This window comes from Terrabacter sp. Ter38, assembly GCF_024519435.1.
Lineage (GTDB): Bacteria > Actinomycetota > Actinomycetes > Actinomycetales > Dermatophilaceae > Terrabacter.
Window position 1 is genome coordinate 56,145 of sequence record NZ_JALJRZ010000012.1, and the last position, 57,069, is coordinate 113,213.

Annotated in this window: 50 protein-coding genes and 1 riboswitch (2 of these 51 running past the window's edge); of the genes, 29 read left to right on the forward strand and 21 right to left on the reverse strand. The window is 71.3% G+C overall.

Annotated elements, in window-relative coordinates; translation table 11 throughout:
* The 3 genes in view from recQ to NR112_RS19915 are tightly spaced (at most 40 nt apart) and all read right to left on the reverse strand, a layout consistent with a single transcriptional unit that may run on beyond the window.
* A protein-coding gene (gene recQ / locus NR112_RS19905; RefSeq protein WP_256796031.1) for a DNA helicase RecQ crosses the window boundary here: on the reverse strand, positions 1 to 73 show its 5' end (the start). The gene continues 1,883 nt to the left of window position 1, outside the view; only the first 73 of its 1,956 coding nucleotides appear in the window; the start codon lies at positions 71 to 73; the stop codon falls past the left edge of the window.
* 35 nt (positions 74 to 108) lie between these two features.
* Positions 109 to 1,167 carry an LD-carboxypeptidase gene (locus NR112_RS19910; protein WP_256796032.1) on the reverse strand — a complete coding sequence of 353 codons (1,059 nt, stop codon included), beginning with the start codon at positions 1,165 to 1,167 and terminating at the stop codon, positions 109 to 111.
* 40 nt (positions 1,168 to 1,207) lie between these two features.
* The gene (locus NR112_RS19915) at positions 1,208 to 2,524 is read right to left on the reverse strand and encodes a bifunctional o-acetylhomoserine/o-acetylserine sulfhydrylase (protein ID WP_256796033.1); all 1,317 of its coding nucleotides are present in this window, start codon (positions 2,522 to 2,524) and stop codon (positions 1,208 to 1,210) included.
* Between the two features lie 88 nt (positions 2,525 to 2,612).
* A riboswitch (SAM riboswitch) is annotated at positions 2,613 to 2,732 on the reverse strand.
* A gap of 111 nt (positions 2,733 to 2,843) precedes the next feature.
* Between NR112_RS19915 and NR112_RS19920 the strand changes: the two genes are divergently transcribed.
* The 5 genes from NR112_RS19920 to NR112_RS19940 all read left to right on the forward strand — a co-directional run bounded on the left by NR112_RS19920 (position 2,844) and on the right by NR112_RS19940 (position 6,948).
* On the forward strand, positions 2,844 to 2,996 hold the full coding sequence (locus tag NR112_RS19920) for a hypothetical protein (RefSeq protein WP_256796034.1): 153 nt from the start codon (positions 2,844 to 2,846) through the stop codon (positions 2,994 to 2,996).
* Positions 2,997 to 3,037: 41 nt separating this feature from the next.
* Positions 3,038 to 4,201, forward strand: coding sequence for an acyl-CoA dehydrogenase family protein (locus tag NR112_RS19925; protein WP_256796035.1), 1,164 nt, complete (start codon positions 3,038 to 3,040; stop codon positions 4,199 to 4,201).
* A gap of 188 nt (positions 4,202 to 4,389) precedes the next feature.
* Positions 4,390 to 5,376 (forward strand): glycosyltransferase family 2 protein, encoded by a 987-nt coding sequence (locus NR112_RS19930; protein ID WP_256796036.1) that lies wholly within the window; start codon positions 4,390 to 4,392, stop codon positions 5,374 to 5,376.
* Complete coding sequence (locus tag NR112_RS19935; RefSeq protein WP_256796037.1) at positions 5,376 to 6,170, forward strand: ABC transporter permease; 795 nt, start codon at positions 5,376 to 5,378, stop codon at positions 6,168 to 6,170. The genes NR112_RS19930 and NR112_RS19935 overlap by 1 nt, the downstream gene beginning before the upstream one ends.
* Before the next feature lies 1 nt (position 6,171).
* Positions 6,172 to 6,948 (forward strand): ABC transporter ATP-binding protein, encoded by a 777-nt coding sequence (locus NR112_RS19940; RefSeq protein WP_256796038.1) that lies wholly within the window; start codon positions 6,172 to 6,174, stop codon positions 6,946 to 6,948.
* Here NR112_RS19940 and NR112_RS19945 read toward each other — a convergent pair whose 3' ends face one another.
* Both NR112_RS19945 and NR112_RS19950 read right to left on the reverse strand, forming a co-directional pair.
* On the reverse strand, positions 6,949 to 8,349 hold the full coding sequence (locus NR112_RS19945; protein WP_256796039.1) for a cytidylyltransferase domain-containing protein: 1,401 nt from the start codon (positions 8,347 to 8,349) through the stop codon (positions 6,949 to 6,951). It abuts the gene before it with no gap.
* 33 nt (positions 8,350 to 8,382) lie between these two features.
* Complete coding sequence (locus NR112_RS19950; protein ID WP_256796040.1) at positions 8,383 to 9,423, reverse strand: PseG/SpsG family protein; 1,041 nt, start codon at positions 9,421 to 9,423, stop codon at positions 8,383 to 8,385.
* 191 nt (positions 9,424 to 9,614) lie between these two features.
* On the opposite strand from NR112_RS19950, the gene pseB reads away from it, so the two are divergent.
* Genes pseB through NR112_RS19965 form a run of 3 tightly spaced genes read left to right on the forward strand, consistent with a single transcriptional unit; the run spans position 9,615 to position 12,838 of the window.
* On the forward strand, positions 9,615 to 10,604 hold the full coding sequence (gene pseB / locus NR112_RS19955) for a UDP-N-acetylglucosamine 4,6-dehydratase (inverting) (protein WP_256796041.1): 990 nt from the start codon (positions 9,615 to 9,617) through the stop codon (positions 10,602 to 10,604).
* A gap of 1 nt (position 10,605) precedes the next feature.
* Positions 10,606 to 11,733 (forward strand): UDP-4-amino-4,6-dideoxy-N-acetyl-beta-L-altrosamine transaminase, encoded by a 1,128-nt coding sequence (gene pseC / locus NR112_RS19960; RefSeq protein ID WP_256796042.1) that lies wholly within the window; start codon positions 10,606 to 10,608, stop codon positions 11,731 to 11,733.
* Positions 11,734 to 11,737: 4 nt separating this feature from the next.
* A complete protein-coding gene (locus tag NR112_RS19965; protein ID WP_256796043.1) occupies positions 11,738 to 12,838 on the forward strand; it encodes a hypothetical protein in 1,101 nt (366 codons plus the stop codon).
* A gap of 82 nt (positions 12,839 to 12,920) precedes the next feature.
* On the opposite strand, the gene pseI is transcribed toward NR112_RS19965, so the two are convergent.
* Positions 12,921 to 13,997 carry a pseudaminic acid synthase gene (gene pseI / locus NR112_RS19970; protein WP_256796044.1) on the reverse strand — a complete coding sequence of 359 codons (1,077 nt, stop codon included), beginning with the start codon at positions 13,995 to 13,997 and terminating at the stop codon, positions 12,921 to 12,923.
* A gap of 6 nt (positions 13,998 to 14,003) precedes the next feature.
* Positions 14,004 to 14,495 (reverse strand): GNAT family N-acetyltransferase, encoded by a 492-nt coding sequence (locus tag NR112_RS19975; RefSeq protein ID WP_256796045.1) that lies wholly within the window; start codon positions 14,493 to 14,495, stop codon positions 14,004 to 14,006.
* Between the two features lie 107 nt (positions 14,496 to 14,602).
* Between NR112_RS19975 and NR112_RS19980 the strand changes: the two genes are divergently transcribed.
* From NR112_RS19980 to NR112_RS19995, 4 genes are read left to right on the forward strand one after another with little or no spacing between them, the layout of a single operon-like run.
* Positions 14,603 to 14,854: a phosphopantetheine-binding protein gene (locus NR112_RS19980; protein WP_256796046.1), complete on the forward strand. Its 252-nt coding sequence runs from the start codon at positions 14,603 to 14,605 to the stop codon at positions 14,852 to 14,854.
* Positions 14,851 to 16,068 carry a class I adenylate-forming enzyme family protein gene (locus NR112_RS19985; RefSeq protein ID WP_256796047.1) on the forward strand — a complete coding sequence of 406 codons (1,218 nt, stop codon included), beginning with the start codon at positions 14,851 to 14,853 and terminating at the stop codon, positions 16,066 to 16,068. Before NR112_RS19980 ends, NR112_RS19985 begins: the two co-directional genes overlap by 4 nt.
* Complete coding sequence (locus tag NR112_RS19990; protein ID WP_256796048.1) at positions 16,061 to 16,810, forward strand: SDR family NAD(P)-dependent oxidoreductase; 750 nt, start codon at positions 16,061 to 16,063, stop codon at positions 16,808 to 16,810. The genes NR112_RS19985 and NR112_RS19990 overlap by 8 nt, the downstream gene beginning before the upstream one ends.
* A complete protein-coding gene (locus tag NR112_RS19995) occupies positions 16,810 to 17,283 on the forward strand; it encodes a hypothetical protein (RefSeq protein ID WP_256796049.1) in 474 nt (157 codons plus the stop codon). The genes NR112_RS19990 and NR112_RS19995 overlap by 1 nt, the downstream gene beginning before the upstream one ends.
* On the opposite strand, the gene NR112_RS20000 is transcribed toward NR112_RS19995, so the two are convergent.
* Entirely contained in the window at positions 17,276 to 19,132 is a 1,857-nt protein-coding gene (locus NR112_RS20000) for a hypothetical protein (protein WP_256796050.1), read from the reverse strand. The genes NR112_RS19995 and NR112_RS20000 overlap by 8 nt on opposite strands.
* Positions 19,133 to 19,266: 134 nt before the next feature.
* Between NR112_RS20000 and NR112_RS20005 the strand changes: the two genes are divergently transcribed.
* A complete protein-coding gene (locus NR112_RS20005; RefSeq protein WP_256796051.1) occupies positions 19,267 to 20,136 on the forward strand; it encodes a glycosyltransferase family 2 protein in 870 nt (289 codons plus the stop codon).
* 942 nt (positions 20,137 to 21,078) lie between these two features.
* Here NR112_RS20005 and NR112_RS20010 read toward each other — a convergent pair.
* A complete protein-coding gene (locus NR112_RS20010; protein ID WP_256796052.1) occupies positions 21,079 to 22,860 on the reverse strand; it encodes a hypothetical protein in 1,782 nt (593 codons plus the stop codon).
* On the reverse strand, positions 22,857 to 23,450 hold the full coding sequence (locus NR112_RS20015) for a hypothetical protein (RefSeq protein ID WP_256796053.1): 594 nt from the start codon (positions 23,448 to 23,450) through the stop codon (positions 22,857 to 22,859). The genes NR112_RS20010 and NR112_RS20015 overlap by 4 nt, the downstream gene beginning before the upstream one ends.
* 362 nt (positions 23,451 to 23,812) lie before the next feature.
* Here NR112_RS20015 and NR112_RS20020 point away from each other — a divergent pair, with 362 nt between their 5' ends.
* Positions 23,813 to 26,947 (forward strand): SpoIID/LytB domain-containing protein, encoded by a 3,135-nt coding sequence (locus NR112_RS20020; RefSeq protein ID WP_256796054.1) that lies wholly within the window; start codon positions 23,813 to 23,815, stop codon positions 26,945 to 26,947.
* A 15-nt stretch (positions 26,948 to 26,962) separates the two neighbouring features.
* Here NR112_RS20020 and NR112_RS20025 read toward each other — a convergent pair whose 3' ends face one another.
* Together NR112_RS20025 and NR112_RS20030 are read right to left on the reverse strand one after the other, a co-directional pair.
* On the reverse strand, positions 26,963 to 27,604 hold the full coding sequence (locus tag NR112_RS20025; RefSeq protein WP_256796055.1) for a 3-oxoacid CoA-transferase subunit B: 642 nt from the start codon (positions 27,602 to 27,604) through the stop codon (positions 26,963 to 26,965).
* A gap of 1 nt (position 27,605) precedes the next feature.
* Positions 27,606 to 28,397, reverse strand: a complete 792-nt coding sequence (locus NR112_RS20030) for a CoA transferase subunit A (RefSeq protein ID WP_256796056.1) — start codon at positions 28,395 to 28,397, stop codon at positions 27,606 to 27,608.
* A 245-nt stretch (positions 28,398 to 28,642) separates the two neighbouring features.
* Between NR112_RS20030 and NR112_RS20035 the strand changes: the two genes are divergently transcribed.
* Positions 28,643 to 30,505, forward strand: coding sequence for a peptidoglycan-binding protein (locus NR112_RS20035; RefSeq protein ID WP_256796057.1), 1,863 nt, complete (start codon positions 28,643 to 28,645; stop codon positions 30,503 to 30,505).
* An 11-nt stretch (positions 30,506 to 30,516) separates the two neighbouring features.
* Here NR112_RS20035 and NR112_RS20040 read toward each other — a convergent pair whose 3' ends face one another.
* Genes NR112_RS20040 through NR112_RS20055 form a run of 4 tightly spaced genes read right to left on the reverse strand, consistent with a single transcriptional unit; the run spans position 30,517 to position 33,500 of the window.
* On the reverse strand, positions 30,517 to 31,245 hold the full coding sequence (locus NR112_RS20040) for a TIGR03089 family protein (protein ID WP_256796058.1): 729 nt from the start codon (positions 31,243 to 31,245) through the stop codon (positions 30,517 to 30,519).
* Positions 31,245 to 32,399 (reverse strand): LCP family protein, encoded by a 1,155-nt coding sequence (locus NR112_RS20045; protein WP_256796059.1) that lies wholly within the window; start codon positions 32,397 to 32,399, stop codon positions 31,245 to 31,247. The genes NR112_RS20040 and NR112_RS20045 overlap by 1 nt, the downstream gene beginning before the upstream one ends.
* Positions 32,389 to 32,817 carry a DUF2304 domain-containing protein gene (locus NR112_RS20050; protein ID WP_256796060.1) on the reverse strand — a complete coding sequence of 143 codons (429 nt, stop codon included), beginning with the start codon at positions 32,815 to 32,817 and terminating at the stop codon, positions 32,389 to 32,391. The genes NR112_RS20045 and NR112_RS20050 overlap by 11 nt, the downstream gene beginning before the upstream one ends.
* Positions 32,814 to 33,500: a glycosyltransferase family 2 protein gene (locus NR112_RS20055; RefSeq protein ID WP_256796061.1), complete on the reverse strand. Its 687-nt coding sequence runs from the start codon at positions 33,498 to 33,500 to the stop codon at positions 32,814 to 32,816. The genes NR112_RS20050 and NR112_RS20055 overlap by 4 nt, the downstream gene beginning before the upstream one ends.
* Before the next feature lie 98 nt (positions 33,501 to 33,598).
* Here NR112_RS20055 and NR112_RS20060 point away from each other — a divergent pair, with 98 nt between their 5' ends.
* Both NR112_RS20060 and NR112_RS20065 read left to right on the forward strand, forming a co-directional pair.
* The gene (locus NR112_RS20060) at positions 33,599 to 35,614 is read left to right on the forward strand and encodes a glycosyltransferase family 4 protein (RefSeq protein WP_256796062.1); all 2,016 of its coding nucleotides are present in this window, start codon (positions 33,599 to 33,601) and stop codon (positions 35,612 to 35,614) included.
* Between the two features lie 33 nt (positions 35,615 to 35,647).
* Positions 35,648 to 36,610, forward strand: a complete 963-nt coding sequence (locus tag NR112_RS20065; protein WP_256796063.1) for a lysylphosphatidylglycerol synthase domain-containing protein — start codon at positions 35,648 to 35,650, stop codon at positions 36,608 to 36,610.
* Positions 36,611 to 36,643: 33 nt separating this feature from the next.
* On the opposite strand, the gene NR112_RS20070 is transcribed toward NR112_RS20065, so the two are convergent.
* Positions 36,644 to 37,078 carry a nitroreductase family deazaflavin-dependent oxidoreductase gene (locus NR112_RS20070; RefSeq protein ID WP_256796064.1) on the reverse strand — a complete coding sequence of 145 codons (435 nt, stop codon included), beginning with the start codon at positions 37,076 to 37,078 and terminating at the stop codon, positions 36,644 to 36,646.
* A 76-nt stretch (positions 37,079 to 37,154) separates the two neighbouring features.
* A complete protein-coding gene (locus tag NR112_RS20075; RefSeq protein WP_256796065.1) occupies positions 37,155 to 37,898 on the reverse strand; it encodes a DUF3105 domain-containing protein in 744 nt (247 codons plus the stop codon).
* 125 nt (positions 37,899 to 38,023) lie between these two features.
* Here NR112_RS20075 and NR112_RS20080 point away from each other — a divergent pair, with 125 nt between their 5' ends.
* The 4 genes from NR112_RS20080 to NR112_RS23035 all read left to right on the forward strand — a co-directional run bounded on the left by NR112_RS20080 (position 38,024) and on the right by NR112_RS23035 (position 43,619).
* Positions 38,024 to 38,950 (forward strand): DNA-3-methyladenine glycosylase 2 family protein, encoded by a 927-nt coding sequence (locus NR112_RS20080; protein WP_256796066.1) that lies wholly within the window; start codon positions 38,024 to 38,026, stop codon positions 38,948 to 38,950.
* A 204-nt stretch (positions 38,951 to 39,154) separates the two neighbouring features.
* Positions 39,155 to 39,694 carry a hypothetical protein gene (locus tag NR112_RS20085; RefSeq protein WP_256796067.1) on the forward strand — a complete coding sequence of 180 codons (540 nt, stop codon included), beginning with the start codon at positions 39,155 to 39,157 and terminating at the stop codon, positions 39,692 to 39,694.
* 37 nt (positions 39,695 to 39,731) lie between these two features.
* The gene (locus NR112_RS20090; protein WP_256796068.1) at positions 39,732 to 41,219 is read left to right on the forward strand and encodes an FG-GAP-like repeat-containing protein; all 1,488 of its coding nucleotides are present in this window, start codon (positions 39,732 to 39,734) and stop codon (positions 41,217 to 41,219) included.
* 177 nt (positions 41,220 to 41,396) lie between these two features.
* Entirely contained in the window at positions 41,397 to 43,619 is a 2,223-nt protein-coding gene (locus NR112_RS23035) for an FG-GAP-like repeat-containing protein (protein WP_256796069.1), read from the forward strand.
* A gap of 76 nt (positions 43,620 to 43,695) precedes the next feature.
* Here NR112_RS23035 and NR112_RS20100 read toward each other — a convergent pair whose 3' ends face one another.
* Positions 43,696 to 45,750, reverse strand: coding sequence for a PhoX family phosphatase (locus tag NR112_RS20100; protein ID WP_256796070.1), 2,055 nt, complete (start codon positions 45,748 to 45,750; stop codon positions 43,696 to 43,698).
* Positions 45,751 to 45,951: 201 nt separating this feature from the next.
* On the opposite strand from NR112_RS20100, the gene NR112_RS20105 reads away from it, so the two are divergent.
* Positions 45,952 to 47,148: a glycosyltransferase gene (locus tag NR112_RS20105; protein WP_256796071.1), complete on the forward strand. Its 1,197-nt coding sequence runs from the start codon at positions 45,952 to 45,954 to the stop codon at positions 47,146 to 47,148.
* Between the two features lie 54 nt (positions 47,149 to 47,202).
* On the opposite strand, the gene NR112_RS20110 is transcribed toward NR112_RS20105, so the two are convergent.
* Together NR112_RS20110 and NR112_RS20115 are read right to left on the reverse strand one after the other, a co-directional pair.
* Positions 47,203 to 48,153, reverse strand: a complete 951-nt coding sequence (locus NR112_RS20110) for an acyl-CoA thioesterase (protein WP_256796072.1) — start codon at positions 48,151 to 48,153, stop codon at positions 47,203 to 47,205.
* Positions 48,154 to 48,183: 30 nt separating this feature from the next.
* Positions 48,184 to 52,473, reverse strand: a complete 4,290-nt coding sequence (locus NR112_RS20115; protein WP_256796073.1) for an FtsK/SpoIIIE domain-containing protein — start codon at positions 52,471 to 52,473, stop codon at positions 48,184 to 48,186.
* 252 nt (positions 52,474 to 52,725) lie between these two features.
* Between NR112_RS20115 and NR112_RS20120 the strand changes: the two genes are divergently transcribed.
* From NR112_RS20120 to NR112_RS20150, 7 genes are all read left to right on the forward strand, one after another.
* Positions 52,726 to 53,964, forward strand: a complete 1,239-nt coding sequence (locus NR112_RS20120; protein ID WP_256796074.1) for a CpaF family protein — start codon at positions 52,726 to 52,728, stop codon at positions 53,962 to 53,964.
* Positions 53,964 to 54,833, forward strand: a complete 870-nt coding sequence (locus tag NR112_RS20125) for a type II secretion system F family protein (RefSeq protein ID WP_256796094.1) — start codon at positions 53,964 to 53,966, stop codon at positions 54,831 to 54,833. The genes NR112_RS20120 and NR112_RS20125 overlap by 1 nt, the downstream gene beginning before the upstream one ends.
* The gene (locus tag NR112_RS20130) at positions 54,830 to 55,807 is read left to right on the forward strand and encodes a type II secretion system F family protein (RefSeq protein WP_256796075.1); all 978 of its coding nucleotides are present in this window, start codon (positions 54,830 to 54,832) and stop codon (positions 55,805 to 55,807) included. Before NR112_RS20125 ends, NR112_RS20130 begins: the two co-directional genes overlap by 4 nt.
* 65 nt (positions 55,808 to 55,872) lie before the next feature.
* Positions 55,873 to 56,088 carry a hypothetical protein gene (locus NR112_RS20135; protein WP_256796096.1) on the forward strand — a complete coding sequence of 72 codons (216 nt, stop codon included), beginning with the start codon at positions 55,873 to 55,875 and terminating at the stop codon, positions 56,086 to 56,088.
* Between the two features lie 95 nt (positions 56,089 to 56,183).
* Positions 56,184 to 56,558 (forward strand): TadE family protein, encoded by a 375-nt coding sequence (locus NR112_RS20140; protein ID WP_256796095.1) that lies wholly within the window; start codon positions 56,184 to 56,186, stop codon positions 56,556 to 56,558.
* Positions 56,555 to 57,031: a pilus assembly protein gene (locus NR112_RS20145; protein WP_256796076.1), complete on the forward strand. Its 477-nt coding sequence runs from the start codon at positions 56,555 to 56,557 to the stop codon at positions 57,029 to 57,031. Before NR112_RS20140 ends, NR112_RS20145 begins: the two co-directional genes overlap by 4 nt.
* On the forward strand, positions 57,028 to 57,069 hold the beginning of the coding sequence (locus tag NR112_RS20150) for a pilus assembly protein TadG-related protein (RefSeq protein WP_256796077.1). 468 nt of this gene lie beyond the right edge of the window; the window shows 42 of its 510 coding nt (coding positions 1-42); the start codon lies at positions 57,028 to 57,030; the stop codon falls past the right edge of the window. Before NR112_RS20145 ends, NR112_RS20150 begins: the two co-directional genes overlap by 4 nt.

Consider the following 57,069-nt stretch of genomic DNA (forward strand, 5'->3'; position numbering starts at 1 on the left):
CGGCGACGGGTGCCTCGCGCGTCACCTCGGTGCCGATGACCTCGAGCTCGGACCCGACCAGCTGCTTCTCCATGACCCGGCGAGCGTACCTGTCACCGCCGACCGGCCTCAGACGAGCCGCTGCGTGACCGTGTGGGTGTCGCCGTCGTGGACGACCGTCGTCAGGGCGCCCTGGACGAGCGCGAGGAACGGCGCGACGTGGCCGCACTCGACGTCGGCGACGATGGGAACGCCGAGCATCCCGAGGGCGTCGACGACCGCCGCGTGCTGCGTGAAGCCGTGCGGCTCGGGCGCGCTGGTCCGGGACACGAGGATGCCGCTCGCGGCGTCGAACCAACCACGCAGGCGCATCGCGTGCAGGGCACGGCAGATGTCGTACGAGTTCCACTCGGCGATGTCGAGCAGCACGATGGTGCCCTCGGGCGCGTGGTGTGCGGCAAAGGCACTCGTGTCGCCGAAGGCTCCGCCCGCGAGGAAGCCGACGGTCTCGACGCAGCCGCCGACGAGGCGGCCCGTCACGGTCACCGGCTCGCCCTCGTGGCCCGGATCGATGCGGGTCCACGTGCCGCGGCCCGCGAGGGTCATCTCGGAGACCGTCGGGTTGCCGGCGTAGTCGTCCCAGCCGCCGGAGCGGTGCCGCCCCGGCGAGTGCTGCCGCAGCTCGTCCCCGGCCACGGCACCCGCCACGTCGACCCAGTGCAGTATGCCGTCCGGCACGGCATACGGGGTGTCCATGAGGTTCTGCCCGTGGATCGTCGCGATGCCGGTCGTGAGGGTGAGCGGGGTCAGCCAGGTCGAGGTGTCGGAGAAGCCGACGCACCACGTCGGCTCGGCCGCGGCGACCGCGTCGAGGTCGAGCAGGTCGAGCAGGTCGATGCCGGTCTCACCGCCCCACGGCGGGACGACCGCCCGGATGCTCGGGTCGAGGAGCATCTCCATGAGCTCTGCGGCGCGGGCCTCGCGGGGCCCGCTCACGTGGCTCGGCGCGTGGTTGAGCTCGCCCAGGACGACGTCGAAGCCGCGGTCGCGCAGGCACTGGACGGCATACGTGAACCGTCCCCAGAGCTCGTCGGAGACGCCGGAGCTCGGCGACGTCACGCCGATCCGGTCGCCGGGGCGCAGTGGGGCGGGGTAGCGGATCGGCATGGCTGCCATCGTGCCAGCCATGCCGATCCGCTTCAGCCGGTTTCGGGAGGTGGGGGGTGGGTCAGGCCTTGGCGGCCGTGAAGCCCTGCTCGAGGTCGGCGACGATGTCGTCGATGTGCTCGATGCCGACCGAGAGCCGGACGAGACCCGGTGTCACGCCCGCAGCGAGGCGGTCCGCGTCGGGGCCCTGGGAGTGCGTCGTCGACGCCGGGTGGATGACGAGCGAGCGCACGTCGCCGATGTTCGCGACGTGGCTGTGCAGGGTCAGCGCCTCGACGAACTTCTTGCCCGCCTCTAGACCCCCGGCGATCTCGAACGAGAGCACGGCGCCGGCGCCACGCGGCGTGTACTTCTCTGCGAGGGCGTGGAACGGGCTGTCCGGCAAGGATGCCCACACGACCTTCTCGACCTGGTCGTGACCCTGGAGGTAGGCGGCGACCTGGTGGGCGTTCTCGAGGTGGCGCTCGATGCGCAGCGACAGCGTCTCGATGCCCTGGGCGATGAGGAAGGCGTTGAAGGGCGACGCGGCCGGCCCGAGGTCGCGCAGCAGCTGGACACGAGCCTTGAGGATGAAGGCGAGGTTGGCGCCGAGCGGGCTGCCGACGCCGAGGTCGCGGGCGAAGACGAGCCCGTGGTAGCTCTCCTCGGGTGTGTTGTAGTTGGGGAACTTCTCCGGGTCGGCGCCGAAGTCGAAGGTGCCCGCGTCGACGATGACGCCGGCGATCGAGGTGCCGTGACCGCCGAGGTACTTCGTCGCCGAGTGCACGACGATGTCGGCCCCCCACTCGATCGGGCGGATGAGGTAGGGCGTCGCGACGGTGTTGTCGACGACGAGCGGCACGCCGTGCTCGTGCGCGAGGGCCGCGACCGCCTCGATGTCGAGGATCTCGCTCTTGGGGTTGGCGATGGTCTCGCCGAAGAGGAGCTTGGTGTTGGGGCGGATCGCCGCGCGCCACGAGTCGATCGACGTGGGGTCCTCGACGAAGCCGACCTCGATGCCGAACTTCGGCAGCGTGTGCTTGAAGAGGTTGAACGTCCCGCCGTAGAGGCTGGGGGAGACGACGACGTGGTCACCGGCCTCGGCGATGTTGAGCACGGCGAGCGTCTCGGCGGCCTGGCCCGAGGCGACGAGGAGCGCGCCGACACCGCCCTCGAGTGCCGCGATGCGCTGCTCGACGACGTCGGTCGTCGGGTTCATCAGGCGGGTGTAGATGTTGCCGAACTCCTTGAGCCCGAAGAGGTTCGCGGCGTGGTCGGTGTCGTTGAAGACGTAGCTCGTCGTCTGGTAGATCGGCAGCGCGCGGGCTCCCGTGGCGCTGTCGGGTGCCTGGCCGGCGTGGATCTGCTTGGTCTCGAAGGACCAGCTGGGCTCGGTCATCGGTCGTCCTGCTCTTCCTGGGTCGTGTCGCTGACCGGGTCCCGTGTCACCGGGCCCGTGCACCGACGGGTCGGTGCGGGAGAGAGGCTCTCCGCGCTTGCCCGAGCGCCGGGTGGCGTCGACGGGCCAGGTCTTCACCCGGGGCACCCCACCGCGGTTGGAGGGTTGCCGGCCAGCGAGCCGGGGCTTGTCGCTGGCGCTCATGACCTACCGACGAGTGTACGTATGCGTGTCCGCCAGGTGGGAGGGCGTGTCCTCATCGTGGACGGCCCCTGTCCGACGAGAGCGCGGGGCCGCGTCGAACGGGGGTCGGGCTTGGTTGGGGTCGCTCGCCGCGTACGGCGCGCTGGCCACGATCGAGGCCCGGCAGGTCGACGCGCTGCCCGCCGGGACGACGGTCCGGGTGTCCCCGCGGGTCTCGCCCGAGCGGGTCGTCACCGAGGAGATCGCCCTCCGTGGCGTGAATCACTAGGACGTCCTACTAATCCGAACTCGCGAGTAGGATCATGGTTCGTGAGCACGAATTCCGACTTCGACCTGTTCCGGACCAGCGAGGACCACGAGGCACTGCGTGAGGCGGTCCGTGCGGTTGCCGAGGACAAGATCGCCCCGTACGCCGCCGCCGTCGACGAGGAGGCGCGCTATCCCCAGGAGGCGCACGACGCCCTCGTCGCCTCCGACTTCTTCGCCCCGCACGTGCCCGAGGAGTACGACGGTGTCGGTGCGGACGCCCTCGCGACGTGCATCGTCATCGAGGAGGTTGCCCGGGTCGACGCCTCCGCGTCCCTCATCCCGGCCGTCAACAAGTTGGGCTCCCTCCCGCTCATCCTCGCCGCGAGCGACGACGTCAAGGCCCGGTACCTGCCGCCCCTCGCCAAGGGCGAGACGACCTTCTCCTACGGCCTGTCCGAGCGTGAGGCCGGCTCCGACACCGCGTCGATGAAGTGCCGGGCCCGCCAGGACGGCGACGGCTGGGTGCTCAGCGGCCAGAAGTCGTGGATCACGAACGCCGGCGTGTCGGAGTACTACACGGTGCTTGCCGTCACCGACCCCGACGGACCCCGCGGCGGCAATGTCACGGCGTTCGTCGTCGAGAAGTCCGACGAGGGCTTCACCTTCGGTGAGAAGGAGCGCAAGCTCGGCATCAAGGGCAGCCCCACGCGTGAGCTGATCTTCGACCACGTCCGGATCCCCGGCGACCGCGTCGTCGGTGAGGTCGGCGACGGACTCAAGATCGCTCTGCGCACGCTCGACCACACGCGCGTCACCATCGGTGCCCAGGCCGTCGGCATCGCCCAGGGCGCCCTCGACCAGGCCGTGAGCTACGTCAAGGACCGCAAACAGTTCGGCACGCGCATCGCCGACTTCCAGGGCATCCAGTTCATGCTGGCCGACATGGCGATGGAGCTCGAGGCCGCTCGCCAGATGGTCTACGTCGCGGCCGCCAAGTCCGAGCGCGGCGACAAGGACCTCACCTTCTTCGGTGCGGCCGCCAAGTGCTACGCCTCCGACGTCGCGATGAAGATCACGACCGACGCCGTGCAGCTGCTCGGCGGAGCGGGCTACACGAGCGACTTCCCGCTCGAGCGGATGATGCGTGACGCCAAGATCACCCAGATCTACGAGGGCACCAACCAGGTCCAGCGCCTGGTCATGGCCCGTCAGGTCCTTCGGTAGCCGCTCGACCTTCGGGTGGGGCCAGTCCGACGGACTAGGGTGAGCGCGGCTTCCATCGTGCGTCCAGCGCCTTCCCAGCGCGTCCCGGCGTGGCAGGAACAGGTTCTCGGGACGGTAGGCTGACTCGGCCCGGTGCGGGTCGCGATCGCCTGCTCCACCATCGACCCGAACGGGAAGGACCTCCGCGCGTGGACCCATCACCTCCGGTCAGCGTCATCATGCCCTTGCTCAACGAGGAGCAGCACCTGGAGTTTGCGGTCGGCGCGGTCGTGGCACAGGAGTACCCCGGTGCGCTCCAAGTGGTCCTGGCCGTCGGTCCGGGGCATGACGACACGCTCGGGGTCGCCCGTCGGCTCGCTGCACGAGACCCGCGGATCACGGTCGTCGAGAACCCCTCGGGCCGTACGCCCGAGGCTCTCAACCTCGCGGTGGCCGCGTCCGAGCACGACATCATCGTGCGTGTCGACGGCCATGGCTTCCTGAGCAGCGGTTACATCACCCACGCCGTCCAGGTGCTGGACGAGACCGGCGCCGCGAACGTCGGCGGCATCATGCGCGCCGTGGGCCTGACCGACATCGAGAAGGCCATCGCGCTGGCGATGACGTCGCCGCTCGGCGTGGGCGGCGCCCGCTTCCACACCGGAGGGGAGCCCGGACCCGCTGAGACCGTCTATCTCGGCGTCTTCCGTCGCGAGTGGCTCGACGCGGCGGGTGGGTACGACCCCCGGTTCACCCGCGCCCAGGACTGGGAGCTCAACTACCGCATCCGGCAGTCCGGGGGAGTCGTGTGGTTCGATCCCGCGCTCACCGTCGAGTACCGGCCGCGTCCTAGCCTGCGGGCGCTGGCCCGTCAGTACCGTGACTACGGACGGTGGCGCAGAGTCGTGGCCACACGCCACAAGGGGTCGATCAACGCGCGGTACCTCGCGCCGCCCGCCGCGGTGGTCGGCGTGGCCCTCGGCCTCGTCGGCGGCTTCGTGTGGCACCCGCTCTGGGCTGTCCCGTCGGCGTATGCCGTCGGCATCGTTGTCGGTGGTGGCGTGATCGGTCGCCACGCGGGACCCAAGGTGGCTGTACGCGTACCTGCGGTTCTCGCGACCATGCACCTGAGCTGGGGTTGGGGTTTCCTCACCAGCCGCCCGGGACAGCTGGTCCCTGAAGGAGAGGAACTCTGATGTTCGAGCGCTATTCCCGGATCTGGGCGCGCCGAGCCATCCTCCAGACCCTGGTGCGGCGTGACCTGCGGGTCCGCTACGCCCGCAGCTGGTTGGGGTACCTCTGGACCATCATCGACCCTCTGGCGATGGCCCTCATCTACTTCCTGGTCTTCGCGGTGATCTTCAAGCGACCGGATGCAGGACACAAGCCCTACTTCCTGTTCCTCATCATCGGACTGCTTCCATGGCAGTGGTTCAACGCCTCGATCAACGAGACCGCCCGCGCCCTGGTGGCCGAGGCCAAGCTCGTCCGGTCGACGAACCTGCCCCGTGAGCTCTGGGTGATCCGTGCCGTCATCGCCAAGGGCATCGAGTTCCTGTTGTCCCTGCCGGTGCTCCTGGCCTTCGTGATCTTCTACGTCATCAAGGGGGACACGACCCTGAACTGGCGTATCGTCCTCTTCCCGGTGGCACTCGTCCTCCAGTTCATCCTCCTGACGGGGATCGGACTGCTCCTGGCTCCGGCGACGGTGCTCGCCGACGACACGATCCGCCTCGTCCGGATCGTGCTGCGCATGCTCTTCTACGGCACTCCCATCATCTACACGCTCGACAAGGCTCCCGACTGGCTGCAGACGGTTCTGTGGTTCAACCCGCTGAGCGGCATCCTCGAGCTCTACCGGGCAGGCTTCTTCCCGGAGCGCATCCAGCTGGCGCCGCTGCTCATCGGCGCCAGCATGTCGGTCGGGTTCCTCGTGTGGGGTTCCCTCTCATTCGCACGCATGGAGCGTGCCGTCCTCAAGGAGATCTGAGATGGGATCCCTCGCTGGTCACGAGGCCGGCACACCGAGCGCCCGGGACGTCATCACCGCTGACGGTCTGGGGATCGAGTTCTACCGGTCCCGACGGCGCAAGCTCTCCTTGCGTGAGATGGCGCTGCGCCGCGAGAACACCGCCCCCAAGGAGACCTTCTGGGCACTGAAGGACGTCTCGTTCAGCGTCGGTCCGGGGGAGGCCGTCGGGCTCGTCGGCTCGAACGGCGGTGGGAAGAGCACGTTGCTCAAGATGATCGCCGGCGTTCTGCTGCCCGACGAGGGCTCGGTGAAGGTCCAGGGCGGCGTCGCCCCGCTCATCGAGCTCACCGGAGGTTTTCTCGGCGAGCTGTCGGCGCGCGAGAACGTCCTGCTGACGGCGGGTCTCCACGGCCTCGACAAGCACGAGATCAGCGAGCGCTTCGACGACATCGTCGACTTTGCCGGACCTCAGGTCAGGCAGGGCCTCGACATGCCCTTCAGGCACTTCTCCTCCGGAATGCAGGTCCGCCTGGGCTTCGCACTCATCACGACGCTCGACGAGCCCATCGTCCTCGTGGACGAGGTGCTGGCCGTGGGTGACCGGGCGTTCCGCGAGAAGTGCTACCAGCGCATGGAGGATCTTCTGTCACAAGGGCGCACCCTCTTCCTGGTGTCGCACTCGGAAGCCGACCTCCGACGGTTCTGCACGCGCGGCCTCTATCTCCAGTCGGGACGCCTCGTCGCCGACGGACCGATGGAGGACGTTCTGGAGCAGTACAACGCCTCGTCGGCGTGATCAGGAGTCGACCGCGGCGGCGGCCCGGTCGAAGGCCGTGGTGTCGAGCGCGGTGACGAGGACTGCGGCGGCCCACGAGGGCACGGCCCGGTCCGTCACGGCTGTGGCCTGGCGCACCACCAGGACACAGCCACGCGTCGCCAGCTCGGCGATCAGGTCACTCGTCGCGGCATCGTCGGGCGTGCCCACCTCGACGTAGCCGACGTCGGGGCTCTGCGCCGCCCACTCGAGGTCGGCGACGGAGCGGGCGACGAGTCCGAGGCTGCGGGCCAGACCCTCCGCCCGGTAGCGCTGAGCGCGCTCCCATCCACGAGCGGCGGTGACGGCGTCGGGGAAGACGAGGGCGTCGACTCCGCGGCGACCCAGGTTGGCGAAGCTGCGCTCGACCGATGCCTCGACGGCGACCCCGTATGCCTCTGGGCACGCGTCATCCTCGAGCGCCGGGGCCCACAGTCGGCAGATCAACCCGAATCGCTTGACGAGGGCCGGCTCGGCAGAGCTGCGCAAGAGCTCTTCACTGCGTCCGTCGGCACGACCGACGTCCACATGTGTGACACCACGTTCGATGGCGCCCGCCAGGAGCCCCCGCAGGCGCTCGGCGCGCTCCGCCGGCTTGCTCGAGTCGTGCGCCGGGTCGTCCCCGTCGAACGCCTGGGCAGAGAGGACGACTCGTGACAGGCGTCCGGCGGCGGACATCGCCGACGGAATCTGGGGACCTGCGGCGTCGACACTGCTGGCGAGGTCGTTCATGAACTCGAGCCACGGGCGCCCGACCGGGTCCGCGACGTCGTCGAACAGGCTCGAGACGCGCACGTAGTCGCCGAGGGTGTCGACGGTGGCCCGGTACGCGTGGACGTCGTCGGGGCAGCCCTGCGGCACGAACAAGAGCTCACCGAGCGTGCGGCGCAGCCACGGGGTGACGTGCTCCCGGTCATAGGCTGCCGTCGCGGAGGAGTCTGCCTCCCGCAGCGCGGCCACGCTGAACGCCTCGGCCCCGAGGCCCTCCGGGACCTGGTCGATGTCCACCCGCCCATACGTGTGGTCGCTGGACTCGAGGGCGGCGAGCAGCTCGTCGACCAGGTCGGCATCGGCGACCGGGTTGTCGCCCGTCAGACGGACCACACGATCCTCGGGAGCCAGATCTGCGGTGGCCTGGACGAAGCGGCCGAGCACGTCGTCGAGTGAGCCTCGGACGACAGGGATCCTCACTGTCGAGAGATGCGCGGCGATGCGTTCGTCGTACTGCTCCTCGCTCGTGGCCACGACCACCTCGTGGCCACCCCGACTCGCTCGCCGGGCGACGAGCTCGATGAGGGGCATGCCCGCGATCGTGAGCATGGCCTTGCCCGGCAGACGGGAGGAGTTGAGACGTGACTGGATGACGACGCGGGTGCGCGGCACGGTGGGAACCTCCAAGGTGGTGTGGACGACAGGCTAGCGACGGCGCGCGACCGCACCGAGAAGTGCATCCGCCACCCGGGACCGACCCAGCCCGTCCACGAGGGCCATGCCGCGCTCTGAGAGGGTCGTGCACCGGCCCGGGTCACCCATGAGGTCGGCCGCTGCCGCGACCGCAGTGGCACGTGCGGCCGGGTCGTCGCGCAGCTCCGAGAGGTGTCCGAAGGGTACGGCCAGGCCTTGCTCCGTGACGGCTTCGTACCCCGGAGCCTGGTTGTCCACGACACACACGAGCAGCGACGGCAGGCCCAGGCAGAGGAACTCCCAGACCGAGCTTCCGGCCGCCGTCACGGCCAGGTCGCAGGTCGCGGCCAGGCGGGCCAGGTCGGGCGTCGGCGACACCACGTCGAGACGTTGGCCCGGTCCGATGCTCACGGCATCGAGAGCGTCGGCCACCTCCTGGCGCGCAGCGACCGCGACGATGTCGACAGCGCGCCCGGTGGCCAGTAGGAGCGGCACGACCACGGGTGCCGCGGCGTACGGGTCCGATCCGCCGAAGACCGCGAGCACTCGCGGAGGGCTGCCGTTCATGCTGCGGGGGGACGCCGGTCGATGTCGGAGCACCTCGTCGCGGAAGAGGGCGTAGTCGAGGCCGAGCAGCTGTCGCTCGCGGGGGACCCGCGCAAGAGGTCGGGCCCCGAAGTTCTGGTCGAGGTAGAGGTCTGCCTCATGGCCGCCGCCGAACGTGTCGTCGAGCACGGACAGAGCCACGATGTCCGCGGCGCCCAGGGCGGCCGCGATCCGGCTGTCTAGGTGGTACCCGTCCAGCACCATGGCGTCGATGCCTCGGTGCGACGCCTCGGCTGCGAGTGCGTCCGGGTCCACGGGTGCGGGGAGGACGGCGAACCCGCGCGCCTCGACCTGCTTCTGCAGCCACGGCACCCCAGTGATCTCGCCCCAGATGGTCACCTGTGCCCCACGCGCCGTCAGCTCGTCTCCGAGGGCGAGGCAGCGCACGACGTGTCCGGTGCCCGTCGCAGGGTGGGCGTCGCAGCGCAAAGCGATGTGGGCCGGCATGGACCCAGTGTGCCGGACGCGGCGAGACGCCTCCGCTGCGGGTGAGGTCCCAGCCGGATCCGGCGGAGGGGCGGCCGGACCGGCGGAAGTGTTAATCTCGCCGTCGGCGCTGGTCGAGCGTCACAGTGCGCGGTGCCCTCAGGGTGGTCCGCGTGCGCGCACATTTTCGTTGATGACCAGGAGGTCACAGGGTGAGCATTCTCGAAGGGTCGTCGATCCTCGTCACAGGTGGGACCGGGTCCTTTGGCAAGGCGTTCATCCGCGAGGTGCTCGACAACCACAACCCCAAGCGGGTCATCATCTACAGCCGTGACGAGCTGAAGCAGTGGGAGGTTCGTCAGCTGTTCAACGACGACCCACGCCTGCGCTGGTTCATCGGTGACGTCCGTGACCTACAGCGTCTGCGCCGGGCCATGCACGGCACCGACTACGTCGTCCACGCCGCCGCCCTGAAGCAGGTCGACACGGGCGAGTACAACCCCCACGAGTTCGTCAAGACGAACGTCCTGGGCAGCCAGAACGTCATCGAGGCCTCCATCGACGCCGGTGTCAAGAAGGTCGTCGCGCTCTCGACCGACAAGGCCTCGTCGCCGATCAACCTCTACGGCGCGACCAAGCTCACGGCGGACAAGCTCTTCATCCTCGGCAACCACTACGCCGCCCAGTACCCGTCGCGGTTCGCCGTCGTGCGCTACGGCAACGTCACGGGCTCACGCGGTTCGATCATCCCGAAGTTCCGTGCCCTGCACGAGGCGGGGGAGTCGCTGCCGATCACCGACCTGCGCTGCACGCGCTTCCTCATCACCCTGCCCGCGGCCGTCCAGATGGTGCTCGACACGTTCGCCCTCATGCAGGGCGGTGAGCTCGTCGTGCCCCACATCCCCTCGCACCTGGTCACCGACCTCGCTCAGGCGATCGCCCCCGGTGCCAAGATGCACGACATCGGCCTGCGCCCGGGCGAGAAGCTCCACGAGGAGATGATCAGCCCCGAGGAGGGCCGCCGCGCCATCATGATCATGGACGGCAAGTACTACGTGCTCGAGCCGGAGCTGGCGACGTGGGGCTATGTCCCGCGCACCGACGGCGAGCCCGTGCCCGACGGCTTCCACTGCGCCTCCGACAAGAACGACCTGTGGATCGGCGCCGACGACATCCGCAAGATGCTCGAGGCGGGTATCTGAGGTGATCCCCTACGGACGCCAGTCGGTCAACGAGGAGGACATCGAGGCCGTCGCCACGGTCCTTCGGGGTGACTGGCTCACCACCGGCCCGACCGTCACCGCCTTCGAGAAGGCGCTGGAGCAGCTGAGCGGCGCCACCCGGGTCGTGAGTGCCACGAGTGGTACGGCCGCCCTGCACATCGCGTACGCCGCGGCCGGCGTTGGTCGTGGTGACGAGGTCGTGACGACGCCGATGACGTTCGTGGCCACCGCCTCGTGCGCCGTCGCCCTCGGTGCCGAGGTGCGTTTCGTGGACGTCGAGGAGGACACGGCAAACATCGACCCGATCGCACTCGACGCCGCCGTGACGGACCAGACCAAGGTCATCGCCGGCGTCGACTACGCCGGTCATCCCATCGAGATCGACGCGATCAACGAGACCGCGCGCCGCGTCGGCGCACTCGTCGTCGAGGACGCCGCCCACTCGATCGGGTCGACGTACAAGGGACGACCCGTCGGCTCGCTCGCCGATCTCACGACGTTCTCCTTCTTCCCGACGAAGAACATGACGACAGCCGAGGGGGGCGCCGTCGCCACCCTGGACGCCGACCTGGGCGAGCGCGCGCACCGGTTCCACTTCATCGGGCTCGTGCGCGACCGCGACCAGATGCGCTACCCCGACGAGGGCCCGTGGCACCAGGAGGTGCACGAGTACGGCCTCAACTACCGCCTGCCCGACGTGCTCGCGGCACTCGGCCTGAGCCAGCTCGCGCGTCTCGAGGCGTTCAAGGCCCGTCGCGCCGCGATCTTCGCGCGCTACCAGGATGGGCTGGCAGGCGTCGACGGCATCCGCCTGCCCACGCAGCGTGACCACGTCGACCCGATCTGGCACCTCTATCCGCTGCGGGTGCTGGGCGGCCGCCGGCGTGAGGTCTTCGACGCCATGCGCGCCGATGGTGTCGGCGTCCAGGTCAACTACATCCCCGTCTACTGGCACCCGCTCTTCGAGGACCTCGGTTTCAAGCGGGGCATGTGCCCGAACGCCGAGACGTTCTACGCCGAGGAGCTGTCGCTGCCGATGCACGCCGAGCTGACCGACGACCAGGTCGACCGGGTCATCGACGCCGTGCGCACCGCTGTCGGAGGCTGAGCCCGTGCACCACGCGAACCACTTCTACGGTCATGCCCACATCATGGCCCGCTATGTGGGGCTCGAGCACCCGCCGAGGATCTGGGGCTACCTCCAGCACGGGTGGAACATGCACGACGGTTTCGCCGTCGGCACGGTGTTCACCCCGCAGTACCCCAAGTTCGTCTGGTCCGAGGCCTGCGCTCGTCGCGGGTGGGCGGCTGGACTGCGCAACTACATGGTCGTGGCGGCCCCGTGGCTCTACCTGCTGGAGCTCGAGCGCCAGCATGAGTGGCTCGCTGCCGCTCCGCCCCGCGAGGGGACGATCGTCTACCCCTTTCACGGCTGGGAGGGGCAGCAGGTCCTCGGGAGCCACATGGCATACATCGAGGAGGTGAAGGCGGCCGAGGGTGACGTGCCCATCACCGCCTGCCTCCACTGGAACGAGTACGACAACCCGAAGGTCCGCCGCGAGTACGAGTCCGCTGGTGTCCGGGTGGTCACGCACGGCCAGCGTGGCTATCTCTGGCAGGACACCGACGTCGCGTTCCTCTACCGGCAGCTCCACGAGATGCGTGGCCACCGCCGGGTCGTGAGCAACCGCATGAGCAGTGCCATCCTGTATGCCGCGTCGGCCGGAGTCGAGGTGGGCGTCTATGGCGACCCCATGGCACTCGAGTCGGACCACGCGGTGCTCGGTGGCGTCGGGAAGCCACGGCGGATCTGGCCCGAGATGCACCAGTTCTCGGTGCCGATGGACTACGCCGCGCAGATCGCGAACCTGGAGCTGGGGGCCGACGAGATGCTGCTGCCCGAGGAGGTCATCGACGCCTTCGGCTGGGCCCAGGAGATCGCTGTGCCGGGTCCCCCTCCGCCCGCACCGTCGCTCGAGGAGGACGAGTCCGTCTTCACGCGCCGCCGGCGGCGACAGCACCGCTCCGAGAGTCACCGCGCACCCGGAGGCGGAGAGCCCTCCGACCTCCTGGTGTCCGTCGACGCGTCGGTCGAGGACGCCGACTTGGCCGCGGAGCCCACTCAGAAGTCGGCAGAGCCGAGGAGCGACGGGTCCACGTCGGGATCGGCACAGGCGCAGAGCTCCGCGACAGGAGCCGACGACGAGGGCTAGCGGCACCAGTAGACGTGTGGAAGGGCCCCGACCGCGACGGTCGGGGCCCTTCCGGTTCGTCAGCGGGCTAGGTCACACGAGGTCACACGAGGTCCCACGACATCGGAGTGCCGCGCTCGACGTCGCGCGTGAACCGCTTGGACTCGACGAGCGCGAAGTCGTCGGGCGACAAGCCGTTCGCGGGTCGGATCGAACGGACGTTGGTGGCGGTCACGGGGTCACCCGCCTTGACGTCCTCGACGACGAAGAGCGACCGACGGAAGCGCAGCCCCTCGCGCTCGGCCTCACGCGCGCCGATGCGCGGCTCGCCGAGGGCCTGCCACGCGACCTTGGTCTCGCGAACCAGGGCGGCCAGCTCGTCGGGCTCGAGGGAGAAGGCCGAGTCCACCCCGCCCTCCTCGCGTGACATCGTCACGTGCTTCTCGACGAGCACCGACCCGAAGGCGACCGATGCGACGGCGGCCCCGATACCCATCGTGTGGTCGGAGAGGCCCACGGGGACGCCGAAGGCCTCACGCATCACGGGGATGCCGCGCAGGTTGGAGGACGCAGGGTCGGCGGGATAGCTGACGGTGCAGGAGAGCAGCATGACCTGGCGGTTGCCGGTGGAGTGTGCCGCGTCGACGGCGGCGGCGATCTCGCCGACCGACGCCATGCCCGTGGAGATGATGAGCGGCTTTCCGGTCTGTGCCGCCAGGCGGATGAGCGGGAGGTCGACGATCTCGGACGAGGCGATCTTGTAGGCCGGGACCTCCAGCCCCTCGAGGAACTCGACGGCCGTGGGGTCGAAGGGGCTGGAGAAGGCGAGGATGCCCAGCTCTCGCGCCAGGTCGAAGATCGGCTGGTGCCATTCCCAGGGGGTGTGCGCCTCCTCGTACAGGTCGTAGAGGCGTCGCGAGCCCCACAGCGCGTGCCCCTCGGAGAGGCGGAACTCGGGCTTGTCGACATCGATCGTGATGGTGTCGGCGGTGTAGGTCTGCAGCTTGATGGCGTGGGCTCCGGCCGCAGCGGCCATCCGCACGATCTCGAGGGCCTTCTCGAGACTGCCGTCATGGTTGCCGGACATCTCGGCGATGATGAACGGCGGGACGTCGGGTCCGACGGGCGTGGAGCCGATCGTCAGGGACGTCGTGGCTGGTGTCTCTACCGGGGTGCTCATGGAATGTCAGTCCTTCGTGGCTCGAACCCGCAGCACGGGTGTGGGGGTGCCGTCGATGTCTCGGGTGTAGCGCTCGATCTCCTCGAAGCCGTTGCGCCGGTTGAACCGGCGCACGGCCTCGTTGGCTTCGAGGACCTCGCCCTCCAGGGTCGTCAGTCCCAGCTCGTCGAACGCGAAGCGCTTGGCCTGGCGCTGGATCTCGATCCAGGCAGGCAGCAGCTCACCGCGCTCCTTGAGGCCGTCGTTGTCGAGGTAGTAGCCCCACCAGGCGACACCGGACTCACGGTCGATGTCGAAGTAGGTAACGACTCCCGACGGGACGTCGTGGCGGACGTACACGTACAGCTCGCGTGCATCGGTCTCACGCGTGGCCGCCCAGTACGCCGCGTGCTCCTCGTCCGTGATCTCGTGCTGGGTCAGCGACACTGCGCGTACGTCAGGGTGGTTGCGCCAGCGAAGGACGGCGGGGCTGTCGTCATCGGTTGCAGGGCGGAGCATGCGGCCCTCCTCATGAGGATGCCGCGGGCTCCAGGGGGCCGCGGCAGGGGGTGGGGGATTCGTTGTTAGACTACCGGACGCCCCAACCCCCAGCCCAAGGCGGAAACATGAGCGCACTGAGCCGTGACGCGATCCGGACGATGATGGCCGAGGTCCTTCAGGCCCAGGGCAAGATGATGCCCGAGGATGACGCTGCGAACCTCGAGACCATCGGCTTCCGCTCGCTCGACTTCTCGGAGCTCGCCCTGCGGGTGGAGGACGAGATCGGCGACGAGCTCAACTTCGATGCTCCGGAGCTTCGACAGATCGCCACGATCTCGGACGTGCTCGACTTCCTCGAGCAGCTGCAAGCCGCGTGAGCGCGGGAGCTGGCGTCCCTGCCGGCGCCGCCAACCGCATCATCACGCGGGGCTTCGACGGCCGGTGGGACGAGCTCGAGCCGCTGGACGTCCCCGACTCCTCGGCCGTTCTCGTGCGGGACAACCACGACGCGGTGCGTGCGGTGTGGGCCGCCGCGTCCGGGGATCGTGAGGTCCTCGTCGCGTCGAGGTCACGCGTCACGCCCGACCTCGCCCTGGACCTCCGCGACGCCGGCCTGGCGATCGTCGACGGCGCCGACGTCCAGCCTCCCACCGTCCACCGCGATCCCGTGCCCGGCCGCGTCTGGCTGCTGACGAGCGGGAGCACCGGCCGACCGAAGCGGGTCTCCCACACGCTCGACTCGCTCACGACGGTCGCCGGTGAGCAGCCGCGGCGGACGTGGCTCTGCCCGTACGCCCACGGCGCGTATGCCTGGTGGCAGGTCGTCACGCTGAGCATCAGCCAGCCGGGACAGGACGTCCTGTTCATCGAACCTGACGAGCTGGACACCTGGCCCGCGCGCGCCCTCGAGGTCGGGGTGACCGCAGCCTCGGGGACGCCGACCTTCTGGCGCCAGGCCCTCTACCGCGACCCGGAGAGCATCGCGGCGCTGCCGCTCGAGCAGGTGACCCTCGGCGGGGAGCCCGTGGACCAGACGATCCTGACCCGGCTGACCGAGATGTTCCCGTCGGCCCGTGTCTCCTGGATCTATGCGTCGAGCGAGGCAGGCGCCACCATCGCCGTCCATGACGGCCGCGCCGGCTTCCCCCAGGAGTGGCTCGGCCGCGAGCTGGACGGGCGAGCCGGCCTGTCCGTCGACGACGGCGAGCTGCTCATCGCCTCGCCCAAGCGCGGCGAGGGCATCGACCGTGTGCTGCGCACCGGCGACCGGGTCGAGATCGTCGACGGCCGGGTCCTGATCACCGGGCGCCTCGCGTCGGACGAGATCAACGTCGGAGGCGCCAAGGCGTCGGCCTCGGCCGTGCGGGACGTGCTCCAGTCGCACCCGGCCGTGGTCTGGGCCGCGGTGCGCGGTCGCAAGGCACCGATCGTCGGGAGCATCGTCACCGCTGACGTGGTCCTCTCCGGCGAGGCCACCGCTGCCGAGCTGACGGCGTGGTGCGCCGCGCGTCTCCCCGACTACTCCGTGCCTCGACGGGTGCGGTTCCTGGACACGATCCCGATCAAGGAGACTCTGAAGAGCGATGTCTGACAAGACCGAACCCATCGGCCCCGCAACGGTCGTCGTCGTCTCAGGAGGCTCGCGCGGACTCGGCCTGGCGATCGTCGAGGACATCCTCGCGAAGGGCGCCAAGGTGGCGGCATTCGCGCGCACCGTCACCCCGGAGCTCGAGGCCGTCGCTGCCGCCAACCCCGAGCGGGTGCACGCAGCGTCTGTCGACGTCACCGACGTCAAGGCCATCAACGCCTTCCTTAAGGAGGCGGAGAGCCGTCTCGGTCCGATCGACGCGCTCGTCAACAACGCGGCGATGGGCCAGGACAGCCTGCACGTGCACACCTCTCCCGAGCAGATCGCCAAGATCGTCGAGACGAACCTGACGGCCCCGCTGCTGCTGGCCCGGGCGGTGCTGCGCCGCATCATGGCCAAGGGCAACCGCGGCCGGATCGTCATGGTCACCTCCGTCTGCGCCCAGCGCGGCTACTCCGGTCTCGTCGCGTACTCCGCCACCAAGGGCGGTCTCGACAGCGCGATGCGGACCCTTGCCCGCGAGATGCACGGTCGCGTGCTCGTCAACAGTGTCGCGCCCGGGTTCTTCGCGTCCGAGATGAGCTCCGTGCTCGGCCAGACGCAGCTCGACACGATCACGAGGCGTACGCCGTCGAACCGTCTCGTCGAGCCGGACAACATCGTGCCGGTCGTCAGCATGCTGCTGTTCGACGACACCAACATCAACGGCCAGGTGCTCACCGTCGACGGCGGCAACAGCATCTGATGCTGTCCCGGGCGGACCGGCTGGGGCGGGCCGTCCGCGACCACCCCGTCGTCATCGAGGCCCGCGCCGGACATCGGTGCGACGGAGGCGTCCACTCCTACCTCGGCGACGGACGCGTCGTGTGCTGGGACGTCCCGGCCCCGGATGCGGGACGCCGTGGCACCGATCCGGACGGCTGGCTCGGGGTGGCGGTCGACGCGGAGATTCGCGGTCACACGCCATCCCCGCACGTCGTCGCGCGCTGGGGCCTGGAGACCACAGCACCGGAGCAGTTCTGGGAGATGTGGTGCGCCACCGAGGTGCTGGCCAAGCTGGCCGACGTACCGATGGTCCTCCTGGCGCGCCAAGGGCCCGTCATCTCAGGTCCGGTGCGGCGGGGTCAGCTCGAGGTGCACTGGGTGGCGCGCCACGTGGGCGACGTGGTGGTGGCCCACGGAATGGCGTGGGCCACCACCACGCGCGACGTCACTTGAGGACGCGGGTGGCGAGCTGGCGAGCCTTGCTCAGGGTGCCGGGCGGCAGCGCGTCCCGGGCCGTCGACTTCGCCGCCGCGATGGCCTTCTCGGTCGCGATGCGACGCGGAGCCCGGATGGCCTCGACGGCACGGTAGGTCAAGGTCTCCTCGTAGCGCTCGATGACGCGCTCGAGCCTGCGGATGTAGCGGTCACGATGCCGCAGGGTGCCCTCGAGCCAATTGACCTGCCCCTGCTTCTCGCGCAGCTCGCGGGAGATGACCCGGTGGTGCGTGAGCAGCTCGCGGAAGCCGATCTCGTCCGGAGCCGGGAGATCTCGGGCGAACTCGCCCTGCTCTAGGTTGCGCGCCAGCAGCTCGTCGAGGTCCTCGGGTCGGCCCGCGACGGTGGACTCCACCTCGGCCTCGAGGTGGGCCACACGGCCGATCATCGTCGGGGTGACCGTCAGGCCCGCCATGGCCGCGAGCGTGATCGTGAGCTCGTCCGGTGTCACGGTGACACGCCACGGATGAGCGGACCCGGAGGCGAGAAGTCGGCGGGCGAAGTCACGCAGACCGCGCACGAGGGCGTCATCCGCCGAGACCACGCCGGTCCGCCGCCACGACCCGTCCGCCAGACGGAGGTGCTCGTCGACGACGAGGGTGTTGGCCGGCGTCGCGAAGTAGCGCTGCTCGGCCGTCCGCGTCGTCCACACGGTCGCGTCCGCCAGCCAGGCCGCATACAGTCTCACGCGCGTTCGGATGGCGGCGTGACGTCGCGTGGCGCACGCCTGGCGCAGCTCGAGCTCGAACGAGCGACCGCCCGCCGGTGCGACGAGAGACCGGAACACGGTCCCCTCGCTCGTCTCGGTGTCGGGTCGGTCGTTCGCCCAGGCCATGGTCTGGGATCCGTCGGCGGAGACGACGGCGACGGTGCTCCATCGACTGCCCGCGTCCGCTTCGGAGACGACGATCGCGGGCAGCGTCGGTGCCGGTGCGGCGGCGCCCTTGGCGGCGACCACGAGCCACGCAGGCGTCAGCTCGTCGAGCATTCCGGCGTCGACGACGTCCTGGAGGACGTTGCGGGGTTCGCGGAGCATCGGCGTGGTGGTGAAGTGCTCGTCCATGGCGCGACCGGCGAGGACGCCGACCTGGTCACGGAGACCGCCGTCGGCGACGGCGGCGACGTGGACCAGGAGCCGGTGGTGATCGACCGAGGGGAGCGCGGCGAAGGTCGCCACGCTGTCCAGACCAGCAGCCCGGAGCACGGCGGCGCGTTCACGCGCGAAGAGGTGGCGCTTGCTGAACCCCCGCGCCCCGACGTACCACCCGGCGTCGGACTCGAGCGTCTCGTCGGGCACGGCCGACACGAGGTCACTGAAGCCGAGCTCGTTGGCGAGATCGAGGATCAGGCGCCCGTCGTCGTCGACGAGGGCCGAGAGACGAGCGACGTACTCGACTTCCGTGAGGCCCGCGGAGTCGGGGCCGAGCAGTCGCTCAGGACCGCCGAGGGCCACGACGAGGTCATAGGTGTGCCCGGGCTCGAAGGCGTCGAAGCCACCGCAGTAGAGCTCGGCCGTCTGGTGCAGCCCGGCTCGGTCGCCCAGGGTGCGAGCATCGGACAGGGACCGCACGACGAGGTCGACCGGGATGTCAGTGGGGACGGCGTCCACCAGGAGACCCGCGCGGGGGCCTGCGAGCAGGACGCGCCTCGGCCGGTGGGACGCGATGGTCGCGCGCATGACCTCCTTGGCCGCCAAGGGCGCGTCGAGCGAGTCGAGGTCGGACCACATCAGCATGTCCCCGACGAGGATCCGGGCCCCCGAGATCGCGTCGCGCTGGATGTCATGGTCGCTCAGGTGGGCGGTCACTCATGGTCCTCTCGTGGTGGGGTCTCCGGCGAGCGTGAGCCCACCCGGATGACCTGACTACAATAGCGACGCCGTCCGGGAGCGGGCGCGCCCCCGACGCCCGCACCCCGATGTGCCCGACCGCAGGAGCCGCCATGCCCGCGCTGACCAAGGTGGCCGCGGTGGTCCTGTCGATGGGCAACCGCCCGGCCGAGCTCGCCATCGCGCTGGAGACGCTCCTGGCGCAGGAGGGGGTCGAGCTCGACGTCGTCCTCGTCGGGAACGGCTGGCGCCCGGTCGGCGTGCCGGAGCGAGTGCGCACGGTCCACCTCCCCGAGAACGTCGGGATCCCGGAGGGACGCAACATCGGGGCCCGCGAGGCCCGCGGGGACATCCTCTTCTTCTACGACGACGACGCGGTCCTCCCGACCACCGACGTGCTGGCACGGCTCGTCGAGGACTTTGGCGTGGACGACCGGGTCGCCGTCGTCCAGCCCCGTGGAGCCGACCCCACGGGTCTGCCGACGCCGCGACGGTGGGTGCCGCACCTCCGGACCCGCGGCGGGGGCGCCGCAGGCGACGTCGTGGTCTTCTGGGAGGGCGTCTGCACGATCAGACGGTCGGCTTTCCACGAGGTCGGCGGCTGGCCGGGTCACTTCTGGTACGGCCACGAGGGGATCGACCTCGCCTACCGCCTGCTCGATGCGAGGTGGCGCCTGCGCTACCGACCCGACGTCGTCGTCAACCACCCTGCCACGCAGCCGTCGCGTCACGAGGTCTACTACCGGATGAACGCGCGCAACCGCGTCTGGGTGGCCAGGCGCAACCTTCCGCACCCCGTCGCCGAGGCGTACGTCGCGGTCTGGTCGGCGATCACCGTCGCCCGCGTGCGCGACCGCGAGAAGCTCGGGGTGTGGTTCCGGGGCCTGCGCGAGGGACTGCGCGAGGACGCGGGAGACCGTCGTCCGATGACGTGGTCCACGGTCGCGCGGCTCTCCCGTGCGGGACGACCCCCGATCGTCTGAGGCCCATGCCCCCCGTGACGCCCTCCTCGACACGCGTCGTCCTCTCGGGCGTCCGCAGCGTCACCCACCTGGTGTATGCCGCCTCCTGGCTTCGTGACGTCGTCGCGGCGGTCGAGGGCGACACCGGTCCAGGCGGGGCCGTCGAGGTCGTGGTCCTCGACGTGGGCTCGGGCTTCGGTCGGGCGACGGTGGGGGAGGCCGAGGTCCGCGCGTATCTCCCACGGCATCCGCGACTGACGGTGACCACGACGCCGGAGGACGAGCACTGGCGCACGTCGAAGGGCCTCGACCGGGTGCTGCTCTCGGTCGGCGTCCCTGGGACGCGGGCGTGGGCCCGCTTGTTCGTGCGTGGGCGCGGGCGCCGCCCCGGGGTCGTCGTGGTCGACGAGGGGATCGGTTCGTTCGGCAACCTGCGCAGTCGACGCCAGGCCTACCGACGTCAGGGCGGCTCGGCGGCCCGCGCCGCAGTCCGCGCCACCGTCGTGAGCGTCGGTGGGTGGGTGCTCACCGAGGTCCACTGGTCCCTGTACGAGCGCACGGGAACGGCGTGGCGCGTCCGGGAGGAGGTCGCCACGGAGTTCCGCCGGGCCCTGTCCGGTCCGGTGCCCGAGGCCGACCAGGCGATCTACCTGACCCAGCCGTGGCCCGACCTCGGGGTGATGTCCGAGTCCGCCTACCTCGATCACCTCCGGTCGGTGCGCGACGAGTGCGCGGCCGTCGGTGTCCGGCTCGTCCTGCGGCCACATCCGAGCGAGGACGTGTCGCGCTACTCCGGCTTCGAGGTGCTCACGAGCTCGGTCCCCGCGGAGCTCGCGCGGGAGGTCGTCGACGCCGCGGTGGTCATCGGTTCGAACAGCACCGCGCTGCTCAACCTCGCTGCGGTGCACGGCACACCGGCCGTTCGGGTCACCGCGTCCGAGCTGCGCGGTCTCGAGGCCGCGCTCACGACGCGACAGCGCGCCCTTCTCGACGCCTTCCTGCCGCCGGCCGTCGACGTTGACGGCGTGGGGGCCGCGCTGCGGCAGGTCGTGCGGCCGCCCCGGGGAGAGGCAGGTCCGCGCCCTGCTCGAGGTGGGTGAGCCGCCGCGAGCCGCTACGGGGCGGTCCTGCCTCGGACGGGCAGCTCGTAGACGACGATGTGTCCGAGCCGGTAGCGCTCCTGCGCGTAGGTCCCCAGGGGCTTTGACGGAGACGATCCCGGGACCGACTGGGCGACCAGCCAGGTGACCCCGCGATCGGCGAGGGCCTGCACGTCGGCGGCGGACGGCCTCTCGAAGGCTGTCTGGTTGAGCCGCAGCAGCGCCTGGTCGGGGTAGCCGTCACGGCCGTTGGGGAGATAGCTCCAGCCATCGACGAGCACCCGTCGACCGGCAAGGCCCGAGATCCACCAGGAGCGTGAGTCGCACGGCTGTTGCACGGCCCCCGACAGTGGGCGTTCGTCGCGAGGAGCGCGTCGAGCGGCACGTGCGCCTTGATCCACCGCGCCGCTGTGGACTCGGCGAGAGCCGTGGTGCTCTCGGTCGGCCGGGGCTGGCTGCTGACGCGGGTCACGGTGGAGACGATGCAGAGCGGCCCGGCGATCATGCCCATCGCGACGAGGTCGGCGAGGGGCGCCGGAACCCATCGTCCGTCACCCCGCCTCCGACGTACGAGCACCACCACGACCGCGCCGGCGAGCACCACGGTCGCCACCGCGAACTGCAGGACGAAGGTCCGCACCTCGCGGACCATGTCATCGAGGGTGCTGATGCCCGGGGAACCGAGGCGGTACCACCCCACGACGGCAGTCAGCAGGGCCGACGTGCCCGCGACCGCCAGAGTCACGCGCCGGCTCCCGGGGTGGTCCCGCACCAGCGCCGAGAGGGACCAGAGGGCGAGCACGCACCCGAACGGGATCGCCCCGAAGACGAAGTAGTACTCGCTGTAGCCCACATGCCCCAGCCCGAGGAAGGGGACGAGGGCCGCCAGGCAGAGGCCCGAGAGCACCCACGCGGACAGGTCGCGGCGGAGCGTGCCCTGGAAGAACGGGAGCAGCGCCGGCAGGAGCCGGAGGACGATGAGCAGGCCGATGCACAGGAGGGCGACGAGCAGGGTCGGTCCGAGCTGCGGAGTGTCGACGAGGCCGGCGATCACCGGGGTGTGGAAGTCGATGTGGGTGCCGAGCAGCATCCGGTAGGGCCTCGTCAGCGAGAGTGACGAGAGGAGCTGGACTCCTGCGCCGAAGCTGCCGCCGGCGACGAAGCGCTGGGCGAGAGCCGTGAGCACGGCGAGTGAGCCCAGCAGGACGAGTGCCGTGCGACGCTGTCGTCGGAGGACGACGGCAACGACGGCCGCGACGGCGACGCCGCCCAGGACGATGGGCAGGGCCGAGCTCTTGGAGCCCGATGCGGCCACGCCGGCGATGGCCACGAGAAGTGCCGACGCCCGTCGCGATCCGGGCGATGAGCGCAGCAGGTCCACGATGGCGTACACGAGGAAGAGGGTCAGCGGCGTCGAGTACTGCTGGGAGGGCGAGAGTGGGTTGAGGTGGTTGCTCGACGCCCACAGCTGGGGCCAGAAGGGCACGATGAAGGTCGTGGAGACGAGGGCGGCAGCACCTGCGGCTTCCCACTCGCTGCCACTGACCCGTCGGGTCAGTACGGCGGTCAGCACGACGGTGAAGGCGGTGATGGGCAGGATCCACAGACGCAGCAGCACCGTGGTCGTGTCGACACCGGTGATCATCGAGGCCGTGGCGATGTGCGCGTCGCTGAACCAGTGATAGACGAGCAGCCCGGCATCCGTGGCCTGGGGGTGCCGAGGGGGAAGGCCCGGGTGGCCTCGATGACGAGGCCGAGGTGCCACATCAGGTCGGGGTAGTACGTACGCCCGGTCGGGGGCAGGGGGACCGTCTGGAAGTACGAGCGGCTGACCAGCCAGACGACCTGAGCACACGCGGCGGCGACCACCATGAGCACCAGCGGTGACCACGGCTGGTGCGGACGCGACAGGATGCGGGCCCGAAGGCCCGGGTGCGCGAACAGGAGGAGGGTGAGCAGGGGCCAGAGCCGCAGCAGGCCGCGCGCATCGAGGGCACTGGCCAGGGCCCAGGCCACGAGCTCGGCCGACGGCCCGGCCGCGGCCCCGAGCGAGACCTCCGCCAGCCACGACCCTGCCGTCCCCCGCACCGCCTTGACGACGATCGTGCCGGGAACCAGGACGCACAGGACCCAGAAGAGGGCGTACGGACCGATGTCGCCGAGCGCGGTACCGCTGGCGGTCAGGACGAGGACGGCGTAGGCGCACACGGCCAGGGTGACCAGCCACACCGCCACCCGGACCAGCCTGCCGGACACCGTTGTTCGTGCGTCGGGACGTCGGGCGGGAGGCAGGTCGGACGCGTCCGACCCCTCCGACGCGCTCCGATCCGCGCCCGCCGGCGGCGCGGCGCCCCCCCTGCGGTGGCGACGGCAGTGGAGCTCCCGGGCGCCGCGTCTGGGTCCAGAGGCGCCATCGGGACGGCGTCGCTGGGTTCCATGGGCCCGAGTTTACGTTCGCCAGGCCCCGGCTCTGTCCGGCGGTCGATGGTCGGACGGCCATTGTGGACGAAGGTCACGGTGCGGCAACGATGTGGGGCCGGACGTCGTCACGGTCGGTACATTTGGGATATTTGTCACTTCAGGCCCAAGGAGTGATCGTGCGTGCCGTTAAACGCCTCCCGTCCGTCCTCGCCGTCCTCGGCCTCGCGACCGTCGGTGTCGTCCTGCCGACCGTGCAGGTGGCCGCCAAGCCGACACCCGTCAAGCCCACCGTGGTGCGTCTGGCCGTTCCCGACGTGCCCGTGGCCAGGCAGCAACGACTCAGCAGCCTGATGGGGACGCCCACGGGCACGGGAGCCACCGAAGGGCGGGACCGGACGGTCGTCGCGTCACTCACCTCGACCGGCACCTCCTTCGACGTCGCCGGCGTCTCTTTCGAGGGTTCGGCGCCGACCGGCATGACCGTCGAGGCCCGGACCCGCAGCGGCTCCGGCTGGGGCCCCTGGCTCGAGCTGAAGGTCGACGACGACGGCGGGCCCGACCCGGGCTCGTCGGACGCGAGGAACGCGCACGCCGGAACGGAGCCCCTGGCGGCTGCGGGAGCGACGGGCATCGAGGTCCGCGTGGCGACAGCTGGTGCGCGGGCGCCACGGGGCCTGGTGGCCATCCTGGTCGACGGCGGGCACGCCGACGCCGACGCCGCGCTCGGCCGGGCGTCGGGTGCAGCGTCGGCAGCCGTCATCAGGCCGACCATCGTGACTCGGGCCGAGTGGGGCGCCGACGAGAGCCTGAAGCAGTGCACGTCGGAGACGCTCACGGGCTACAAGGGCGCCGTCGTGCACCACACCGTCAACGCCAACGACTACACGCAGGCGCAGGTGCCGTCGATCCTGCGCGGGATGTACGCCTACCACACCCAGACCCTGGGCTGGTGCGACCTCGGCTACCAGTTCCTCGTGGACCGGTTCGGGACCGTGTACGAGGGCCGGGCCGGCGCTCTGACGACCTTCGTCCAGGGGGCACAGACGGGTGGGTTCAACTCCGAGACCTTCGGCGTCTCGGTGATCGGGGACCACCGGACCGTTCCCTTCTCGGCGGCGACGCGGTCGTCCGTGTCGGCCGTCATCGCATGGGTCGCCGACCGCGCCGACTTCGACCCTGCGGGCAGCACGACCTTCGTGTCGGCAGGGAACTCGAAGTACGCCGCGGGCACGACGGTGACCAAGAGCCGCGTCAGCGGTCACCGCGACTACGGTGCGACCGAGTGCCCGGGCGACGCGGGGTATGCGCAGATCCCGTCCATCCGGAGCGTGGCCGCGAACGCCTGGGCCGTAGGTCGGCAGGCCTTCACCCCCATGTCTCCGAAGCCGGTGCTCGAGGCGTTCGGACGTCCGGCCGGGACCGCCCTGACGGTGGCCGGCCACGGCTGGGGCCACGGGCGGGGGATGTCGCAGTACGGCGCGTACGGAGCGGCCGCGCAGGGCCTGACGTCCACCCAGATCGTCAGCTTCTACTATCCGGGCACGACCCTCGGCGGCCAGGGCGACCCGGCGGTACGCATCTACCTGTCCGCCCTGGGTTCCGGCGGGACGACGGTCGTCGGACAGTCCGGAGTGACCCTCTACGACGGTCAGGCGACGACGGTCCTGCCGACGACGGCGACGCGATGGCGCGTCGTGCCGGACAGCGGGGGGCTGACCCTGCAGTGGCTGGTCGGGTCGACGTGGGCCTCGAGCGGCCACTGGAAGGGATGGACCTCTCCGCTGGTCCTCAGCAGACCGGCGACCGGGGTGCTCCGCGTCGTCCTCCCGTCGGGTGTGCTCCGTGACTATGCCGGTTCGGTCACCACACGAGCCTGGGGGAGTGCCGCTCGGTCGATCAACACGACGGGCTCCGAGGCGCACGTCCGATCCGTCGTACCTGTCGAGATGCCGGCGTCATGGCCGGCGAACGCGCTTCAGGCGCAGGCCATCGCAGCCCGAACCTATGCGGCCTACGGAAGGGCTCATGCCCCGTCGGCCTACTACGACACCTGCGACTCGACGAGCTGTCAGGTGTACAAGGGCCTGGCGGACTACGACGCATCCGGCGCGCTTCGCTCGTCGTGGCTCGACGCGCGCTCCACGGCGGCGACCTCCGCGACCGCCGGGAAGGTCGTGCTCTACGGCGGGAAGGCTGCGCTGACCGAGTTCTCGTCATCGAACGGCGGTCGCATCGTGAGCAGCTCCCTGCCCTACCAGGTCGCCAAGGTCGACCCGTATGACGGCGCCGTGAACACGGGCGCTCCCCACAGCTGGACCTCGTCGGTCGCACTGTCCCGGCTGCAGTCCGCCTATCCCGCGGTGGGCACCCTCTCGTCCGTGGCCGTCGTCGACCGCACGGGCGGTGGGGACTGGGGAGGACGGACGACGTCGGTGCGCATCACCGGGTCCTCCGGGTCGGTGACGGCCAGCGGCGCGGCTTTCGCTGCGGCCGCGGGCCTGCGGAGCACCTGGTGGGTCGTGACCTCCGCACCCGCGACGTCGAGCCGACTCCTGCCTCGGGACCTGACGGCCGACTCGCTCGGAGACGCGCTGACGCCGAGCGGCTCCGGCGTCGCTGCTCTGGCCTACTCGGGCAACCGCAGCTTCACCCTCAAGACGCTCGCCTCGACGGGATGGGCCGGCACGTCCCTGCTCACCGGCGTCGGCCCCTTCGACGCCGACAACCTCGGCGACGTCGTGGCGCGGCGCAGCGACGGGACCCTCTGGCTCTGGTCGGGAGGGCCCCACGGCGTGCTGGACCGGGCCCCGGTGAGGATCGGCACCGGATGGGGTTCGGTCAACCTCCTCATCCCGGTCGGCGACATCAGCGGCGACGGCCACACCGACTTCCTGTCCCGAACCACCAGCGGCGATCTCGTCCTCAACCTCGGGAGCGGAGCAGGGGGGATCACGGGCTCGCGTCGAGTCGGCGCCGGCTGGGGGATCTTCTCTCGTGTCACCGCCGGCGACTTCGACGGAGACGGTCGAACCGATCTGGCCGCGGTGCGCGCCAGCGACGGGCGACTGGCCTTCTACGCAGGACTGGGTGGAGGGACGTTCCAGGCGGCCCAGCTCATCGGCTCGAGCGACTGGCGCCCGTTCAGCGAGTTCCTGTCCCTGGGCGACCTCACGGGGGACGGTCGTCACGACGTCCTGGTCCGTCGGGCGAGTGACGGGGCGCTGTTCGTCTACCCCGTCACCGGCCGGTTCGTGCTCGGCACCCCGCTGCCCTCGGGCACGCATGCGTGGACGACGCGTCTCGGCCAGTGACGGGCACCCGTGTCGTCAGGCCTGGAGGTCGACGGTGAGCTCGGGCTCGGTCTTCTCGCGCACCTCGGCCTCGGTGACCCCGGGCGCCAGCTCGCGCAGCACGAGCCCGGTCTCGTTGACGTCGAGGACGCAGAGGTCGGTGATGATGCGCTGGACGACGCCGCGTCCCGTGTAGGGCAGCGAGCACTCCTTGACGATCTTGTAGGACCCGTCCTTGGCGTTGTGCTCCATGAGCACGATGACCTTCTTGGCACCGTGCACGAGGTCCATCGCGCCGCCCATGCCCTTGACCATCTTGCCGGGGATCATCCAGTTGGCGATGTCGCCGCCCTGCGAGACCTGCATGGCGCCGAGGATGGCGGCGTCGACCTTGCCGCCGCGGATCATCCCGAAGCTCGTCGCCGAGTCGAAGAAGGCCGCGCCCTTGCGCAGGGTGACGGTCTCCTTGCCGGCGTTGATGAGGTCAGGGTCCTCCTCGCCGTCGATCGGGTAGGCGCCGACGCCGAGGATGCCGTTCTCGGACTGGAGCACGATCTCGACGTCGTCGGGGACGTAGTTGGGCACGAGGGTCGGCAGGCCGATGCCGAGGTTGACGTAGGCGCCGTCAGCCAGCTCTGCGGCGGCGCGGGCCGCCATCTGCTCACGGGTCAGAGCCATCTCACGCCTCCTGCTCGGTGGTCGTGCGCGGGCGGACGGTGCGGCGCTCGATGCGCTTCAGGGCGGCCTGTTCGGGGGTCAGCGGCAGGACGCGTTGCACGAAGATGCCGGGCAGGTGGATCTCGTCGGGGTCGAGCTGACCGGGTTCGACGAGCTCCTCGACCTCGGCGACCGTCACGCGGCCGGCCATGGCGCACAGCGGGTTGAAGTTGCGGGCGGACTGGTTGAAGACGAGGTTGCCGTGCCGGTCGCCCTTCGCGGCCCGCACGAGCCCGAAGTCGGTCGTGATGGCTCGCTCGAGGACGAAGGTCTTCGTCTCGCCCATCCACTCGAGGTCCTGGGTCTGCTTCGGCGGCGACGCCACGGCGACGTTGCCGGAGTCGTCGTAGCGCCAGGGCAGTCCGCCGTCGGCGATCTGGGTGCCGACGCCCGTCATCGTGAAGAACGCGCCGATGCCCGACCCGCCAGCGCGCAGGCGCTCGGCCAGCGTGCCCTGGGGGGTCAGCTCGACCTCGAGCTCGCCGGAGAGGTACTGCCGCTCGAACTCCTTGTTCTCGCCGACGTAGGAGCTGACCATGCGGCGGATCCTCTTGTCGCGCAGCAGGATGCCGAGGCCCCAGTCGTCGACGCCACAGTTGTTCGAGACGGCCTCGAGGTCGGTGAGGCCGGCGTCGTGGATCGCCGCGATGAGGACGGAGGGGATGCCGCAGAGGCCGAAGCCGCCGACCGAGAGCGACATTCCGTCGCTGATCCCGGCGATGGCCTCCTGGGGGGTGGAGACGACTTTGTCCATGGGTCGGACTCTATCCGCGCCGTCACGACCGGGTGCCGTGGGGTCGTCCCACAGGGCCGCGCCGACCTGTGGTCGCCGAGCACGTATGCCGTCGAGCGCGCGGGAAGCGAATGACAGTCGTGTCATTCATGACCCAGGATGAAGAACACCTCTGTAATTCGTCGGAGCGCCTTGTGATGGGTGTGACTGGAGTGCATAAATGGTGCGGGAGTAAACCCGTTCCCTCCCCTGACAAGAGGTTCACCATGGCCTGGCGCCGACACCCACTGGGCCTCGTCCTCGCTCTTCCCGCCCTGACCGTGCCCATGACGGCGAGCCCGGCCGCGGCGGTCCAGGCGCCGCCGATCCGGACGCTCCCGAGCACCCTCGACGTGTACGTGCCCTACCAGGAGCAGACGGTCTGCGACCCCGTGGCGCGACCCGGCGTGCTCGCGTTCGCCCGGCTCATGACCTCCCACTACGGGATGGGCTCGACGGGGCTCATCGGTCGCGCCTGTGGCAGCGGTCCCTCCGAGCACTACGACGGGCGGGCCTGGGACTGGATGCTCAACGTCGACAACCCGGCGCAGGAGGCCGTCGCACAGTCGGTGCTCGCCTGGCTGACGGCCCCCGACAAGAACGGCGTCCAGGGCGCCATGGCCCGGCGCTTCGGGATCATGTACATCATCCACGACCGCAAGATGTGGCGCTCCTACGCGACGGAGCGGGGCTGGGCGCCGTACTACGGCTCCTCACCCCACACGGACCACGTGCACTTCAGCTTCAACTACGACGGGGCGGCCGGCCGCACGTCGTGGTGGACAGGGGTCGCGACCCGCAGCTACCTCACCTCCCTCCCGCCTGCGGCGACGACGCTGCCGACGACGCCGCCCAGCACCCCGACGACGCCGTCGACGCCCGTGACGACGAAGCCCGTGCTGCTCTCCTACGGCATGCGCTCCGAGGCGGTGCGCCAGCTGCAGGTCCGGCTCGGCAACCTCCCCACGACCGGCTACTTCGGCGACCAGACCAAGGCCCGAGTCGTCGCCTACCAGACCTTCGTCGGACTCCCGCGGACCGGCGTCGCCGACCTGCGCACCCAGGAGATCCTCGCGGCCCGCGGATGGCGGAGCGTCACGGCCGCCTACCCGGCGTTGCAGCCGGGGACGACCTCGGGCGCCGTCAAGACGCTCCAGGGCAAGCTCGGCTCGCTGCCGACGACCGGCTACTACGGGAGCCTGACCCGGGCCCGGGTGACGGCGTACCAGAAGTTCGTCGGCCTGCCGCAGACCGGAGTCGCCGACCCCGTGACGCAGGCCCGACTGTGGGTACGCGGCTGGACCGGGTCCGCGGCGGCGTCCGGCGCGCCGACGAAGGCCTACCCGACCCTGCGGTTCGGGATGACGTCATCGGCCGTCAAGGCGCTCCAGGGCAGGCTCGGCTCGCTGCCGACGACCGGCTACTACGGCACGCTGACGCGCGCCAGGGTGACCGCCTACCAGCGCTTCGCCGGTCTGCCGCAGACCGGCGTCGCCGACTCGGCCACGCAGCAGCGGCTCTACACGCGGGGCTGGTCGGCGACGACGAGCACCGTCGCGCTCGTCACCAGCAGCACCACGACCGGGAGGGACCTCGCCATGACCGTCTACGCCAGCACGTCGTCACGCAGCAGCGCCGGGGTCGCCAGCGTCGACATCGGAACGAGCTACACGGCATACAAGAGCCTGACGCTCGCGACCGGGTCGCGTGGCGCGGCGGTGCGCGTCCTCCAGCGGGCGCTCGGCGGGCTCGCGGTCGACGGCGTGTTCGGCTCCGTCACGCGCGACAAGGTCGTCTCGTTGCAGCGCTCGCTCGCCCAGCCGCAGACCGGGGTCATGACCCCCGCGCTCTGGGACGTCCTCGAGGCCCGTGACTTCCCCTTCGTGGCCGACCGTTCGACAGTCCTCCGGGCGGGTGACACGGGCCCGCAGGTCGTCGCCGTGCAGCGCCTGCTCGGCGTCCGTCAGACAGGCGTCTTCGACCTGGCGACGCGCGAGGCGGTCAAGTCCGTGCAGGCGCGGGCAGGCCTCGCCAGCACCGGGGTCGTCGCGTCCCGGACCTGGTCGCTCTTCGACCGGCTGTCGGCGTAGAGCCCTGCCGCTCAGGCACTCTCGCGGGCGTCGACGGTGACACCCTCCGAGGCGAAGCGGTCCGCGAGGTCGTCGCGCTGACCGCGTACGAGCACGACCGACCCGTCGACCGCCCACGCCGCGAGCGCTCGGCGCAGCACCGGCTCGAGGGTCCCGGCGAGCACGACGCGGGGCGACGTGCCCCACCCGACGTCAGGCACGACGACGGCGCCGTATGCCGTGTCGACGCCGTCCGCGGCCAGGGCGACGTCGCCCGGCTCGGGGTCCGACATCGGCGAGAAGACGTCGCCGTGGGTGGCCAGCTCGCGGGCCTCGTCGACTGCGCCACCCGCCTCGTCGGCCTCGGGGTGCCGACGGGCCAGGGCCGGCAGCGAGACGAGCACGGCGTCACCTCCGTGGCCGGCGGCGGCAGCGGGGGAGCCGGTGACGAGCACGTCGGCCCCGGTGGCCGCGTCACCGACGACGACCGTCGCGCCGACCGACCACGTCGCGAGGGCCCAGTAGAGCGAGCGCCAGTGCGCCGGGAGGTCGAGGCCGACCGTGGTGCCGGGGCCTGCCGCGGCGTCGTCCTGGAGGAGGTTCGCAGCCTTGGCGACCCAGTTGGCGAGGACGCGTGCGCTGAGCTCGATGCGCTCGCCCGCGGTGGGTCCCGGCTCGTCGTCGTACCACGTCAGGCGCGGTCGACCCGGGTCCGAGGCGACCATCCGCGCGAGCACGTCGGCCGGCAGCAGGTCGCCCATCAGCTGTTCTTCGCTCCTTCGACCGTGGTGCCGGCCGGGGGCTCGGTCAGCGGCTCGTCGTCCTTGAGGGCCTTGAAGAGCGCCTTGGCGCGCTCGGTGTCCCACTTGACGGCGAGGGCGCCGGCGCTCGTGCGGTAGGCGAGGTCGGAGGTCGGCACGGACAGGGAGAGGCCCTCGTCGTTGCTGACGGCCCGCATCGCCTGGAGCACCCGGACGGCGTCCGTGATCCCCGTGTCCTGGCCGACGGCGAGGCCCGCGGCGGAGGCGTCGGCGAAGCTCTTGTAGCGCCAGGGGAGGAGCACGGTCGAGGGCGTCGCCGCCTTCTTCATGAGCGCCCCGAGGAACTGGCGCTGCCGGGCGGCGCGCCCGATGTCGCCCAGCGGGTCCTCGTAGCGGGAGCGGACGTAGCCGAGGGCGTTGCCACCGTCGAGCGTCTGGCAGCCCTTCTGGAGGTCGATACCGGCCTTCTTGTCCTTCATGTTGCGCGGCACGCAGAGGTCGACCCCGCCGACGCTGTCGACGACGGCGGCGAAGCCGCCCAGCCCGATCTCGACGTAGCCGTCGACGTGGATGCCGGTGACCTGCTCGACGGTCTCGGTGAGCAGCTTGGGTCCGCCGATGGAGTACGCGGCGTTGATCTTGTTGGAGCCGTGTCCCGGGATGGGCACGTAGGAGTCGCGGGGCAGCGAGACCATCACCGGCTTGCCGCCGCTCTCGGAGACGTGGACGAGCATGATCGTGTCGGTGCGGTTCCCGGCCGCGTTGCCCGTCGCGTACTTCTTGCGCTGCTCCTTGGTCAGTCCCTCACGGCTGTCGGAGCCCACGAGGAGGTAGTTGTAGCCCGACGTGTCGGTGGGCCGCTGGCCGTCGGGAACGTTGTCGACCTTGTTGACGGCCCCCCACGCCTGCATCGGCACCCAGACCATGAAGCCGATCCAGGCCAGGAGCAGCACGAGCAGCACGACGAGGGCGATGCGCCCGCGGCGCCAGCGGTAGCGGGGTTCCCGCGTCGGGGTGTCCGGTCCGGCGTCCCTCTCGTCGGCACGCGAGGGGGTGACCACCCCGCCTGCGGGCCGCTTGGGGCGACGACGGGTGTCGACGACGTAGGCGTCGTCCTGGCCGGAACGACGCGGAGTGCTCGGATCAGTCGGCATCGGCTGCCTTCACGCTCGGGGACGGGGGGAGCTCGCCGGACAGTGTGACAGCCGTTCCTGTCGACCTCACGTGCTCGGCGGCGGACCTCGCCTCGTCGAGCGCGATGCGGCGCGCGAGGCGGGTGTAGCGCGTCTCCATCTCACGGAAGCGCTTGTACGTCGTGACGACGAAGCCGAGGAAGGCCACGACCAGCCCATAGAGGATGAGGTCGGCGCCACGTCCGATCCCCAGCGCCTTGGCGAGGTTGGTCCACGTCTTGCTCGGGTCGATGATCGAGTAGATGACGATGCCGAGGAGGAAGAGCAGCCCCAGTCGGCGCAGGGCCTGGGTGCGCTGGCCGGAGCCGATGAGCAGTCGCCAGGCGATGGCGAGGACGGCCGCGATGAGCAGGATCTGGACGACACTCTGTCGACTCATCGCCAGATCAGCTCCGCGAGGATGTTGACGGCGTTCCAGAGCGACTGGCCCTTGGCCTTGGAGTAGTCGGTGTAGAGGATGTGCACGGGCTCCTCCGTGTAGGCGACCTTCGCGCCGTCGAAGCGCATCGAGCCGATCTGGGAGACGATCTCGGAGGCGTGCGCCATCCGGTTGTGGGTGATGTCGAGGCGCTGCACGACGTCGCGGTGCAGGACGCGCAGGCCGTTGTGCGCGTCCGTGAGGCGGGTGCCCGTCGTGAAGTTGGTGTAGGCGACAGCGGCTCGCAGCACGAGCCGCTTGGACGCCGAGGCCTCGGTGCGCTCGTCGAGGAAGCGTGAGCCGAAGACGACACGCACGTCGCCCTGCCGGATGCGGTCCACCATGACCTCGACGTCGTGGACCTGGTGCTGGCCGTCGGCGTCGTAGGTGACGACGTAGCGCATGGCCGGGTCGCCCAGCGCATAGTCGAAGCCGGTCTGCAGGGCCGCGCCCTGCCCGAGGTTCACCGGGTGGCGCACGACGGCCGCACCGGCCTGCTCGGCCCGGTCGGCCGACGCGTCGTGCGACCCGTCGTCGACGCACACGATGTTGGGGAAGACGGCGCGGGCCTCTCGCACGACGTCGGCGATGACGGCTGCCTCGTCGTAGAGCGGCACGACCAGCCACACGTCCTCGTTCTGCATGCGCCCAGCGTAGAGCGAAGCCGGTGCCCTGACCGACACGCGAGGCGCGAGCGGCAGCACGCTCGGGAGCACGGGGCGGGAACTAGAGTCGGGACACCATGACGGACGACTCGACGGGCTCGGCCGCGCTCCGCATCGCGATCGTCGGCCCGACCCACCCCCACAAGGGCGGCGTCGCGGCGCACACGACGATGCTCGCCCACCACCTTGCGGACGCCGGGCACGACGTCACCCTCGTGTCGTGGGCACACCTCTACCCCTCGAAGCTGAACCACGCCGATGCCTCCGTCCCCGACGGGGTGCCCGAGGTGCCTCCGTTCCCGCGGACGATCCGGGCCCTCAGCTGGGCGCGGCCCGACACGTGGGTCCGAGCCGGCCGGAGGCTGCGCGACGTCGACGCGATCCTCGTCGTCCACGTCATGCCTGCCGTCGTGCCGGCCCACCTGGCCCTGCTGCGGGCCGCCGGGGCCACGCCGGGCGGCGCCGGTCCGCGCCCGCAGTCGGTCGTCGTCTGCCACCACGTCCTGCCGCACGAGCCGCGCCCGGGGGACGCCCGCCTCATGTCGGTGCTCTTCTCACGCGTCGACTCCGTGCTCGTGCACAGCACCGACCAGGCCACGGTGGCCCACGAGCTGGGGGCCCGACGAGTCTCGGTGGCCGACCTCCCGCCCCACCTCCCCGGGGGCGACCCGGTCCACCGTGGACCGCGGCCCGGGCCCACCCGCCTGCTCGCCCTCGGCCTGATCCGCGAGTACAAGGGCATCGACGTGCTCCTGCGCGCCATGCGGACCGTGCCCGAGGTGACCCTCACGATCGCCGGAGAGATCTGGGGCACGAACCGCGGCGTCATCAGGCGCCTCGCCTCGGACCCGGCGCTCGCCGGGCGGGTCGAGATCCGTGACGGCTACGTCCCCGCCGACGCGCTCGCCTCGCTCCTCGCCGACCACGACGTCCTCGCGCTGCCCTACCGCTCGGCAACGGCCTCGCAGAACGTCATCCTCGGCCACGCCCACGGCCTGCCCGTCCTCGCCTCCGACATCGCCCCCTTCTCCCAGCAGGTGGCAGACGGCGTCAACGGGATCCTCGTCCCGCCGGAGGACGAGCGGGCGCTCGCGGGTGCCTTGCGTCGTCTCGGCGACCCCGAGGTCCGCCGCCGCCTCGCCGAGGGAGTGCAGACCCCGGACCTGTCGGGACCGTGGGCGAACTACCTCGGAACGCTCGAGGCGCTGTCCGTCGACGAGAGCGTGCTGCTCGGCGACCCGGACCTCCCCGCCGACGAGCCCGGAGTGCCCGCTCACGACCCCGGCGACGCTGACGATCTCGACGACCTCGATCCCACGGCCGAGGACGGGCCGGCGGAGCAGGGCCTGCTCCCGCACGCCCGCCGCGTCCTGGGTCGCGGCGCCAGCAGTCTCGCCGGCCGCGCCCGTCGCACCGCAAGCCGGGCCGTCGAGGCACGGCGTCCGCTCGTCTCCCTGCGCCCCGACGACCTGCCCGAGTGGGTCCTCGCGACCGACGTGCTGGGTGAGCCCGACGAGGCCGACGACGCCCGTCGGCTCTCACGCATCCTCGGCCTGCCGCGCTCGCTCGACAGCGTCTCGGCATGGGCGGCGCTCGGCAGCCTCGCGGCGATCCTCCGCGTGCGCGACGACGGTCGTCGCAGCGCGGTCATCGTCGACGAGGGCGGCACGCGCTCCCTCCTGTCCCGGTGGGCCCGCGCGGTCGGCTTCGCCCCCGTCGAGATCGACTTCACCGGGTCGCACCCGAGCGTCGCGGCGCTCGACGTCGACACCGGGTCCCTCGACGTCATCGTCCGCATCCACCCGCATGGCTGCGACGCCGACGACGTCGACCACGTGCTCGAGCAGGCTTCGTGGGCGCTCCGCTCGGGAGGCCTCCTCGTCGTCACCGTCCCGATCGGCCCGCGGGCGGCCGAGGGGGCCGTCGGGCCTGCCGACGTGCGTGGCATCCTGGCCCGCGCCCACGACCTCGGCTTCGTGCTCGTCGGCGACCTCGACGGCGACGTCAACGCCCGGATGCGTGAGGCCGCGTCACGCGCCCGGGCCGACGACGCGGCATACGGCCTCGTGCGTCTCACGCTGAGACGGCGCTGAGCACCCGGGTGACACTGCGATGATGGGTGCGACATGACCCGTAAGAAGATCCTCACCGTCCTGCGCGTGGCCATCGCGCTCATCACGCTCGCAGCCGTCACCTACGCAGTCGTCCACAACTGGGCCGACGTGTCCGTGCACCTCGACAAGGTTTCGTGGACGACGTTCCTGTGGTCGACCCTGGCGGCCGCCGTCGGCACGTGGCTGACGATGATCGGGTGGAAGACGCTGCTGCGCGACCTCGGCTCCGACCTGCACCTCGCACCCGCCTCCGGCGTCTACTTCGTCGGCCAGCTCGGCAAGTACCTCCCCGGCTCGCTGTGGTCTGTGCTGGTCCAGGCCGACATCGCGAGCCACCTCAAGGTGCCCCGCCGGCGCACCGCCGTGACCGGCCTGCTCGCGCTCGGCCTGGCCCTGCTCACGGGCCTGCTCGTCGGGCTCCCGGCGGCGTCGTTCCTGCTCACGAGCACCGAGTCGGGCTTCGACTGGTGGCTGCTCCTCGGCATCCCGATCCTCGTCGTGCTCTGCGTGCCCAAGCTGCTCAACGCGATCATCGCCAAGATGCTGCGCACCATCAAGCGCGAACCCCTCGAGCAGGAGCTGTCGGCGGGCGCCGTCATGCGGGCCGTCGTCATCTTCGTGCTCGTGTGGGTCGCGTTCGGCGTGCACACCCTGCTGCTGGCCCGAGCGATCGCCGGCGACGCCTCACCCCACCCCGACCTGACGACCGCCGCGATGACGGGCTACGCCCTGTCGGTCTCCCTGGGCATGCTGACGATCGTCCTGCCGGCCGGGCTGGGTGCCCGCGAGGGACTGCTCACCCTCATCCTCTCCACGGCGATGCCGACTCCCGCCGCGGCCGCCGTCGCGATCATGTCGCGGTTCATCGTCACGATCGTCGACGTCGTCGCGGCGCTCGGCGGGTGGCTCTACGCCCGCTCGCACCACCTGATCACCGAGCGGCACGCCGCCGCCAAGAGCGACGTCAGCGTCTGACCTTTCGCGGTCCGACGCCTCGTGCGCAGACGCTCAGCGGCGCTCGAGCACGAAGACGGGGATGAGGCGGTCGGTCTTCGTCTGGTACTGCGCGTAGGGCGGGTAGGCCGCGACGCACCGCTGCCACCACTGCTCGCGCTCCTCGCCCTCGAGCTCGCGCGCGTGCACGGGGAACGTCTCGGTGCCGGCCTGGAGGTCGATGTCGGGGTGGGCCAGGAGGTTGTGGTACCACTTCGGGTGCGTCGGGGCCCCGCCCTGGCTCGCCACCGCGGCGAACGACCCGTCGTGCTCGACGCGCATGAGCGGCACCTTGCGGATCGCCGAGGTCTTCGCGCCGCGCATCGTCAGCATGACCACGGGCAGGCCCATGATGTCGACCGAGTCGGTCGTGCCCGTGCTCTCGATCGTCTCGACCTGCTTGCGGACCCACTCGCTGGGGCTGGGGACGTACGCGCCGGTGATCGTCATGACGGCAGGGTAACCCGCCGCTCACGCGACCAGCCCCCGGTGGTCACCGGGGGCTGGGAGGCGGACGGGGGAGGGCTCAGGCGGCGCCGGGCTCCGGGGCGGAGCTCCACGGGTACTTCTTGACGAAGTCTTCGACGACCGTCGTGTTGAGTCCTCCGCACAGCTGACGGTGACCCATCTGCGCGCCGACCTTGCCGGTGGCCTGGTCGACCTCGGCGGCCCAGTGGGACAGGGCGTACTTCTTGCCCGCGGGGAACGCGCCGTAGGCCGGGTCCCACGGGCTGATGAGGAACTTGTTGGCCGACTCCTTCATGGCGTTGACCTTGGTCGACAGGGCCTGGAACGTGGCCGCCTGGTCCTTCTCGACGGAGCGGTCGTACCAGAGGATCGTGTAGCCGTGCTCGAGGTTGTGCACCAACGTCTCGATCTGCGGGGCGTCCGCGACGGTGTAGACGCGGCGTCCGTCGACGGCCGGCACCGCGAAGTGCTTGCCACTCGACGGCGGGACCGTGGAGTACGTGATCTTCGTGACGTCCGGCTGGTTGGTGCCCGGGCCGACGTGCTCGCTCGAGCCGCTCGCGGGGTCGTTGGTGATGGGGTCGCACGACGCGGCGGCGACGTCACCGCTGATGTTCTGGAGCGCCTCGTCCTTCTTGTTCTGCTCACCGATGATCGCCCACGCGACGGCCGCGCCGATGATGGCGATGACGGCCACGCAGGCACCGATCACGACGAAGAGGCGACGGCGCTCGGCCTTTTTCTGGGCGGCCTGCATCTCGGCGACGCGCTCGCGGCGGTCTCGGCTCGTCTCGCGGGCCATCGTTCCTCGTTCCTGTCGGTCTGTCGGCGGCGGCCGGTGAGGCCGGTGGGGCGGGGGGTGTGAGTCGCTCGTCGACGGAGGGGTCAACCCGTGCGGCGACGGTGCCGAGTGTAGGCGAGGATGTTGTGGTGCCCGAAGCCCTGACTCGCCTGTGGCGCAGCGACCGCGAGATCGCGCTGCGCGCCCAGCTCGGTGTCTTCCGCCGGGGCTCGGGTGACCCGACCTCCCGCTTCGGACGCGACGGCACGGTGACGCGGGCGGCGCAGACGCCCGAGGGCGCCGGCACCCTCCACCTCGTGTGCCGCCCCGGGGACACCGAGGTGCAGGCCCGGGCCTGGGGTCCCGGGGCTGCGTGGCTGCTCGACGCCGTGCCGGGTCTCCTCGGCGACGACGACGACCCCTCGGGCTTCGAGCCGCACCACGCCCTCGTCGCCGAGGCATGGCGACGCTTCTCCCACTGGCGGGTCCCGCGCTCGGGCCTCGTCTTCGATGCGCTCGCTCCGGCGGTGATCGAGCAGAAGGTGACGGGCCAGGAAGCGTTCGCGGGCTACCGCGTGCTCGTGCGTCGCTTCGGCGAGCCGGCCCCCGGACCCTTCCCCGGGCTCATGGCCCCGCCGACCGCAGCCGGATGGGCGGCGGTCCCGTCCTGGGCGTGGCTGCAGGCGTCCGTCGACGGGGCGCGCTCGCGCACCGTCGTGCGGGCGGCGGGGTACGCCGGCCGGCTCGAGCAGGGGGCGTCCGTGTCCGTCGCGGAGGCGCACCGTCGCCTGCGGGCCCTGCCGGGCGTCGGGGTGTGGACGACCGCCGAGGTCGCGCAGCGAGCGCTGGGCGACCCGGACTCCGTGTCCTTCGGCGACTACCACGTCGCCAAGGACATCGGCTGGGCGCTGACCGGTACCCCGGTGGACGACGACGGCCTCGCCGAGCTGCTCGAGCCCTACCGCGGGCACCGCTACCGCGTCCAGCACCTGCTCGGCCTCGCGGGGCACCACCGGCCGCGGCGCGGGCCGCGGATGGCGCCGCGCACGCACCTGCCGACGCGCACGTCCTGAGGCCGGTCGGTTCCCGGGGCCTGTATTTCGCCGGTCCCGGCACTCTCTCACCGCCCGTGTCATAGAGTCCGCGTCGGCCCTAGGCCGGACCCGCTGGACCGCGGGCACCTCACCAGCACGTGGTCAGCGCGTCGTCAGCACAGAAGGGGCGCCGCCTTGATCCGTCGCCATGTCCGGGCGTCCGCCCTCGTCTCCACTCTCGTCGTGGCCGTGCTGGCAGTGGGTCTGGCACCCGCGCAGGCCCATCCCGGCCACGGGTCCGACCCGGTGCACGATCGGCGCGGCGGGGCCGGAAAGGCCCTGGCGCAACTCGATGTACGGGATGCGCCGGGCTCCTCGATCGACGGGGGCCGTACGCCCGCGTCGTCGCCGAAGCCCTCGGCAGTCCTGGAGGCGAACGCGAGCACGTGCGACACGATGACCGGCTCGAGCATCCCGTTGGCCGACCGTGCCATCGCGCGCGCGTCCTTCCCGGGAGCGGCGAGGATCGTCGTGCAGCGCCAGCGTAACGAGGGCACATGGCGGACTGTCGGGACGATCGTCGGGGAGCAGGGTCGGCTGGGGGACATGTCGATCAACCCCCGTGCGGACTTCACGTACAGGTGGATCGCCTATGCCGCCTCGGGCGCGGTGCAGAGGTCGTGCCAGGACGCGAGCTTCACGAGCGCGTCGAGCAGCGACGGATGGGGCATGGCCGACGCCGTTCTGGCCGGCGAAGGGGGGTCTCTTCCAGCAGGCTCCTGAGGAGTGGGCCGGCGACCAGATCGCGAGCGGGATCTGGATGACGCCCAGCTACTCACCGGACGGTCGGCTGCTCGCGGCCACCATCGTGAACCCCGAGACCGGTCGGAGCGTGATCGAGGTGCGTCGGGCCCGGACCCGGGCCGTGGTCTTCACGGTCGACCTCGGCCCCGACGTCGCGCCTGCCGACAGCGCCTTCTCGCCCGACGGTCAGACGCTGGCCTACACGCGCTACGACGCCGCTACCGGTGAGCCGCTGGGCCTCGGGCTCGTCGACGTCCTCGGCGCCCACACCACGCGCGTCCTCACCTTCGACGTCCCCGTCGCCGAGCCGGCATGGCGGGCGGACGGGACCAGCCTCGTCGTCACGGCGTTCGACACCGCCGAGGGGTTGTCCGTCGTCTGCGTGACCTGCACGAAGTCCACCCCCATCAACGGAACGTCCGGCGGCTACTCGCCGGAGGTGGCGCCCGACGGGACGATCTGGTTCATCAGCTCGTCCGGAGCCGCCAGCCTGCTGCGCAAGCGCGTCGCCAACGGCACCGCGAGCACCGTCCGTTCCTCGACGACGGTTGTCTACTCAAGGCCGCGCCAGACACCGGACGGCACCATCTACGTCGGGACAGACACCCCCTCCGAGTCGGACCCGGCACAGTCGTACTTCGAGGTGGTCAGCGTCTCCCCGGCGGGCGCCGCCTCGGACGGCTGGACGCCGGTCCAAGGCTGGCAGTCACTCGGCCGCGCCTTCTACGGCTACGACATGCGTCAGGTCCCCAGTCCGGGGACGGCACAGTTCACGGGCAACGGCAACGACGACCTCGTGGCCCGAGACGGGTCCGGCAACCTGTGGGCGTACGCCGCCGACGGCGGACGGGTGGCCGGTCGGGTCCTCGTCGCCAGCGGATGGCAGGGCATGAACGCGGTGGTGGCAGCCGGCGACCTGACGAGGGACGGCCGCGCGGACGTCGTCGCCCGCGACGGGTCGGGACGGCTCTGGCTGTATCGCGGACTCGCGTCTGGGAAGCTCGCGGCCCGCACCGGCCTCGGCTCCGGATGGAACGGTTACACCATCCTCGGGGTGGGGGACTGGAACGGCGACGACAACGCCGACCTCGTCGCTCGGGACGGTGCCGGGACCTTGTGGCTCTACCCGGGCAACGGACGCGGCGGGATCTCGGTGCGCACGAGGATGGGCAGCGGCTGGGGCGGAATGACCGCCCTCGTGGCCAGCGGTGATATCGACTTCGACGCCCGCGCCGACCTCATCGCGAGGGACCGGGCCGGCGTGCTGTGGCTGTACCCCGGTAACGGCGCCACCGGATTCCTCTCACGCCGGCAGCTCGGCACCGGTTGGGGCTCGTTCACCGCGATGCTCGCGAGTGAGATCACCAACGGCAGGGCGGACCTCTGGGTGCGCACGTCGTCGGGCCAGCTGATCTCGTGGGACATCGGAGGGGACGGCGCGATCATCTCCAACACCCGCACCCCTCACGGTTACGGATGGAACGGCATGCTTCTGGCGTCCTGAGCCCCTCGAGCGGGGCAGCTCAGGCCCGCTGGACGGCATACTCGGGCTCGGCCGCCCGGCCACGGGTGCGGGAACGTGCAGTTCTGTGCCGACACGACACCACATGTCGCCCGTGTCCTCCAGGCTCCGGTCGGCCGCTCGGGGACGCGGCCTCCACACCTCACGAAAGGCAGCCACGTGGCTCGTCATCACCTGGGGGCTCGCGCCCTCACCCTCGGGGCGGCAGCGGCCTTGCTCGGCCCCATCGCCCTCGCCGTCCCGGCGAGTGCGGGGCCGACGCAGGGCTCGCACGGTCTCGACCTGCGCGGACGCACCGGTCTCGTCATCTCCGGCGGCGCCAAGGCACCGTCCGGCACGGTCGCCCCGAGCGCCCGGAAGGCCGTCGACTCCGTCCAGGGCCGCAAGACGGCCCCGCGTTCGGCCGTCTCCGGACGCGCCGCCGCGAGGACGCTCGGCTCGCTCTCCCTGTCGTCGGCCACGGTCGACGGGGGCTCGCCCTTGCTGTCGACCCAGGCGGCGCCGCAGGCCGTGGCAGGCACGTGCGCCGAGGGCGCCATCGACGTCAACCCGATGGTGGACCGCACCGTCGTGCGGGCCACGTCGCCGATCAACGGCGCCCTGACGCTCCAGCGCCAGCGCGAGTACGGCTCGTGGCGCACCATCGCCACCGGTTCGGGCACGACGCTCAAGGTCAACGACACGACGGTCAACGAGAACGTCTCGTACCAGTACCGGCTGCTGGCCAAGAACGGCACCGACCCCGCCTTCGACTGCACGACCGAGTTCATGTACGGCATGTGGACCCGCGACGGTGCCGGTGACCCCGACGCCGTGGTCGCGGGCACGACCGGCATCTTCCAGCAGGGGATGTTCAGCGTCGGCAGCCGCGCGGTCGCCAACGAGTACCAGAGCCCGCGCTACTCGACCGACGGGCGCCTCTACGCCGCCACCAAGGTCATCGACGACGCCGCCGGGCGGGCCGTCCTGGAGGTGCGCCGCTCGTCGAACTCGGCGCTCGTCTTCACGGTCGACCTCGGCACGAGCGCGTTCCCGGCAGACCCCGACTTCTCTCCCGACGGGCAGACGATCGCCTACACCCGCTACGCGGCCGCCACGGGGCAGTCGCTCGGACTCGGTTTCGTCGACGTCTTCGGCGCCCACACCAAGACCGTGCTCAGCCCGTCCACGCGCGTCGGCGAGCCCTCGTGGCGTCCCGACGGCGCCAGCCTCGTCGTGTCCACCTTCGGCGTACCGACGCCGGGACTCGCGGTCGTGACGAAGGCGACGGGCGCCGTCACGCCGCTCAGCGGCACAGCCGGCGGCTACACCGCCGACGTCGCCCCGGACGGCACGATCCTCTTCGCCTGGACCGCGAGCGACGACTCCTCGAGCGCGCTGCGCCGCAAGGCCACGAGCGGCGCGGTCTCGGACGTGCGCACCTCGACGACGGACTTCTTCATCTCCCCGCGACTGACGCCGGACGGCACGCTCTACGTCGAGCGGGACACGCCCGACGTCGCCGACCCGACGAGCTACTCGATGGCGGTCCACTACGTCGACCCCGCCAACGCGCTCGACGACGAGATCACGGCGGTCGGCCTCGAGTTCGAGGACACCTTCATCAACGGCTGGGACGTGCGCCAGCCGCAGAGCAAGGGCACGTCGGACTTCACGGCCGAGGCGCACCACGACATCGTCGCCCGCGACGCGAGCGGCAACCTCTTCGCCTACCGCAACACCGGCAACGAGCTGAGCGGACGCGTCCAGATCGGGTCCGGCTGGAAGAGCTACACGGCGGTCCTCGCCGCGGGTGACCTCACCGGCGACGACCAGGCCGACCTCGTCGGTCGCGACGCCAACGGTGCGCTCTGGCTCTACCGCGGCAAGCCGACCGGCGGCTTCCTCGCGCGGACCGCGCTCGGCACCGGCTGGAACAGCTACACGCTCGTGGCCCCCGGCGACTGGAACGGTGACGGCCGCGCCGACATCGTCGCGCGCGACGGTGCCGGCACCCTCTGGCTCTACCCGGGGACGGGTCGCGGCACCCTCGCTGCCCGCGTCAAGCTCGGAACCGGCTGGGGTGGCCTCACCGTCATCGGACCCGGCGACATCGACTTCGACAACCGCGCCGACCTCATGACACGCGACTCGGCCGGCCGACTGTTCGTCTACCCGGGCAACGGCACGGGCGGCTTCCTGGCCCGCCGCCAGATCGGCTCGGGCTTCGGGCAGTTCAACGCGATGACGATGACCGAGGTCACCTGGCACCGCCCGATGCTGTGGGTGCGCACCACGGCCGGCGAGCTCGTCAGCTTCGAGATCCGTGGCGACGGCGTCTTCTCGCCCGGTGACGTCTACAGCGTCGGCACCGGCTGGGGATCGTTCACGCTGACCTCCTGACCGGCATACCCCTCGGGACGCACGGCGGCCCGGCACCCCCTGACGGTGCCGGGCCTTCGTGCGTCGTGGCGCTCGGTCAGCGGCGGTAGGAGACGATCACGCTGGGGCGCGGGAAGCCGTCGGTGTGCGGCCACGTGCTCGACGGCGTCTCGAAGGTCGCGCCGTCCGTCTCGCCGGGGTGCTGCACGGCGACGAAGACCGATCGCTGGTCCTCGGTCACGAGCGGACCGCACGTCTCGGCGCCGAACGGCACGGTGAGGAACTGCTCGACGCGGCCGCGCTCGGGTCCGGAGACCGGCACCCTGAAGAGGCCGTCGTTGGAGCCGAGGACGTTGCCGTCGGTCGAGATCCAGAGGTTGCCGACGGCGTCGAAGGCGACGTTGTCGGGGCAGCTGATCGGGCTGACCTTCGACGTGTCGTAGCCCGCGAAGTACGTCTCCGGCGCTGCGGGGTCACCGCAGACGAGGAAGAGGTCCCACGTGAACGCCGTCGCGGTGTGGTCGTTCCCGAGCTCGGTGAGCTCGAGGACGTAGCCGTTGCGGTTGCCCGACTTGCTCGTGAGCGGCGCGTCCAGGCTCGCACGGACCATGCTCGAGGCGAGCGGGTTCGTCTCGTCGGTCGGGTACTTCACGCCGCGGTCCGAGTTGTTCGTCAGGGCGGCGTAGATCTTGCCGTTGACGGGGTTGGGCTCGACGTCCTCGGGACGGTCCATCTTCGTCGGACCGACGGTGTCGGCGGCGAGCCGGGTGTTGACGAGCACCTCGGCGACGCTCATGCCCGGGACGTAGGACCGGGTGTCCGAGGTGAGCGCGACCCACGTGCCCGCGCCGTCGAACTCGCCGTCACCGGTGCCGTCACCGACGAACTTCGCGACGTAGAGGGTGCCCTTGGTCAGGAGGGTCTTGTTGTGCGCGCGGGCAGCGCGCGACTCGCCCTTGCGGAAGCGGTCTGCCGAGACGAACTTGTAGAGGTAGTCGCCGCGCTCGTCGTCACCCATGTAGGCCACGGCGTGCCCGGAGTCGGAGATCGTGACGTTGGCGCCCTCGTGCTTGAAACGGCCGAGCATCGTCTGCTTGACCGGCGTCGAGCCGGGCTCGAAGGGGTCGACCTCGACGACCCAGCCGAAGCGGTAGGCCTCGTGCGGGTGCTTGCTGAGGTCGAAACGCTCGTCGACGCTCGACCAGCCGCGGTTCGTCACGGCTGCGGTGGCGAGGCCGTAGCGTTTGAACGACGTGGCGTTCGCCGGGTCGACGGCGCCGCTGGCGTCGAAGTAGCCGTTGAAGTTCTCCTCGCCGGACAGCACGGTGCCCCACGGGGTCGTGCCGCCGGCGCAGTTGCCGAAGGTGCCGTTGACGTGGGTCCCCGTCGGATCCGCGGCCGTGCGAAGCAGCTCGTGGCCAGCGGCCGGGCCGAGGAAGGCGAACTCGGTGTGCACGGTGATGCGGCGGTTGTGGGGGGCGCGCCGGTGGTCGGCGCGGATCCAGGATCCCTGGGCGCGGCCGCGCTCGATCGTGACGACGGCCATGCCGTGAGCGGCCATCGCGATCTTCTTGATCGTCGCGTCGTCGTACTCGCCCGCCGGGAACATCAGGTTCTCGTCGGTGTACTCGTGGTTCGTGACGAGCAGGGCCCGTCGGCCGTCCAAGGGCAGCACGCCGACGTAGTCGTTGTTGTAGCCGAACTGCCGTGCCTGGGCCTCGGGCGTCTGGGCGTGCGCGTCGAACCGGGGCGCCCCGGCCTCGACCGGGTCGCCCCAGCGGATGACGACGTTGTGGGTGAACTCGGGGGCGTTCGTCACGGCGTCGGCCCGGTTGGGCGCGACGGGCGTGAAGGCGGCGCGGCCGACGTCCCGCGTGGTGCGGCTCCGGCCGGCCCCGGGGCTGGTGCCGGCGGCCGCGGCGGGCGTGGCGGTCGCGAGGCTGCCGACGACGAGTGTGCCGGCGCCGATGGCGCCGCCCTTGAGGAGGGACCGGCGGGCGAGAGCTCCCTCGACGAGGTCGCGCATCGCGGGGTTGGCGCTCTCGTTGGGGACGGGGGCGTCGCAGGCGTCGTTGCAGCGGTAGTGGCACGTCATGCGGCTGCGTGAGCCGTGACGCGGCGTGGCGATCAGGGGGAGAAGCTTGGGGGTCACGCGGGTGCTCCTTCGGCGAGTGAGTCCGCCGCGCCCCTCTGGTCGACGCGGCTGGGAACCGCCTGTGACGTTAGGAGCGCAGGGGGAGCGTGCGGGTGCTGTTGCGGTGGCCATCCGGTGAACTCCGCGTGTCCCCGTGTCAGGGCGTATGCCGCCCGGAACCGCTCGTCGCGCGTCGCCGTGGGTGGGACGCTGGTCGACATGCGGATGCTCTTCGCGACGACGGCGGGCACGGGGCACTTCGGCCCCATGGTCCCGGTGGCCCGGGCGTGCGTCGAGGCGGGGCACGAGGTGCGGGTCGCCGCCCCGGAGTCCTTCGCGAACCACGTGGAGCACGCGGGACTCGAGCACGTGCCGTTCGACGACGTAGCGCAGGAGGTCATGGGCGCGGTCTTCGCGCGGCTGCCGTCGATGAGCCCCGAGGAGGCCAACGCGACCGTGGTCCGGGACGTCTTCGGTCGGCTCGACGCACAGGCCGCGCGGCCGCGGGTGCAGGAGCTCGTCGACGCGTGGGCCCCGGACGTCGTGCTGCGCGAGCCGTGCGAGTTCGGGTCCCTCGCGGCCGCGGTGCGGTCGGGTGTGCCGCACGTCGAGATGGCGATCGGGCTCGGGAGCCTCCAGCGATGGGCCGGGCAGGCGCTCGTCGACCCGCTGGGAGAGCTCGACGTCGTCGCGGGCCTCGACCACGGGTCGTGCGCGGCGGCCATGTCGTCGGCGGCCGTCCTGTCACAGGTCCCTCCGAGTCTCGACGTTCCGGACCACCTGCCGGGCGCGAGCGGCGTTGGCGCTCAAGACGTCACGAGGGTCACCCGGTATCGCGACGGTGCGGCCCGCTCCGGCTCGGGGACGCTACCGACCGGTTGGGGCGACCCCGACCTCCCTCTCGTCTACGTGACGTTCGGGTCGGTGACGGCAGGCTTCGACGCGCTGAGCTCCGTCTTCGAGCTCGCGCTCGACGCGCTCGCCGACCTGCCGGTGAGGGTGTTCCTCACGACCGGGCACGCGGGCGACCCCGAGAGCCTGCGGCCGTGGCCGGACAACGCTCACGTCGAGCGGTGGTGGCCGCAGGACGACGTCATGCCGCTCGCGTCGGCGGTGGTCGGTCACGGTGGGTTCGGCACGATGATGTCCGCCCTCGTCGCCGGGGTGCCGCAGGTGCTCGTGCCCCTCTTCGCCTTCGACCAGGAGGTCAACGCCCGGCGCATCGAGGAGGTCGGGGCGGGCGTTCGCCTCGCAGGTCGCCACGGTGCGATGGCCGAGCTGTCCGGCGCCCTCACCCGGGTCCTCGCCGACACCGACATCCGTTCCAGGGCCGCCGCGCTGGCCGACGAGATCGCGGCGCTCCCGGACGCGTCGGAGATGGTCGGCACGGTCGAGGCCATCGCCGTCGGTGGCTGACTGGGCCCGTCCTGGCCCGGCCCTGGTCCGGAGGATCCGCGAGCGGCTCTGGCGTCAGGGGATGTGGCGCTCGGCGTCGACCTCGTTGCGCATCTCGACGAGGGCCTGCGCGTGGTCGCGCAGGGCTACGTCCTCCTCGCTGCCAGGCACCCACGGGCGGGCAGCGACGGCGTTGCCGTCGACGTCGAGCGGGACGAAGACGATGAGCGAGTGGGTCGTCAGGTCGAGGTCCTGGGTCGAGGGGTCACCCGAGCGGACGTGGACGCTGATGTGCATGCTGGAGGTACCGGTGAGCAGCAGCCGCGCCTCCACCTCCACGAGGTGGCCGATCCGGAGCGGCCGGTAGAAGCGGACCCCGCCCGCGTAGACGGCGACGTTGGACGCCGAGCCGGTCCACTGCGTGGCGAGCACGTGCGCAGCCTCGTCGATCCAGCGCATGACGATGCCGCCATGCACCTTGCCGCCCCAGTTGACGTCGGTCGGGGCTGCGAGGAAGCGCAGCACGACGCGGGGCGCGGTGCCGGCGTCGCTGTAGGTCTGGGCGGCCATGGCTGCGGCGATCTCGTTGCGCAGACCGATCCGGGTGACCGCACTCTCCTGCCACTCGCGGTCGTGCTCGTCCTCGGGGACGAGCTGGGCGACCGGGGTCGGTCGGCCGTTCTCGTCGACGGCGACGAAGACCATGATGCAGTCGGTCGTCGGCCGCAGGTCGCCGTCCTTGGGGTTGCCGGCCGAGACGGTGACGAGGATGTGCATGCTCGTCGTGCCGGTGTGGATGACGCGCGCTGTGGCCTCGACGAGGTCGCCCACGTCGACCGGCCGGGTGAAGCGCACGTTGCCGACGTAAGCCGTGACGCTGTACGTCCCGCTCCACCCCGCGGCTGCGGCGTAGCCGGCCTTGTCGATCCACTCGAGCACACGTCCGCCCCCGACCGTGCCGGAGTAGCCCGCGTCGGTGGGTGCGGCGAGGAAGCGCAGGGTGATCTCTCGGGCGCCGCGCGGCATGGGGTCCTCCTGGGGTGCCTGGGGTGTGCGTCACGAGAGTGGCAGAGCAGGGGCCGTCGTGGGCGGTGAGTCCGACCTCCGGCGGTCCGGACGGTCGAGCAGGGCCACCTGGACGGGTGTTGAGCGGCCGTGGATCACGAGGTGCCCGCGACCGGCACGGTGCGTGCTCTCGTTCTCGAGACGGACGCCCAGCACGTCGCCGTCTCCCGGGGACGTCGCCCCGAGCAGGATCCCGATCCCGTCGCGCGACACCTCGGGCAGGAGCCCCCGGAAGGCGCCGTTCGCGCGGGCCAGCTCCGCTGCGACCACGACCATGCCCTCCGTGCCGTCGACGAGGCGAGCAGCCTCGACGAGCGCCGCTTCGGCCCGGCTGCCGTCCACGAGCTCGACGTCGTCGACGAGCAGGCACAGATCGGGATCGTCACGCCGAACGCCGATGAGCTCCGTGGCGTCGTGTGGTGTCACGGTCGGGCACTCGCCGTCTGCCGCCCACCGGGACAGGACGGAAGGGCGTGGACTGACGACGAGAACACGTCGTCCCAGCCGGAGCAGCTGCTCGCCGATGGTCACCAAGGTCGTCGAGCGCCCGGACCGGTTCGGTCCGGCGACGACGACGCGGCGGTGACCGGGCCCGAGCGGCAGGGCCAGGGGTGCGGCTTCGTCACCGCCGACGCCGACCCACAGGCCGTCCCGGACCGACGGCAGGTCCTCGAGCCGCGTCTGCTCCGGCAGCGCCGCGATACGCCAGGGGAGGCGGCGCCGTCCCTCCCGGGAGAGGGCACGGTGGACGTCCACGACCCGGGCCTCGGCCTCCACGACGTCGCCGGCTGAGGTCGTGGCCAGCTGCACCTCATGCCCGGTCCGGAGGTCGATCGCCCGTCCCGGCGTCCTCGTCGTCGTGGCGAGCTCGGGGGGCACGCCGGCCAGGGTGAGGTCCAGCGGGTCGGGCAGGTGGAGGGCCAGCCGGTGGTCGAGCAGGCCCGGCAGCCGGCCGGAGAGGATGGCCCGCCCACCCGTCACGGCGAACCTCACTCGCGCACGGGGGCCGTCTCGGAGCAGTCGGTGCAGCTCGTCGACGGCGGCGCCGTGGTCGAGACTCGACAGCGCCTCTTCGAGCGACTCCCACCCGTCGACGAGCACGACCGTGCGGGGTGCCCCCGACTCGTCGCGGTCGACCTGCTGGAGGAGGCGGGCGACGACGCGTCGGGTACGCGTCGGGTCTGCGCCGTCGGCCACGGTCCCGACGTGCGGGAGGGACGCGAGCGCGGCGCACGGCCCCGCGACGCCCTGGAGCACGTGCAGGTGCAGGTCGTCGGGTGAGGTGCTCGCGGCCAGGCCGAGGGCGAGGGTGACGAGCGCGGTGGAGCGACCCGAGCGTGGCCCACCGGCGATGCCGAGGTGGCCGCGGTCGTCCGCATGCCACCAGAGCGTGTCCCGTCGCTGTTCGTCGGGCACGTCCACGAGACCCATCGGCACGTCGAGCGCCGGCATCGACCCCGACGAGCGCGCCGTGGCGGCCATCACGTCGGCCGGGGTCAGCTCGGTCGGCAGTGGCGGCAGCCAGGGAGAGGGCTGGGACGGGATGCCGGCGCGACGGGCAGCGTCGCGTGCCGCGTCGACGACGGCGAGCAGCTCGCTGGGGTGAGGCCCCTCGTCCGAGACGTCCTCAGGAGGGGCGACCGGGGACATCAGGTCGCGCAGGACGACGCGGGTGCGATCCGTCGTCTCGGGACCCTCGGCCAGCGGGCCCCCGAGGTAGGCGGTCTGCACCGTGGTCAGGCTGCGGTCGCCCGAGCGCAGGCAGGCGCGTCCGGGCGCTCGCGGGTCGAGCGAGGCGGCGTCTGCGGCGTCGACGACGTCCTCGCTGTCGGCGCGGTCACGGACCCGTAGCGCGATGCGCAGGGCGATGTTGGCCCGCATGTCGGCGGAGACGATGCCTGCCGGACGCTGGGTCGCCAGCACGAGATGGAGACCGAGCGACCGGCCGAGAGCCGCGACGCGCACGAGTCCGGCGATGAAGTCCGGGAACTCGTCGGCGAGGGCCTTGAACTCGTCCACGACGATGACGAGGCGGGAGAGCTGAGGGAGCTCACGGCATACGCCCGCGGAGCGCCGGTACTGGTCGAGGTCGCGCGCGGACGCCCGCGCGAGCAGCCGCTCACGGCGCTTCATCTCGGCATCGAGCGAGGTGAGCGCTCGCGCCGTCAGGTGCGCGTCGAGGTCGGTGACGAGGCCGACCGTGTGCGGCAGCCGCGCGCAGTCGCCGAAGGCCGAGCCACCCTTGTAGTCCACGAGGAGCAGACCCAGCGCGTCCGGCCGGTTGCTCACGGCGAGGCCGGTCACGAGGGTCTGGAGCAGCTCCGACTTGCCCGACCCCGTGGTCCCGCCGACGAGCACGTGCGGACCGTCCGCCGCCAGGTCGACCACGAGGGCGCCGTCGGTCGACCGTCCGAGGAGTGCGACGGGGCGACCGGTGCTGCGTGCCCACGACCGCGCCAGGCCGTCGCCGGTCGTGGGGTCGACGCCCGTCTCCCGGTGCAGCTCCACGAACGACACGTGCCGGGGCAGCGCCGCCGATCCCGAGTCCGGTGTGGCGTCGACGTACGGAGCCAGGACCCGGCTGACGCCTTCGAGCCAGCCGACCGACGGCAGGTCGGGGACCACTCCGGTCAGGGTGTGCCCGTCCGCACGCACCGTGGCCGACGGCGCGAGTCCGTCCAGCTCCACCGTGGCGCGCGTCTCGGCCGGCAGTGCGGTGGGGTCCACGTCCACGCAGATGAGGACGACCCCGGCCATGGGTCCGTCGCGCAGCAGGTCGGCAACACCCGGACGGGCCCGGAGCCCGCTGGCTCCGTCGAGGAGCACGACGACGTCGGGCGCCGGACATGGTGCTTCCGTCCATCGGCCGTCGTTCGCCGCGCGGCGGCTGTCGACGAGCTCGCGGAGGAGCGAGACCTGTCGTGCCACGTCCGCCGCGCGTCCGGCGACGCGCGCCGGCGAACCGTCGTCGTCCCGGACGTGGGGGAGGTGCGCGGCCCACTCCCAGTCGAGCGCGTGCTCATGCGTGTCGGCGAGGAGGTGGACCTGGACGGTGCGGGGCGTGTGCCAGGTCGCCACCTGGAGGAGCAGGCCGCCGACGAGCGAGAGCGTGTGGCCCCGGGGGCCTGCGACCCCGACGACACCCGAGGTCGCGATGTCCAGCAGGGCGGGCAGCCCGTTCACCTGCGGTACGCCGCCGGGTGCCGGACCGGACACCTCGGCCCGGCTCGGTTGGGTCGCGGTCCCGAGGCGAAGCACCAGGTGGTCGTCGTCCGAGGGCCGCCGCTCCCACAGCCGCGTCCCGCGCCGACGGGCGACGGCCTCGAGGTGTCCCAGGTCGGGATGGTCCTCGCGTCGTCGGGTCACGTCGGCTGCGACGGCCTCGGCGAGGCGGCTGTGGGCCTCGGCGAGCAGCGCGGCGTGCTCACGGACCTGCCGGCGATACGACACCCGACCAGCGCGACGGTCGCTCACCCACTGTCCGATGAGAAGGACCGGCGACATGAGGGCGAAGAGGAGGAGGGCGGGCGAGGAGAGCGCCACGGCGAGCACGGCCGACAGGGCGACCGGAGCCAGCGACGTCAAGAGGGGCGCACGGTGTCGGTCCGGGCGGGACGGGACCTCGGGAAAGGGCACCGACGGCGGGACGCTCGCGTCGCGGAAGCGCGGCTGGCGGTGGATCCGGACCTCGCCGTCCATGACATCGTGGTGACCGGCGCGGACGTCGACGCCGCCCAGGACGAGCGTCGTCGACCCGACGGTCAGCAGCTGACCGGGCTCGAGGCGCGCCCCGTCGCACGGGAGCGGTGTCCCTTCGATGCGTGAGCGGTTGGTCGGGTGGTGGTCGACGACGCTGACGTGGTCCGGCGTCACGGTCACGACCGCGTGAGCGCGCGAGACGCCCGGGTCGTCGAGGCGTACGTCCGCGGACGCGGCACGCCCGACCACGTGCTGGCCCCGACCGAGGGACACGACCCGCCCCGCGCCGACGCCACCGGCGAACCGCAGCTCCACGGCGCCGCGACCCGTCGCGATCCCTACGGGATCATCAGGCCGGGTGACGGTCAGCAGCGCCCCGCGCAGGAGGGGCGGAGCACCGACGAGGGCGTCGTCGGTGACGAGCCGGCCGCCGGAGCGGAAGCCGCAGCCCGGGACGCCGGCGACCTCGGTGAGCTCGGAACGGATCTCGCCGAAGCGTGTGCCCGACGGGCCCTCGATCGTCACGTGTCGCGAACGCGGTCCGAGCACACGGGTGTCGATGACGGTCATGGTCAGGCGCACCGGATCCTCCTTCTCGCGTCCCCCATGAGACAGCCCGCGAGCGGGCCGCACGCCCTCCCGTGCACAGGTGTGGACGACGGCGGCGGCCGGATCCCGGTGCCCGCTACGGTGCCGGGCCATCGCGCCACCTCACGGCGACCCTGTGGAGGAAGATCACGCGTTTGGACGCATTTGACTTAGCTTGGACGCGCCAGATCCGCGGAGTCCGGGCAGGATGTCGGGCGTAGCAACTCACAGGGTTCAGGGGAACGCATGTCCACACAGGAAGCGGTGCGCCACGTCGAGGGCGAGGTCCGTGAGCTGATCCGTCGCTCGGGTCTCGATCCCGCCCGTGACTCCAAGGCCGTACGCCGTCTCGTCCAGGACGCCGTGCAGGACTACGACGAGCGTTCCCTCCACGGGGGGATGCCGACGCTCGGAGACCAGCGACACGCCGTTCACTCGATCCTCGCCGTCGTCGCCGGCTACGGTCCGCTCCAGCAGTACTTCGACGACGACGCCGTCGAGGAGATCTGGATCAACGAGCCCTCGCGCGTCTTCGTGGCCCGTGGCGGCATCGCCGAGCTGACCCCCACGATCCTCACGGCCGACGACGTGCGCGATCTCGTCGAGCGGATGCTCAAGAGCAGCGGCCGGCGCGTCGACCTCAGCAGCCCCTTCGTCGACGCGACGCTCGCCGACGGGTCCCGGCTCCATGTCGTCATCCCCGACATCAGCAGGGCCCATTGGCAGGTCAACATCCGCAAGTTCGTCGTCAAGGCCGACCACCTCGACGACCTCGTCCGTCTCGGCACGATGCCACGACAGGCGGCGACGTTCCTCGAGGCCGCCGTCGCGAGCGGCCTCAACGTCCTCGTGGCCGGCGGTACCCAGGCGGGCAAGACGACGCTCCTCAACTGCCTCGCCGCCGCCATCCCGCCGCGAGAGCGCATCGTGACCTGCGAGGAGGTCTTCGAGCTGAAGATCCCACAGCGCGACGTGGCCGCCATGCAGTGCCGCCAGCCCAGCCTCGAGGGCACCGGCGAGGTCCCGCTGCGCCGCCTCGTCAAGGAGGCGCTGCGCATGCGTCCGTCGCGCATCATCGTCGGCGAGGTGCGACAGGAGGAGAGTCTCGACCTGCTCATCGCCCTGAACAGCGGGGTGCCTGGCATGTGCACCGTGCACGCCAACAGTGCCCGCGAGGCCGTCACGAAGATGTGCACGCTGCCCCTCCTCGCCGGCGAGAACGTCTCGAGCCGCTTCGTCGTGCCGACGGTGGCGGCGGCGGTCGACGTCGTCGTCCACGTCGCCCTCGAGCGCGACGGTGTCCGACGGGTCCGCGAGATCGTCGCCGTCCCCGGACGGGCCGAGGGGGACGTCATCGAGATCGCCGACCTCTTCGTCACGCGCGACGGCGCCCTGCGACGGGCCGACGGGTTCCCGCCCCACCGGGAGGCCTTCGAACGGGCTGGGTACGACGTGGCGGCCCTTCTGGGTCAGGCGGACTCGTGATCTCGCCTCTCGCGATCGGCCTGTTGCTCGGCGTCGGTCTCTTCTTCGTCTACTGGTCGTTCTGGCCGCAGGAGGAGCCGCCCCGCGAGAAGGGCGACAAGGGCGGCTTCATGGTCGAGCTGCGTGACCACCTCACCCAGGCCGGGTACTCGTCGGTCACACCAGGCAACGTCGTCGCCGGGTCGGTGGTGCTCTTCGTCCTGGCCTTCATCCTGGTCCTCGCCCTGACGCGCGTCGTCCCGATCGCGTTGTGCTTCAGCCTCATGGCAGGCGCGATCCCGCTCTCGCTCGTGCGGATGCGGGCACGCAAGCGCCGCAACAAGCTTCGCGACCTGTGGCCCGACGTCGTAGACAACATCACGTCGGGCGTGCGGGCAGGCCTGGCGCTGCCCGAGGCACTCTCGCAGCTCGCCGTCCGCGGTCCGGCCGAGCTGCGGCCCGCCTTCGCAGCGTTCGCGGAGGACTACCGGACGACAGGACGTTTCCACGACTGTCTCGACCGGCTCAAGGACCGCCTCAGCGACCCGGTCGGCGACCGCATCGTCGAGTCGCTCCGGATCGCCCGCGAGGTGGGTGGCAGCGACCTCGGGAAGCTGCTCCGCACGCTGTCATCGTTCCTGCGTGAGGACGCGCGCACGCGCTCCGAGCTCGAGACCCGCCAGAGCTGGACGGTCAACGCAGCCCGTCTCGCGGCCGGCGCCCCGTGGGTCGTCCTCGGGCTGCTCGCCCTGAACGGCAGCTCGCTCGCGGCCTACTCGTCGCCCACGGGATGGGCCGTCCTCGCGGTCGGCGCCGCGCTGTGTGTCGTGGCCTACCGAGTCATGGTGTGGATCGGGCGACTCCCCGAGGAAGAGCGGGTTCTCCGGTGAACGGGCTGGCGGGTCGACTCGGCCAGCTCGTCCCCGACGGGTGGTCGTGGGTGGGCGCGAGCGCGGGGGTCCTTCTCGTCGCGGGCGTCGCTCTCGTCGTCGCAGGCCTGCCCGCGAGCCGCCGCCCGACCCTCGACGACCGCCTGGAGCCCTACCTGCGCGACACGCCCCGCCCGTCGACGTTGCTCTCCCGGCCGGCCCCGCCACGTGGGCCGTTCGGCTTCGGTGAGCTGCTCGCGCCCTACGTGGCCAGGCTGGGATCCGGCGTGGGTTCGCTCGTCGGTGGCGCCCCGTCCGTGGCGCGTCGACAGCTCCGTGCGGGGCAGCCGGCGGACGTCGAGCGGTTTCGCGCCGAGCAGGTCATGGCCGGGGCAGCCGGGGGACTTGGTGGTCTCGCCTTCACGGCCGTCGTCGCCGTCGCGCAGCGGCGTTTCCCCGTGCCGGTCCTCGTGTCGATGGTGATCGTCGGGGTGCTCGGTGGGATCGCCGGTCGCGACTACCTCCTCAGCCGTGCCGCGAGCCGGCGCGAGGCTCGGATGCTCACCGAGTTCCCCACCGTGGCAGAGCTGCTCGCCCTGGCCGTCAGCGCAGGGGAAGGAGCTGTCGGCGCCCTCGAACGCGTGTGCCGCCTGTCCCGCGGAGAGCTCTCCGACGAGCTGCGCCGGTGCCTGGCGGATGCTCGGGCGGGAGCCAACCTGCCTACGGCGCTCCAAGGTCTCGCCGACCGCACCGGGCTGATGAGCCTGACCCGTTTCGTCGACGGCATCGTCGTCGCGGTCGAGCGTGGCACACCGCTGGCCGACGTGCTCCGGGCCCAGGCACAGGACGTCCGCGAGGACGGGCGACGCACCCTCATGGAGGACGGCGGGAAGAAGGAGATCTACATGATGGTCCCCATCGTCTTCCTCATCCTTCCGGTGACGGTGCTCTTCGCGCTCTACCCCGGCCTCAGCTTCCTCCACCTCAAGCTCTGACATCCGGCTCACCGGGCGTCCTTTTGACCGCAACTTCACCGCAATCCAACACAGGGAGAAAGAGAATGAACCGCATCATCACGGCACACGCCCGAGCCCGAGCGGCAGTCATGACCGCCGTGTCGCGTCGGATCACCGGCTCACGTGACCGCGGCGACGTCCCGGGCTGGGTCCTCATCACGATCATGACCGCAGGCCTCGTCACCGCCCTGTGGGCCCTCGCCGGTCCCCAGCTCGGGCAGCTCTTCAGCGACGCCATCTCGGAGGTCAAGGGCCCGTGAGACCCGGCCCTCGGGCCCGGGCGAGCCCTGCGTCGCTCCTGACCCGTCTGGAGCATCGCGCGACCACGGCGGCTGAGTGCGAGCGTGGTTCTGCCATAGCGGAGTTCGTCATGGTGGCTGCCCTCCTGCTGGTCGTGGCCATGGGGGTCTTCCAGCTCGGCCTGGCGCTCTATGTGCGCAACACCCTGATCTCGGCCGCGTCCGAGGGCGCCCGCTACGGCGCTCGTGCCGATGCGCAGCCCAGCGACGGCGTCGTACGCACCCGGGCACTCATCACGTCGGCGTTGAGCTCGACGTTCGCCCAGGACGTGAGCGGCACCCGTTCCGTCACCGCCTCGGGGGTGCGTGTCGTGGAGGTTCGTGTGACGGCGGCACTGCCGGTCATCGGTCCGATCGGTCCCGCGGGCGCGCTCACGGTGTCCGGTCGCGCCTTCAGCGAGGAGCAGGTCGTGGCCGGAGCGAGCCGATGATCCGGCCGCAGGACGTGGTCGCGCGGGCCGCCGGCCGGGGTGAGGGTCGCACCGAGGGGGAGACGGGCCGCGCCATCCTCGAGTTCATCTTCCTCGGCATCCTGCTCCTGCTCCCGCTCACCTACCTCGTGCTCACGGCTGCCCGCCTCCAGGCCGCCTCGTTCTCGGCGTCCCTGGCCGGGCGGGAGGCCGGTCGCGCCTTCGTCACGGCTCCGTCCGACGACGACGGCTACGCCCGTGCCCGAGCGGCGGCTCAGCTGGCGTTCACCGACTTCTCCTTCGACCACGGCGCAAGGGTTGCCGTGGCCTGCGATGGCTCGCCCTGCCTGCGCCCCGAGGGAACGGTGACCTCCACGGCGACGATCGAGGTCCGGCTCCCGCTCGTGCCCGACGTCATCGCGGCCCACGTGCCGGCCTCCGTCACCATCTCGTCGACGCACGTCGCCTCCGTCGACCGGTTCGTGGCGCGATGACGAGCACGTATGCCGTCCGCTTCCGGTCCATCGCCCGC

Bases quoted from the DNA above. Each gene is read 5' to 3' on its own strand.
- NR112_RS19910 (WP_256796032.1), bottom strand. From the start codon at position 1,167: ATGGCTGGCACGATGGCAGCCATGCCGATCCGCTACCCCGCCCCACTG.
- NR112_RS19915 (WP_256796033.1), bottom strand. From the start codon at position 2,524: ATGACCGAGCCCAGCTGGTCCTTCGAGACCAAGCAGATCCACGCCGGC.
- NR112_RS19935 (WP_256796037.1), top strand. From the start codon at position 5,376: ATGTTCGAGCGCTATTCCCGGATCTGGGCGCGCCGAGCCATCCTCCAG.
- NR112_RS19940 (WP_256796038.1), top strand. From the start codon at position 6,172: ATGGGATCCCTCGCTGGTCACGAGGCCGGCACACCGAGCGCCCGGGAC.
- NR112_RS19950 (WP_256796040.1), bottom strand. From the start codon at position 9,423: ATGCCGGCCCACATCGCTTTGCGCTGCGACGCCCACCCTGCGACGGGC.
- pseI (WP_256796044.1), bottom strand. From the start codon at position 13,997: ATGAGCACCCCGGTAGAGACACCAGCCACGACGTCCCTGACGATCGGC.
- NR112_RS19975 (WP_256796045.1), bottom strand. From the start codon at position 14,495: ATGCTCCGCCCTGCAACCGATGACGACAGCCCCGCCGTCCTTCGCTGG.
- NR112_RS19980 (WP_256796046.1), top strand. From the start codon at position 14,603: ATGAGCGCACTGAGCCGTGACGCGATCCGGACGATGATGGCCGAGGTC.
- NR112_RS19990 (WP_256796048.1), top strand. From the start codon at position 16,061: ATGTCTGACAAGACCGAACCCATCGGCCCCGCAACGGTCGTCGTCGTC.
- NR112_RS19995 (WP_256796049.1), top strand. From the start codon at position 16,810: ATGCTGTCCCGGGCGGACCGGCTGGGGCGGGCCGTCCGCGACCACCCC.
- NR112_RS20005 (WP_256796051.1), top strand. From the start codon at position 19,267: ATGCCCGCGCTGACCAAGGTGGCCGCGGTGGTCCTGTCGATGGGCAAC.
- NR112_RS20010 (WP_256796052.1), bottom strand. From the start codon at position 22,860: ATGATCACCGGTGTCGACACGACCACGGTGCTGCTGCGTCTGTGGATC.
- NR112_RS20025 (WP_256796055.1), bottom strand. From the start codon at position 27,604: ATGGCTCTGACCCGTGAGCAGATGGCGGCCCGCGCCGCCGCAGAGCTG.
- NR112_RS20030 (WP_256796056.1), bottom strand. From the start codon at position 28,397: ATGGACAAAGTCGTCTCCACCCCCCAGGAGGCCATCGCCGGGATCAGC.
- NR112_RS20035 (WP_256796057.1), top strand. From the start codon at position 28,643: ATGGCCTGGCGCCGACACCCACTGGGCCTCGTCCTCGCTCTTCCCGCC.
- NR112_RS20040 (WP_256796058.1), bottom strand. From the start codon at position 31,245: ATGGGCGACCTGCTGCCGGCCGACGTGCTCGCGCGGATGGTCGCCTCG.
- NR112_RS20045 (WP_256796059.1), bottom strand. From the start codon at position 32,399: ATGCCGACTGATCCGAGCACTCCGCGTCGTTCCGGCCAGGACGACGCC.
- NR112_RS20050 (WP_256796060.1), bottom strand. From the start codon at position 32,817: ATGAGTCGACAGAGTGTCGTCCAGATCCTGCTCATCGCGGCCGTCCTC.
- NR112_RS20055 (WP_256796061.1), bottom strand. From the start codon at position 33,500: ATGCAGAACGAGGACGTGTGGCTGGTCGTGCCGCTCTACGACGAGGCA.
- NR112_RS20060 (WP_256796062.1), top strand. From the start codon at position 33,599: ATGACGGACGACTCGACGGGCTCGGCCGCGCTCCGCATCGCGATCGTC.
- NR112_RS20065 (WP_256796063.1), top strand. From the start codon at position 35,648: ATGACCCGTAAGAAGATCCTCACCGTCCTGCGCGTGGCCATCGCGCTC.
- NR112_RS20070 (WP_256796064.1), bottom strand. From the start codon at position 37,078: ATGACGATCACCGGCGCGTACGTCCCCAGCCCCAGCGAGTGGGTCCGC.
- NR112_RS20075 (WP_256796065.1), bottom strand. From the start codon at position 37,898: ATGGCCCGCGAGACGAGCCGAGACCGCCGCGAGCGCGTCGCCGAGATG.
- NR112_RS20090 (WP_256796068.1), top strand. From the start codon at position 39,732: ATGACGCCCAGCTACTCACCGGACGGTCGGCTGCTCGCGGCCACCATC.
- NR112_RS20105 (WP_256796071.1), top strand. From the start codon at position 45,952: ATGCGGATGCTCTTCGCGACGACGGCGGGCACGGGGCACTTCGGCCCC.
- NR112_RS20110 (WP_256796072.1), bottom strand. From the start codon at position 48,153: ATGCCGCGCGGCGCCCGAGAGATCACCCTGCGCTTCCTCGCCGCACCC.
- NR112_RS20120 (WP_256796074.1), top strand. From the start codon at position 52,726: ATGTCCACACAGGAAGCGGTGCGCCACGTCGAGGGCGAGGTCCGTGAG.
- NR112_RS20135 (WP_256796096.1), top strand. From the start codon at position 55,873: ATGAACCGCATCATCACGGCACACGCCCGAGCCCGAGCGGCAGTCATG.
- NR112_RS20145 (WP_256796076.1), top strand. From the start codon at position 56,555: ATGATCCGGCCGCAGGACGTGGTCGCGCGGGCCGCCGGCCGGGGTGAG.